General features: G+C 63.4%; 52 protein-coding genes and 1 tRNA gene (2 of these 53 cut by a window edge). 24 read left to right on the plus strand and 29 right to left on the minus strand.

Going from position 1 to position 57,671, the window contains the following annotated elements; genetic code table 11:
* The 12 genes from rpsC to rpsL form a co-directional block, all read right to left on the minus strand.
* Positions 1–36, minus strand: the start of a protein-coding gene (rpsC, locus tag IVB24_RS26315; protein ID WP_008136351.1) for a 30S ribosomal protein S3. 690 nt of this gene lie to the left of the window's left edge; 36 of the gene's 726 nt are visible here — the first part of the coding sequence; it begins with the start codon at positions 34–36; the stop codon falls past the left edge of the window.
* Positions 37–53: 17 nt separating this feature from the next.
* Positions 54–440 (minus strand): 50S ribosomal protein L22, encoded by a 387-nt coding sequence (rplV, locus tag IVB24_RS26320; RefSeq protein WP_008136353.1) that lies wholly within the window; start codon positions 438–440, stop codon positions 54–56.
* A gap of 10 nt (positions 441–450) precedes the next feature.
* Positions 451–729, minus strand: coding sequence for a 30S ribosomal protein S19 (rpsS, locus tag IVB24_RS26325; protein ID WP_008136357.1), 279 nt, complete (start codon positions 727–729; stop codon positions 451–453).
* 12 nt (positions 730–741) lie between these two features.
* On the minus strand, positions 742–1,575 hold the full coding sequence (gene rplB, locus IVB24_RS26330) for a 50S ribosomal protein L2 (protein WP_091957434.1): 834 nt from the start codon (positions 1,573–1,575) through the stop codon (positions 742–744).
* A 12-nt stretch (positions 1,576–1,587) separates the two neighbouring features.
* Complete coding sequence (locus IVB24_RS26335) at positions 1,588–1,890, minus strand: 50S ribosomal protein L23 (protein WP_063195096.1); 303 nt, start codon at positions 1,888–1,890, stop codon at positions 1,588–1,590.
* Positions 1,887–2,507, minus strand: coding sequence for a 50S ribosomal protein L4 (rplD, locus tag IVB24_RS26340; protein WP_074116741.1), 621 nt, complete (start codon positions 2,505–2,507; stop codon positions 1,887–1,889). Before rplD ends, IVB24_RS26335 begins: the two co-directional genes overlap by 4 nt.
* Before the next feature lies 1 nt (position 2,508).
* Entirely contained in the window at positions 2,509–3,225 is a 717-nt protein-coding gene (gene rplC / locus IVB24_RS26345) for a 50S ribosomal protein L3 (protein WP_018322262.1), read from the minus strand.
* A 55-nt stretch (positions 3,226–3,280) separates the two neighbouring features.
* The gene (gene rpsJ, locus IVB24_RS26350; RefSeq protein ID WP_002712302.1) at positions 3,281–3,589 is read right to left on the minus strand and encodes a 30S ribosomal protein S10; all 309 of its coding nucleotides are present in this window, start codon (positions 3,587–3,589) and stop codon (positions 3,281–3,283) included.
* Positions 3,590–3,673: 84 nt separating this feature from the next.
* Positions 3,674–4,864, minus strand: a complete 1,191-nt coding sequence (gene tuf, locus IVB24_RS26355; protein WP_008136415.1) for an elongation factor Tu — start codon at positions 4,862–4,864, stop codon at positions 3,674–3,676.
* 40 nt (positions 4,865–4,904) lie between these two features.
* Positions 4,905–6,977, minus strand: a complete 2,073-nt coding sequence (fusA, locus tag IVB24_RS26360) for an elongation factor G (RefSeq protein WP_166468991.1) — start codon at positions 6,975–6,977, stop codon at positions 4,905–4,907.
* A gap of 30 nt (positions 6,978–7,007) precedes the next feature.
* Positions 7,008–7,478 carry a 30S ribosomal protein S7 gene (rpsG, locus tag IVB24_RS26365; RefSeq protein WP_018322260.1) on the minus strand — a complete coding sequence of 157 codons (471 nt, stop codon included), beginning with the start codon at positions 7,476–7,478 and terminating at the stop codon, positions 7,008–7,010.
* A gap of 15 nt (positions 7,479–7,493) precedes the next feature.
* Entirely contained in the window at positions 7,494–7,865 is a 372-nt protein-coding gene (gene rpsL / locus IVB24_RS26370; protein ID WP_007603006.1) for a 30S ribosomal protein S12, read from the minus strand.
* A gap of 681 nt (positions 7,866–8,546) precedes the next feature.
* Here rpsL and IVB24_RS26375 point away from each other — a divergent pair.
* Complete coding sequence (locus IVB24_RS26375; RefSeq protein WP_247769551.1) at positions 8,547–9,206, plus strand: FAD-dependent monooxygenase; 660 nt, start codon at positions 8,547–8,549, stop codon at positions 9,204–9,206.
* On the opposite strand, the gene IVB24_RS26380 is transcribed toward IVB24_RS26375, so the two are convergent.
* From IVB24_RS26380 to IVB24_RS26445, 14 genes are all read right to left on the minus strand, one after another.
* Positions 9,125–11,173, minus strand: coding sequence for an ABC transporter ATP-binding protein (locus tag IVB24_RS26380; RefSeq protein ID WP_247769552.1), 2,049 nt, complete (start codon positions 11,171–11,173; stop codon positions 9,125–9,127). The two genes, IVB24_RS26375 and IVB24_RS26380, sit on opposite strands and share 82 nt — an antisense overlap.
* Positions 11,174–11,306: 133 nt before the next feature.
* Complete coding sequence (locus tag IVB24_RS26385; RefSeq protein WP_247769553.1) at positions 11,307–13,367, minus strand: FAD-dependent oxidoreductase; 2,061 nt, start codon at positions 13,365–13,367, stop codon at positions 11,307–11,309.
* A 193-nt stretch (positions 13,368–13,560) separates the two neighbouring features.
* Positions 13,561–17,757, minus strand: a complete 4,197-nt coding sequence (gene rpoC / locus IVB24_RS26390) for a DNA-directed RNA polymerase subunit beta' (RefSeq protein ID WP_094972002.1) — start codon at positions 17,755–17,757, stop codon at positions 13,561–13,563.
* 129 nt (positions 17,758–17,886) lie between these two features.
* Positions 17,887–22,002 carry a DNA-directed RNA polymerase subunit beta gene (gene rpoB / locus IVB24_RS26395; RefSeq protein WP_166468988.1) on the minus strand — a complete coding sequence of 1,372 codons (4,116 nt, stop codon included), beginning with the start codon at positions 22,000–22,002 and terminating at the stop codon, positions 17,887–17,889.
* A gap of 484 nt (positions 22,003–22,486) precedes the next feature.
* Positions 22,487–22,864: a 50S ribosomal protein L7/L12 gene (rplL, locus tag IVB24_RS26400; RefSeq protein WP_094895389.1), complete on the minus strand. Its 378-nt coding sequence runs from the start codon at positions 22,862–22,864 to the stop codon at positions 22,487–22,489.
* A 54-nt stretch (positions 22,865–22,918) separates the two neighbouring features.
* The gene (gene rplJ, locus IVB24_RS26405; protein WP_094972493.1) at positions 22,919–23,437 is read right to left on the minus strand and encodes a 50S ribosomal protein L10; all 519 of its coding nucleotides are present in this window, start codon (positions 23,435–23,437) and stop codon (positions 22,919–22,921) included.
* Positions 23,438–24,016: 579 nt separating this feature from the next.
* Entirely contained in the window at positions 24,017–24,970 is a 954-nt protein-coding gene (locus IVB24_RS26410; RefSeq protein ID WP_247769554.1) for a 2-hydroxyacid dehydrogenase, read from the minus strand.
* Positions 24,971–25,077: 107 nt separating this feature from the next.
* On the minus strand, positions 25,078–25,770 hold the full coding sequence (rplA, locus tag IVB24_RS26415) for a 50S ribosomal protein L1 (protein ID WP_094972005.1): 693 nt from the start codon (positions 25,768–25,770) through the stop codon (positions 25,078–25,080).
* A gap of 6 nt (positions 25,771–25,776) precedes the next feature.
* Positions 25,777–26,205, minus strand: a complete 429-nt coding sequence (gene rplK / locus IVB24_RS26420) for a 50S ribosomal protein L11 (protein ID WP_007602986.1) — start codon at positions 26,203–26,205, stop codon at positions 25,777–25,779.
* Between the two features lie 132 nt (positions 26,206–26,337).
* Entirely contained in the window at positions 26,338–26,892 is a 555-nt protein-coding gene (gene nusG / locus IVB24_RS26425; protein WP_094895392.1) for a transcription termination/antitermination protein NusG, read from the minus strand.
* Positions 26,892–27,083 carry a preprotein translocase subunit SecE gene (gene secE / locus IVB24_RS26430; protein ID WP_007602984.1) on the minus strand — a complete coding sequence of 64 codons (192 nt, stop codon included), beginning with the start codon at positions 27,081–27,083 and terminating at the stop codon, positions 26,892–26,894. The genes nusG and secE overlap by 1 nt, the downstream gene beginning before the upstream one ends.
* A gap of 355 nt (positions 27,084–27,438) precedes the next feature.
* Positions 27,439–28,707 (minus strand): class I SAM-dependent methyltransferase, encoded by a 1,269-nt coding sequence (locus IVB24_RS26435; protein ID WP_094895393.1) that lies wholly within the window; start codon positions 28,705–28,707, stop codon positions 27,439–27,441.
* A gap of 85 nt (positions 28,708–28,792) precedes the next feature.
* The gene (locus IVB24_RS26440; protein WP_140480197.1) at positions 28,793–29,812 is read right to left on the minus strand and encodes a lysylphosphatidylglycerol synthase transmembrane domain-containing protein; all 1,020 of its coding nucleotides are present in this window, start codon (positions 29,810–29,812) and stop codon (positions 28,793–28,795) included.
* A 12-nt stretch (positions 29,813–29,824) separates the two neighbouring features.
* Complete coding sequence (locus IVB24_RS26445) at positions 29,825–30,412, minus strand: SIS domain-containing protein (RefSeq protein WP_247769555.1); 588 nt, start codon at positions 30,410–30,412, stop codon at positions 29,825–29,827.
* A 165-nt stretch (positions 30,413–30,577) separates the two neighbouring features.
* On the opposite strand from IVB24_RS26445, the gene IVB24_RS26450 reads away from it, so the two are divergent.
* The 19 genes from IVB24_RS26450 to IVB24_RS26540 all read left to right on the plus strand — a co-directional run bounded on the left by IVB24_RS26450 (position 30,578) and on the right by IVB24_RS26540 (position 51,750).
* Positions 30,578–31,591 carry an SDR family oxidoreductase gene (locus IVB24_RS26450; protein ID WP_094972494.1) on the plus strand — a complete coding sequence of 338 codons (1,014 nt, stop codon included), beginning with the start codon at positions 30,578–30,580 and terminating at the stop codon, positions 31,589–31,591.
* An 82-nt stretch (positions 31,592–31,673) separates the two neighbouring features.
* Entirely contained in the window at positions 31,674–33,239 is a 1,566-nt protein-coding gene (locus IVB24_RS26455) for a PfkB family carbohydrate kinase (protein ID WP_247769556.1), read from the plus strand.
* Between the two features lie 27 nt (positions 33,240–33,266).
* The gene (locus tag IVB24_RS26460) at positions 33,267–34,268 is read left to right on the plus strand and encodes an SDR family oxidoreductase (RefSeq protein WP_247769557.1); all 1,002 of its coding nucleotides are present in this window, start codon (positions 33,267–33,269) and stop codon (positions 34,266–34,268) included.
* 5 nt (positions 34,269–34,273) lie between these two features.
* Entirely contained in the window at positions 34,274–34,885 is a 612-nt protein-coding gene (locus tag IVB24_RS26465; RefSeq protein WP_247769558.1) for a hypothetical protein, read from the plus strand.
* Positions 34,882–35,919: an aminoglycoside phosphotransferase family protein gene (locus IVB24_RS26470; protein ID WP_247769559.1), complete on the plus strand. Its 1,038-nt coding sequence runs from the start codon at positions 34,882–34,884 to the stop codon at positions 35,917–35,919. The genes IVB24_RS26465 and IVB24_RS26470 overlap by 4 nt, the downstream gene beginning before the upstream one ends.
* Positions 35,894–36,742 (plus strand): transketolase, encoded by an 849-nt coding sequence (locus tag IVB24_RS26475; protein WP_094972013.1) that lies wholly within the window; start codon positions 35,894–35,896, stop codon positions 36,740–36,742. Before IVB24_RS26470 ends, IVB24_RS26475 begins: the two co-directional genes overlap by 26 nt.
* A gap of 10 nt (positions 36,743–36,752) precedes the next feature.
* Entirely contained in the window at positions 36,753–37,712 is a 960-nt protein-coding gene (locus IVB24_RS26480; RefSeq protein WP_094972014.1) for a transketolase C-terminal domain-containing protein, read from the plus strand.
* Positions 37,713–37,720: 8 nt separating this feature from the next.
* A complete protein-coding gene (locus IVB24_RS26485) occupies positions 37,721–38,827 on the plus strand; it encodes a DegT/DnrJ/EryC1/StrS family aminotransferase (protein WP_094895402.1) in 1,107 nt (368 codons plus the stop codon).
* Positions 38,817–39,935 carry a DegT/DnrJ/EryC1/StrS family aminotransferase gene (locus IVB24_RS26490; RefSeq protein WP_247769560.1) on the plus strand — a complete coding sequence of 373 codons (1,119 nt, stop codon included), beginning with the start codon at positions 38,817–38,819 and terminating at the stop codon, positions 39,933–39,935. The genes IVB24_RS26485 and IVB24_RS26490 overlap by 11 nt, the downstream gene beginning before the upstream one ends.
* Positions 39,932–40,738 (plus strand): sporadic carbohydrate cluster 2OG-Fe(II) oxygenase, encoded by an 807-nt coding sequence (locus tag IVB24_RS26495; RefSeq protein ID WP_094972017.1) that lies wholly within the window; start codon positions 39,932–39,934, stop codon positions 40,736–40,738. Before IVB24_RS26490 ends, IVB24_RS26495 begins: the two co-directional genes overlap by 4 nt.
* Positions 40,731–41,123: an LIC12192 family sporadic carbohydrate cluster protein gene (locus tag IVB24_RS26500; RefSeq protein WP_094972018.1), complete on the plus strand. Its 393-nt coding sequence runs from the start codon at positions 40,731–40,733 to the stop codon at positions 41,121–41,123. The genes IVB24_RS26495 and IVB24_RS26500 overlap by 8 nt, the downstream gene beginning before the upstream one ends.
* 25 nt (positions 41,124–41,148) lie before the next feature.
* Positions 41,149–41,814: a class I SAM-dependent methyltransferase gene (locus tag IVB24_RS26505; protein WP_094972019.1), complete on the plus strand. Its 666-nt coding sequence runs from the start codon at positions 41,149–41,151 to the stop codon at positions 41,812–41,814.
* Positions 41,792–42,367: a WbuC family cupin fold metalloprotein gene (locus IVB24_RS26510; protein ID WP_094972020.1), complete on the plus strand. Its 576-nt coding sequence runs from the start codon at positions 41,792–41,794 to the stop codon at positions 42,365–42,367. The genes IVB24_RS26505 and IVB24_RS26510 overlap by 23 nt, the downstream gene beginning before the upstream one ends.
* 61 nt (positions 42,368–42,428) lie before the next feature.
* Positions 42,429–43,409 carry a lysylphosphatidylglycerol synthase transmembrane domain-containing protein gene (locus IVB24_RS26515; protein ID WP_247769561.1) on the plus strand — a complete coding sequence of 327 codons (981 nt, stop codon included), beginning with the start codon at positions 42,429–42,431 and terminating at the stop codon, positions 43,407–43,409.
* A gap of 28 nt (positions 43,410–43,437) precedes the next feature.
* Positions 43,438–45,726, plus strand: coding sequence for a hypothetical protein (locus IVB24_RS26520; protein WP_247769562.1), 2,289 nt, complete (start codon positions 43,438–43,440; stop codon positions 45,724–45,726).
* Positions 45,727–45,935: 209 nt separating this feature from the next.
* Positions 45,936–47,906: a hypothetical protein gene (locus tag IVB24_RS26525; protein ID WP_247769563.1), complete on the plus strand. Its 1,971-nt coding sequence runs from the start codon at positions 45,936–45,938 to the stop codon at positions 47,904–47,906.
* Between the two features lie 392 nt (positions 47,907–48,298).
* A complete protein-coding gene (locus IVB24_RS26530; RefSeq protein WP_094972024.1) occupies positions 48,299–49,516 on the plus strand; it encodes a class I SAM-dependent methyltransferase in 1,218 nt (405 codons plus the stop codon).
* Positions 49,509–50,702: a class I SAM-dependent methyltransferase gene (locus IVB24_RS26535; protein WP_247769564.1), complete on the plus strand. Its 1,194-nt coding sequence runs from the start codon at positions 49,509–49,511 to the stop codon at positions 50,700–50,702. The genes IVB24_RS26530 and IVB24_RS26535 overlap by 8 nt, the downstream gene beginning before the upstream one ends.
* Positions 50,703–50,715: 13 nt before the next feature.
* Positions 50,716–51,750, plus strand: a complete 1,035-nt coding sequence (locus IVB24_RS26540; RefSeq protein WP_247769565.1) for a Gfo/Idh/MocA family oxidoreductase — start codon at positions 50,716–50,718, stop codon at positions 51,748–51,750.
* Here the strand turns inward: IVB24_RS26540 and IVB24_RS26545 are convergent.
* Complete coding sequence (locus IVB24_RS26545; protein WP_247769566.1) at positions 51,740–53,389, minus strand: hypothetical protein; 1,650 nt, start codon at positions 53,387–53,389, stop codon at positions 51,740–51,742. The genes IVB24_RS26540 and IVB24_RS26545 overlap by 11 nt on opposite strands.
* A 174-nt stretch (positions 53,390–53,563) precedes the next feature.
* Between IVB24_RS26545 and IVB24_RS26550 the strand changes: the two genes are divergently transcribed.
* The 3 genes from IVB24_RS26550 (at position 53,564) to IVB24_RS26560 (ending at position 55,489) form a co-directional block, all read left to right on the plus strand.
* Complete coding sequence (locus IVB24_RS26550) at positions 53,564–54,070, plus strand: hypothetical protein (RefSeq protein ID WP_247769567.1); 507 nt, start codon at positions 53,564–53,566, stop codon at positions 54,068–54,070.
* A gap of 6 nt (positions 54,071–54,076) precedes the next feature.
* Positions 54,077–54,586, plus strand: a complete 510-nt coding sequence (locus IVB24_RS26555; protein ID WP_247769568.1) for a hypothetical protein — start codon at positions 54,077–54,079, stop codon at positions 54,584–54,586.
* Between the two features lie 141 nt (positions 54,587–54,727).
* Positions 54,728–55,489 carry a glycosyltransferase family 2 protein gene (locus tag IVB24_RS26560; RefSeq protein ID WP_247769569.1) on the plus strand — a complete coding sequence of 254 codons (762 nt, stop codon included), beginning with the start codon at positions 54,728–54,730 and terminating at the stop codon, positions 55,487–55,489.
* A 136-nt stretch (positions 55,490–55,625) separates the two neighbouring features.
* Here the strand turns inward: IVB24_RS26560 and IVB24_RS26565 are convergent.
* Positions 55,626–55,701: transfer RNA gene (locus IVB24_RS26565), tRNA-Trp, on the minus strand.
* A 151-nt stretch (positions 55,702–55,852) separates the two neighbouring features.
* On the opposite strand from IVB24_RS26565, the gene IVB24_RS26570 reads away from it, so the two are divergent.
* Positions 55,853–57,088 (plus strand): serine hydrolase domain-containing protein, encoded by a 1,236-nt coding sequence (locus IVB24_RS26570; protein WP_140480209.1) that lies wholly within the window; start codon positions 55,853–55,855, stop codon positions 57,086–57,088.
* A gap of 7 nt (positions 57,089–57,095) precedes the next feature.
* On the opposite strand, the gene IVB24_RS26575 is transcribed toward IVB24_RS26570, so the two are convergent.
* Positions 57,096–57,671 carry the 3' portion of an AI-2E family transporter gene (locus tag IVB24_RS26575; RefSeq protein ID WP_094972029.1) on the minus strand. The gene runs 1,389 nt beyond the window's last position, so 576 of the gene's 1,965 nt are visible here — the last part of the coding sequence; the start codon falls outside the window, past its right edge — the gene reads right to left on this strand; the stop codon is at positions 57,096–57,098.

A 57,671-nucleotide genomic window follows, 5' to 3' on the forward strand; every position in this document is an offset into this window, starting at 1 on the left:
GAGACGCAGACCGATCGGATTGATCTTTTGACCCATCGTGTTCTCCTGCGCCCTTAAGCGGCTGCTTCGGCTTCGACCTGACGAACGATGATCGTCAGCTGCGAAAATGGTTTGTAGACACGGCCCGAGCGGCCGCGGCCGCGGGCGGCGAAGCGCTTCATGACGAGGCCGTTGCCCACGAAGGCCTGCGCCACGACGAGATCGTCGACGTCGAGATCGTGGTTGTTCTCGGCATTGGCGATAGCCGATTCCAGGCACTTCTTCACGTCGACCGCGATCCGCTTGCGCGAAAACTGCAGATCGGCGAGCGCAGCAGCTGCCTTCCGGCCGCGAATGAGCTGGGCGACCAGGTTGAGCTTCTGCGGGCTCACCCGCAGCATCCGGGCGACCGCCTTGGCCTCGTTCTCGGCGAGGCTCCGTTCGCGCTTAGGTTTGCTCATCGTTTAATCCTCAAGCCTTCTTGGCTTTCTTGTCGCCGGAGTGGCCATGGAAGGTCCGGGTCGGCGAGAACTCGCCGAACTTGTGCCCGACCATTTCCTCGTTGACCGCCACCGGAACGTGCTTCTGACCGTTGTAGACGCCGAAGGTCAGGCCGACGAACTGCGGCAGGATCGTCGAGCGACGGCTCCAGATCTTGATGACGTCGTGACGGCCGGACGCACGGGCGGCATCTGCCTTCTTGAGCAGAGAACCCTCGACGAACGGGCCTTTCCAGACTGAACGAACCATGTCCGGCGTTCCTTACTTCTTCCGCTTGTGGCGGCTTAGGAGAATGAATTTGTTGGTCGACTTGTTGGTGCGGGTCTTCTTGCCCTTGGTCGGCTTGCCCCACGGGGTGACCGGGTGGCGGCCGCCCGAGGTACGACCTTCACCACCGCCGTGCGGATGGTCGATCGGGTTCATCGAAACACCGCGGTTATGCGGCTTGCGGCCCAGCCAACGGTTGCGGCCGGCCTTGCCGATCGAGGTGTTCATGTGATCCGGGTTCGACACCGCACCGATCGTGCCGCGGCAACGGCCGTGCACCAGGCGCTGCTCGCCCGAATTCAGGCGGATGATCACGTAGTCCTGGTCGCGACCGACGAGCTGGGCATAGGTGCCCGCGGAACGGGCGAGCTGGCCGCCCTTCCCGATCTTGAGCTCGATGTTGTGGATGATCGTGCCGACCGGCATGTTGCCGAGCGGCATGACGTTGCCCGGCTTCACGTCGACGTAGTTGCCGGCGATGATGGTATCACCCACCGCCAGGCGCTGCGGCGCCAGGATGTAGGCCTGCTCGCCGTCCTGATACTTGATCAGCGCGATGAAGCCGCTGCGGTTCGGATCGTATTCCAGCCGCTCGACGGTCGCGGGAACATCGATCTTCTCACGCTTGAAATCGACGGTGCGCAGCGTCCGCTTGTGACCACCGCCGCGGAAGCGCACGGTGATGCGACCGGTGCTGTTGCGACCGCCCGAGGAGTGCTTGCCTTCGGTGAGCGCCTTGACAGGCTTGCCCTTGTAGAGGGCCGAACGATCGACCATGACCAGCTGGCGCTGGCCCGGCGTCGTGGGATTGAATGTCTTCAGTGCCATCGTCGTGCGACCTTACAGACCGGTGGTCACGTCGATCCGGTGACCCTCTTCGAGAGTCACGATCGCGCGCTTGGAGTTCGACTGCGAGCCGAGATTGCCGCGGAAGATCTTGGTCTTGCCCTTGCGGACCAGCGTGTTGACGCTCTTGACCTTGACGTCGAACAGCTTCTCGATCGCTTCCTTGATCTGCGGCTTGGTCGCCTTGGCGGCCACCTTGAACAGCACCTTGTTGTGCTCCGAGGCGATCGTGGCCTTTTCGGTCACGACCGGCGACAGGATCACGTCGTAGTGGCGGGCCTCGATGTTCTTCGTCATTTGAAGCGCGCCTCCAGCGCATCGATGGCGGCCTTGGTCAGAACGAGCTTCTGACGGCGCAGGATGTCGTAGACGTTGATGCCCTGGATCGGCAGCACGTCCATGTTCGGGATGTTGCGGGCCGCAGCGGCGAAGCCGTTGTTGAGCTCGGCGCCGTCGATGATCAGCGCGTTGGTCAGACCCAGACCCGAGAAGTGACCGAGCAGAGCCTTTGTCTTGGCGGCTTCCAGCGCGGCCTTGTCGATCACGACGAGATCGCCGTCCTTGGCCTTGGCCGAGAGCGCATGCTTCAGCGCCAGCGCGCGGACCTTCTTCGGCAGGTCGGTGGCGTGCGAACGCACCACCGGACCGAAGGCACGGCCGCCGCCGCGGAACTGCGGCACGCGGGCCGAGCCGTGACGAGCACCGCCGGTGCCCTTCTGCTTGTACATCTTTTTGCCGGTGCGCCAGATCTCGGCGCGACCCTTGGCCTTGTGAGTACCGGCCTGGCGCTTGTTGAGCTGCCACTGCACGCAACGTGCAATGATGTCCTGGCGCGGCTCGAGACCGAAAATGGTGTCGGAGAGCTGGACCGAGCCGGCTTCCTTACCTTCGAGGGTGGTGACCTTCAATTCCATCTCACGCACCCTCTTGCTGGGCCGCAGCCTCGGCTTCGCCGCCCGCAACCTTGAACTTGCCGGGCTTCGGAGCTTCCTTCGGCAACGGCTTCTTGACGGCGTCGCGCACGCGGATCCAGCCGCCCTTGGAGCCGGGAACGGCACCTTCGACGAGGATCAAGCCGCGCTCGACATCGAGCTGAACGACGCGAAGGTTGAGCGTGGTGATGCGGTCGACACCCATGTGGCCGGGCATCTTCTTGTTCTTCCAGGTCTTGCCGGGGTCCTGACGGCCACCGGTCGAACCGATCGAGCGGTGCGAGACGGACACACCGTGGGTGGCGCGCAGACCGCCGAAGTTCCAGCGCTTCATGCCGCCGGCGAAGCCCTTACCGACCGAGGTGCCGGTGACGTCGACGAACTGGCCGACGACGAAGTGGTCGGCAAGGATCTCGGCGCCGACCGGGATCATGGCATCCGCGGTGACGCGGAACTCCTCGACCCGGCGCTTCGGCTCGACCTTGGCGACCGCGAACTGGCCGCGCTCAGCCTTGGGCATGTAAACGGTCTTGCGGGCGCCAGAACCAAGCTGGAGTGCGACGTAACCGTTCTTCTCTTCAGTGCGGTGGCCTACGACCTGGCAATTGCCGAGCTTCAGCACGGTCACGGGGATATGTTCGCCGGCCTCTGTAAAGACCCGCGTCATCCCGACCTTTTGTGCGATCACTCCGGAGCGCATCGGCGTGCTTCCTGTTCTTTCTGTCCGCTATAGTCGCGAACGTGATCCAAAAATCTTAGAGCTTGATCTCGACGTCGACACCGGCGGCCAGGTCGAGCTTCATCAAAGCATCGACGGTCTGCGGGGTCGGATCGACGATGTCGAGCAGGCGCTTGTGAGTGCGCATCTCGAACTGCTCGCGGCTCTTCTTGTCGACGTGGGGCGAACGGTTGACGGTGAACTTCTCGATGCGGGTGGGCAGCGGAATGGGTCCGCGGACCTGCGCGCCGGTGCGCTTCGCCGTGTTCACGATCTCGCGGGTCGACGTATCGAGGATACGATGGTCGAACGCCTTGAGACGGATACGAATGTTTTGGCCGTTCATTGCCGTGCTTTCTCTAGTGAGTGGCGAGTAGCGAGTAGCGAATAGATTTCCCTATTCGCCACTCACCATTCCCTATTCGCTTAGTTACTCGATGATCGAGGCGACGACGCCGGCGCCGACGGTGCGGCCGCCCTCGCGGATCGCGAAGCGGAGCTTCTCTTCCATCGCGATCGGCACGATCAGGTGCACTTCCATCGCGATGTTGTCGCCCGGCATCACCATCTCGGTGCCTTCCGGCAGGTGCACGACACCGGTCACGTCGGTGGTGCGGAAGTAGAACTGCGGACGGTAGTTGGTGAAGAACGGGGTGTGGCGACCGCCCTCTTCCTTGGTGAGGATGTAAGCCTCAGCCTTGAACTTGGTGTGCGGCTTGACCGAACCCGGCTTGCACAGCACCTGGCCGCGCTCGACGTCTTCGCGCTTGGTGCCGCGGAGCAGTGCACCGATGTTGTCGCCGGCCTGGCCCTGATCGAGCAGCTTGCGGAACATTTCGACGCCGGTGACGGTCGTCTTCTGGGTCGCACGAAGACCGACGATCTCGATTTCCTCGCCGACCTTGACGATGCCGCGCTCGACACGGCCGGTCACGACGGTGCCGCGGCCCGAGATCGAGAACACGTCTTCAACCGGCATCAGGAACGGCTGGTCGATCGGACGCTCCGGCTGCGGGATGTACTCGTCGACGTTCTTCATGAGCTCGAGGATGGCGTCGTGGCCGAGCTTCTTGTCGGAATCTTCGAGAGCGGCGAGCGCCGAACCCTTGATGATCGGGATCTTGTCGCCCGGGAAGTCGTACTTCGAGAGCAGCTCGCGGACTTCGAGCTCGACGAGCTCGAGCAGTTCCGGATCGTCGACCATGTCGCACTTGTTGAGGAACACGACGAGCGCAGGCACGCCGACCTGGCGGGCGAGCAGGATGTGCTCGCGGGTCTGCGGCATCGGGCCGTCAGCGGCCGACACGACCAGGATCGCACCGTCCATCTGGGCGGCGCCGGTGATCATGTTCTTGACGTAGTCGGCGTGGCCGGGACAGTCGACGTGGGCGTAGTGGCGGTTCGGCGTCTCGTACTCGACGTGCGCGGTCGAGATGGTGATGCCGCGCGCCTTCTCTTCCGGCGCCTTGTCGATCTGGTCGTACGCGGTGAACGTCGCACCGCCCGCTTCGGCGAGAACCTTGGTGATCGCCGCGGTCAGCGACGTCTTACCATGGTCGACGTGACCGATGGTGCCGATGTTGCAGTGCGGCTTGTTACGTTCAAACTTTGCTTTGGCCATTTGACTCTCCGTTCAATCGTCAGTTCGTGACCGACGACAATCAGGCAAACTTCTTCTGGACTTCTGCCGACACGTTGGCCGGCGCTTCTGCGTAGTGGTCGAACTGCATGGTGAAGGTTGCGCGACCCTGGCTCATCGAGCGCAGGTTATTCACGTAACCGAACATGTTCATGAGCGGCACCATCGCATTGATGACGTTGGCGTTGCCGCGCATGTCCTGACCCTGGATCTGACCGCGCCGCGAATTCAGGTCGCCGATGACCGAGCCGGTATAGTCTTCCGGGGTCACCACTTCGACCTTCATGATCGGCTCGAGCAGGACGGACTTGCCCTTCTGCAAGGCTTCGCGGAATGCCGCGCGCGATGCGATTTCGAAGGCGAGCGCCGACGAGTCGACGTCGTGATACTTGCCGTCGACGAGCTGAACCTTGACGTCGACCACGGGGAAGCCCGCGACGACGCCAGAGCTCATCACGCTGTTGAGGCCCTTTTCGACGCCGGGGATGTATTCCTTCGGAACCGCACCGCCGACGATCTTGGACTCGAATTCGTAGCCCTTGCCGGGTTCGTTCGGCTCGACCACGATCGACACTTCCGCGAACTGACCGGTACCGCCGGTCTGCTTCTTGTGGGTGTACTTGACCTCGGCCTTCTTGGTGACGCGCTCACGGAACGCAACCTGGGGCGCGCCGATGTTGGCATCGACCTTGTAGGTCCGGCGAAGAATGTCGACCTTGATGTCGAGATGGAGTTCGCCCATGCCCTTGAGGATGGTCTGGCCGGACTCCTGGTCGGTCGACACGCGGAAGGACGGATCCTCCGCAGCGAGCTTGGCCAGCGCCACGCCCAGCTTTTCCTGGTCGGCCTTGGACTTCGGCTCGATCGCGATCTCGATGACCGGCTCGGGGAATTCCATCTTCTCCAGGATCACCTGCTTGTCGGGATCGCACAGCGTGTCACCGGTGCGCGCTTCCTTCAGGCCGGCCAGCGCGACGATGTCGCCGGCATAGGCTTCCTTGATGTCTTCGCGATTGTTCGCATGCATCAACAGCATGCGCCCGATGCGCTCCTTCTTCTCGCGGGTCGAGTTCACGACGCCGGTGCCGCTCTGCAGAACGCCGGAATAGATGCGGCAGAAGGTGATGGTGCCGACGAACGGGTCGTCCATGATCTTGAACGCGAGCAGCGCGAGCGGCTCCTTGTCGTCCGCCCTACGCACGACTTCGTTGCCGCGATCGTCGGTGCCCTTGATCGCGGGCACGTCGACCGGCGACGGCAGATAGTCGACGACGGCGTCGAGCAGCGGCTGCACGCCCTTGTTCTTGAAGGCCGAGCCGCACAGGACGGGATAGAACGCGCCGGTCAGGACTGCTTTGCGGATCAGCCGCTTCAGCGTCTCTTCGTCCGGCTCCTTGCCGTCGAGATAGGCGGCCATGGCGTCGTCGTCGAGCTCGACGGCGGCTTCCACCATCTTCTCGCGGTATTCCTTGGCCTGCTCGACCAGATCCTCGGGAATGTCGACATAGTCGAACTTCGCGCCGAGCGATTCATCGTTCCAGATGATGCCCTGCATCTTCACGAGGTCGACGAGACCCTTGAAGTTGTTCTCGGCGCCGATCGGAAGCTGGATGGCGATCGGCTTGGCGCCGAGGCGGTCGACGATGTCGGCCAGGCACTTAAAGAAGTCCGCGCCGGTCTTGTCCATCTTGTTGGCGAAGACGATGCGCGGAACCTTGTACTTGTCGCCCTGGCGCCAGACGGTCTCGGTCTGGGGCTCGACGCCCTGGTTCGAATCGAGCACGCAGACGGCGCCGTCGAGCACGCGCAGCGAACGCTCGACTTCGATGGTGAAGTCGACGTGGCCGGGGGTGTCGATGATGTTCAGGCGCTTGCCGGCCCAAAACGCGGTGGTCGCAGCCGAGGTGATCGTGATGCCGCGCTCCTGCTCCTGCTCCATCCAGTCCATCGTCGCTGCACCTTCGTGCACTTCGCCGATCTTGTGGCTCTTGCCGGTGTAATAGAGGATGCGCTCGGTGGTCGTGGTCTTGCCGGCATCGATATGCGCCATGATACCGAAGTTGCGGTAATTCTCTATGGCATGAACGCGGGGCATTGAGTGTTCCTTAGATTCCGTGTGTCGCCGTTACCAGCGATAGTGCGAGAAGGCACGGTTGGCTTCCGCCATCCGGTGCACGTCTTCCCGCTTCTTGACGGCGTTACCGCGGTTGTTCGAGGCGTCCAGCAGCTCAGCCGAGAGCCGCTCGGTCATGGTCTTCTCGTTGCGGTCACGCGCAGCCGAGATCAGCCAGCGAATGCCCAGCGCCTGACGGCGGGTCGAACGAACTTCGACCGGAACCTGGTAGGTCGCGCCGCCGACGCGGCGGGAGCGCACTTCGATCGTCGGCATGACGTTCTCGAGTGCCTGCTCGAACACGCCGAGCGGGTTCTGCTTGGTCTTGGTTTCGATGATACCGAACGCACCGTAGACGATGCCTTCTGCAACCGACTTCTTGCCGGCGTACATCACCGAGTTCATGAACTTCGTGACGATGATGTTCCCGAACTTCGGATCCGGAAGGACTTCGCGCTTTTCCGCTGAGTGGCGACGAGACATGGACCTGGTTCCCGCTTACTTCGGACGCTTCGCGCCGTACTTCGAACGACGCTGCTTACGGTTCTTGACGCCCTGGGTATCCAGAACGCCGCGGAGGATGTGGTAGCGCACGCCGGGCAAGTCCTTGACGCGACCGCCGCGGATCATGACCACCGAGTGCTCCTGGAGGTTATGGCCCTCACCCGGGATGTAGCCGATCACCTCGAAGCCGTTGGTCAGGCGCACCTTGGCAACCTTACGAAGCGCCGAGTTCGGCTTCTTCGGGGTCGTGGTGTAGACGCGGGTGCAAACACCACGCTTCTGCGGCGACTGCTGCAGCGCCGGCACCTTCTTGCGCGACTTCTGCACTTCACGCGGTTGAGCGATCAGCTGGTTGATCGTCGGCATCCTGGCCTTACCCTTTGTTATCGCGGCTCCTTGCGGATCCGCTGTCTTGCCGCAGTCCAATGAAGGGACCGCAAATTCTTTCGAGCACCCCGCCCGACCGGGTCACCCTGCGCGAAACAATCCGCACAAAGCGAAATCGCGCCAACCGCCCCATCAACGGGCGGAAAGCGCTTCGACGCCACAGAGGACCGCAGTATCAAGGCCGGTCAGCATAAAGCCGCGGCCCGCGCACTGAGGTCATGCATCCGAATTCGATCTCAAGAGAACGTGCTCAAGAGACCTAAAGTCGCACTGGCATTGCCTAGCTATGATCGACAGCGTTTGAGCGGCATTCGTCGAGGTTGGTGCCCGTCTTGAGCGATCCCTTGCGGCTCTGGTCCTTGGGGATCTAACGGGTGGCCCGTTCCGACGCTGGCGATGCTCACCGCCTGTCGTTAAGTGAGGCGCTTTCTATAAGTGGGAATCGATCAAGTCAAGGCGAAACGACAGTCAGAAGAGCTTCAGGAGCTTGCCAAAATCGCTGTTTGCCGCGCTCGCCGCCCAACTCCGATATGGGAACGCCGTCACCGTTTCGCCAGCCTGAGAATCATTATACCCGGGCAAAAAGTATTATTATAACCAGAGCTAAGCCTTTTTTTCTGTTGAGGCGTCAATCTGGGGCCGTCGGCAGGGATGGGCGCCATGCGGGACACCGACATCGCCATTATCGGCGGGGGATTGGGCGGCTCGACCGCCGCCGCAATGCTCGGCCGGGCCGACATTTCGAGCGTCCTGTTCGATCCGCATGAGAGCTATCCGGCGGACTTTCGCGTCGAGAAACTCAGTGGCCAGGAGCAGCTTGGGCGATTCTCAAGGACCGGAATCGCAGAATCAGTGCTGCGCCGGGCGACCTTTGCCGGTGAGAACTGGATCGCCCGCTTCGGCCGCCTGCTCGACAAGGCGCCGAGCCGTCAGTTCAGCATCCTCTACGATTCCCTGGTCAACGCCGGCCGCGACGAAATCCCCGCTTCCGTCGAGCGCATCTGCGCCAAGGCCATGAACGGGATGGATGCGGACAAGATCGCCGCCTTCTACGCCGATCCGGTGAAGCGGGATTGTGATCAATGGGCGGCGGCGAAAGCCTTTGACTTCCGCTCAGTTTCGATCGCGACGAACTCCTACTGGACGGCGCAGCGCTCGGCGCGCTTCATGGCGTGGTCGAGCCAGGGTTTATTGCGGCGGCTGGGAGGAGCGTTCCATCGGGAGCCGAACTTCCTCGGTCACTCCTCGTCGTCCTCGTCCTCATCATCCTCGTCGAGGTCGTCCTGGTCGCCTTCCTCATCGTCGCTTCCGTCGGCGTGAGCCGCCGCGGCGTGCGGCTGGTGGATCTGGTCGTTCCAAAGCTTGCGATAGGTCCCGTTCCTGGCGAGCAACTGGGCATGCGAACCGCGCTCGATCGCCCTGCCCCCTGAGATCACGATGATCTCGTCCATCTCCACCACCGAGGTCAGGCGGTGGGTCGACCAGATCATGGTACGGCCCTTGGCGACCTTGAGCAGCGTGCGGTTGATCGCAGCTTCCGTGGTCTGGTCCAGCGCCGATGTGGCTTCGTCCAGCAGCAGCACCGAGGGATTGCGGATGATCGCGCGCGCGATCGCGATGCGCTGGCGCTGGCCGCCCGACAGCGTATCGCCGCGCTCGCCGACCGGAGTGTCGTAGCGCTGCGGCAGGCTCATGATGTAGCGGTGGATCTCGGCCTTCTTGGCCGCCTCCGCCACTTCCTCGTCGGTCGCGCCCTCCTTGCCGAGCCGGATGTTCTCACGGATCGACATGTTGAACAGCATGTTCTCCTGGAACACCACCGCCATGCTCCGGCGCAGCGAATCCAGCGTCACTTTGCGGACGTCGACGCCATCGATGGCGACGCGGCCCTCGTTGGGCACATAGAGCCGCAGGATCAGGTTGAGCAACGTGCTCTTGCCGGAGCCGCTCGGGCCGACGATCGCGATGCGCTTGCCCGCATTGAGCTTGAGACTGAGATTATCCAGCACCGGCGTCTGACTGCCCTCGTACTGGAAGGAGACGTGATCGAAGGTGATGTCGTTGGTGATGCGCGGCAGATCGGGCGCCCCGGGGCGATCGGCGGCACGGGTCGGCTCGTCCAGCAGCTCCTGCATGTGCCGGATCGCGGCTGCCGAGGAGATCGACACCGGGATGAAATGCATGACATGGGCGATGTTGTAGGAGACCTCCCAGAACGCGCTCTCGAAGGTGACGAAGGTGCCGATGGTGATCTGGCCCTTGGTGGCGAGATAGGCGCCGATGGCGAGCACCACGAGGTGCAGCATCAGCACCGAGATGGTGACCGTCCGCTCCACCATGGTCGAAAGGAACGCGGCCGAGGCGATCTTGTCGCGCGCCTCGTGGTTGCGGAAGGTGAAGAAACCGAACATCTTGCGCTGAAGGCTGAACGCCTTGATCACGGCCTGCGCCGCCACGTTCTCCTGCACCATGCCGAGCAGCGCGCTCTCGTTGAGCTTCTGTTCGTAATTGGCCTGGACCGCCTTCGGCGTCAGGATCCGCGGACCGATCAGCGTGATCGGGAACACGAGCAGCGCGACCGCCGCGAGCTGCCAGTTCAGGAACACCATCAGGATGATGCCGGCGATCAATTCCAGAAACGGCAGCGCCGCACTGTTGGCGAACGTCTTGACCGAGCCTTCGAAGGCCGAGAGGTCGACGGAGAAGCGCGACAGGATCTCGCCGCGCTTGGTGCGGCCGAAATACGCCGCCGGCAAGTCCTGAACGTGCTCGAACAGGCGCTCGCGGACGTCGGAGATGATGCAGGCCGCCAATCGCGCGTCCCAGCGCTCGTACCAGACCGCAACGATCGAGGTGAAGATGCCGGCGACGGCGAGCACGCCGAGGATCTTGTACAGCGCCTGGAAGTCCTCCTCGCCGAGCGCGTCGTCGATCAGGAACTTGAGGCTGAGCGGCATGATGACGTTGAACAGCGTCTCGACGAAGACGCCAAACGCCACGAATGACAGCATACGTTTGTAATTGGCCAGGAATGGCTTGACGAACCCGACGATGGTCGCGAGCGCGCCGGCGGCCTCGCGCGCGGTAAAGACGACGAGGTCCTCGTCCTCGTCGTCGTCATCGAGCTCCAGCTCGTCATCCTCCTCGTCTTCGGCATCCTCGTCGTCTTCGAGGTCCGGCTTGGCAGCCGACGCGAGCTTGTCGTCGAGCTTGCCCGCCTCTTCGGCGGCGAGTTTCTGTTTGTCGGGCGAAAGAGGCTTGTCGGGCGAGGAAGGCTTGGATGCCATGAAACCAACGGATGCTGACGGCCGGCATGATCGCAGAGAAAGCAGGACATAGCGGAAGGCCGATATCGCACCGATTCTATGCGATCAGGATGAATTCGGCAAAACAATTGGCGAATTCAAGCGTGCCACGCGGCTACTCCGCGTCGTCGTCCTCGACCTTGTCGAAGAAGGAATAGCGCAGGCTGTCGGCGTCAGCGTACCACTGCCCCGGCCCCTTGTTGGCGGCGAGCGTCGCCTCCCAGAGCGCATCGGTGCAATCCTTGCGGTGCATCGAGAGGTCGAAACCATTGCCGAAGAACAGTTCGGACCATTCCCACCAGGTGCCGAGTTTCTTGACTCCACGCAGGAGGTCGTAGCGGTCGATCAGCGCCGGCGCCATGTCCGAGGTGACAGAGCCGAACACGAGGCCGGTCTTGACCACGCGGTTCAGTTCCTTGATCGCGCGGACCACCTGCTTCGGGGAAACATGGCACAGGCTGGTCTCGAACACGAAGTCGAACGCGCCGTCCTTGAACGGCATGTCGGTGATCGAGCCGAGCTTGTTGTACTTCTTCAGCGCCTTCGGGGTCCTGGCGTGGATGGCGCGGTTGTTCTCGATGCCGAAGGCATCGATGCCGCGGTCGCGCAGCGCGCCGACCAATTCGCCGCTGGCCGAGCCCGCGACGAGCAGCCTGGTGCCCTTCGTCTTGCCCCAGACGATGCCGAGCAGCCGGGTGAGGTAATCGGGATCGGTGAAGTGCCGCCACGCCTCGTGATAGGGACCGAGGCCGCGATAATTCTCGAAATAGTCACGGTCGATCTTGTCGGAGAGCGGCTTGTCGTCCTGCGCGCGCGCGCGGCGCAGCCGCATCATCTCGGTCAGGATGATGTCGGTCGCAGCATCCGAGGAGTCGAGCAGGCCGTTCAGCGTCGAGTCGAACAGATAGTCGCCGACCACCACGATGCCGGGATGCTCCTTCGGCTCGGGCCGGTGATTGGTCATGACGTCGCGCACCGGCAGGCCGCCCGGTATAGCGTTCACGGACGACAGCCAGCGATGGATCTTGCCTTCCATGAAATGCGACCGCGCATCGCCGAGCGAGGCCGGCAGCGATTTCAGCGCGGCATCGATCAGCTCCTGGTCCGACAGGTTGGCGAAGGCCAGGGCGTCGGAGCCGGGAATCAGCCAGTTCAGCACGCCGTGCTTGCCGACATCGTGGCGCGCGCCCTCGTTGTAGACGCAGCAGCCGCCGAAGGCTTCCGACATGAACCAGGCGCCGGAAATCTTCTCGCCCCAGAACGGCGTGTCGAACAGGATCGAGACGCGCAAATAATGCGCCGGACGGTCGAAGTAGGAAACGTGCTTGACCATCGACTTGCGGAGCTGTTCGCCTTCCCACCCCATGGTGGCGAGCCAGGAATGCGGCAGGCAGACCAGCACGAGATCGAAGTCGCGCGTCTCCGGTCCCTTGCCGTTCATCATCTTGAGCTGGTAGCGGCCGGTCGGCTCCTTGCCGACGGCAAGCACGCGGTGATTGAGCTGGATGTCGGCGTTGACCTCTGACTGCAGGCACTCGATCAGCTGCTCGTTGCCGTTCTGGATGGAATAGAGGCCGATATAGCCGTCGACATCCATCAGATAGTTCTTGAGCGCGTTGAGGCCGTTGGTGTTGTGGCTCTCCGTCGCGATGTCGGAGCGCGCCATCACCTTGAAGAAGCGCTTTGCGGTTTCGTCCTCGACCTCCTCGTCGAGCACCTGCTCGGCGGTCTTGTAGGCCCAGGGGTTCTCGTTGTCGTGCGCGCCGACGCCTTCGTAATATTCCATCGGCGTCATCGCATCGGCGCAGCGCTTGCGGAACGCTTCGATCGCGGCGGCGGTCTTGGCGCCGTATCTGCGGCGCATGCCCGGCACGTCGTTGAGGAATTCGCCGCCGAACTGCACCTGCTCGGCATCCATCGGAATCGTCTGCAGCCCGAAATGCTGGATCAGCTCGCGCAGCGGATCCGGCCCGGTCATCGAGTAGTCATAGATCTCGGCCACGCCGGCCTCGTACATCGCGGGCGCGGAATCGAACTTGCGCGTGACGATCTTGCCGCCGAGCCGATCAGAGGCCTCGTAGATGGTGACGCGACAGAGATCGCCAAGCTTGCGCTTCAGATACCAAGCGCTCATCAGCCCGCCGGGGCCGCCACCTACGATTGCGAGATCAATCATGTGAGTTCCGAGGTCTCCGGCGCGCCCCCCGTCACGGGATCCACCGGTCTAAAGTCCCTTAGCACAAGCGCTTTTGCGCCTGAAGGAAAGATGAACAAAGCTTGATCCCGCATCGCAACAGGCAAACAAAGCAGCAAAAAGGCCGGCTTTCGCCGGCCTTTTCATTGTCCTCGGTAGTCCTACGGATGAACGATCATTCCGCGGGAGGTAGCGCAGGAAGCTCCGCTTCCGGCGCGGGTGACACGACCGCCGCCTGCTTCTCGCGCTCGTCCAGGATCATCTTGTCGCGCTTCACGGCGACTTCGCGGATCTTGGCCATGGAGGCGCCGGTGCCCGCCGGGATCAGCCGGCCGACGATGACGTTCTCCTTGAGACCTTCGAGCGGATCGACCTTGCCGTTGACCGCCGCTTCCGTGAGGACGCGGGTGGTCTCCTGGAACGAGGCCGCCGAGAAGAAGGAGCGGGTCTGGAGGCTCGCCTTGGTGATACCGAGCAGAACCGGCGTCCCCGTGGCGATCTTCTTGCCCTCTTCCTTGGCCTTCTCGTTGAGCGCGTCGAACTCGATCTTGTCGACCTGCTCGCCCGAGATCATGTCCGTGTCGCCCTGGTCGGTGACTTCCACCTTCTGGAGCATCTGACGGACAATCACCTCGATGTGCTTGTCGTTGATGAGCACGCCCTGGAGCCGGTAGACCTCCTGGATTTCGTTGACCAGATAGGCCGCTAGTTCCTCGATACCCTTGACCGCAAGGATGTCGTGCGGCGCCGGGTTGCCTTCCACGATGAAGTCGCCCTTTTCGACGACGTCGCCGTCCTGAAGGTGGATGTGCTTGCCCTTCGGGATCAGGTACTCGCGCGCCTCCTCGGTCTTGTCCATCGGCTCGATCGAGATGCGGCGCTTGTTCTTGTAGTCGCGCCCGAACCGGATGGTGCCCGCGATTTCGGCGATGATCGCCGCATCCTTCGGACGCCGTGCCTCGAACAGTTCCGCCACCCGCGGCAGACCGCCGGTGATGTCACGCGTCTTGGCGCTCTCGGTCGAGACACGGGCGAGGATGTCGCCCGGGTTGACCTTGGCTCCGACGTCGACCGACAAAATGCCGTCGACCGACAGCATGTAGCGGGCATCGCCGCCACGGGCGAGCTTGAGCACCTTGCCGTCCTTGCCCTTGACCACGATGGCCGGACGCAAATCCGCGCCGCCGCGAGTCGAGCGCCAGTCGATGACCACGCGCTTGGCGATGCCGGTGGCCTCGTCCAGCGTTTCCGTGATCGACTGCCCTTCGACCAGATCCTCGAAGCCGATGATGCCTTCCACTTCGGTGAGAAGCGGACGCGTGTAGGGATCCCACTCGACGATGCGCTGGCCCCGCTTGACCATGTCGCCCTCGTCGACGTGCAGGCGCGCGCCGTACTGAATACGGTGCGTCGCACGCTCGGTCCCGTCGGCATCGACGATCGCGATCACCATGTTGCGGACCATCGCGACCAGGTGACCTTCGCTGTTGCGGGCGATGGCCTTGTTCCGGATCACGATCTTGCCGTCGAAGTTGGATTCGACGAACGACTGCTCGTTGAGCTGCGCCGCACCACCGATGTGGAAGGTGCGCATGGTCAGCTGGGTGCCGGGCTCGCCGATCGACTGCGCCGCGATGACGCCGACGGCTTCACCGTGGTTGACCGGCGTGCCGCGGGCGAGGTCGCGGCCATAGCACATGCCGCAGATGCCGTTGACGAGTTCGCAGGTCAGTGCAGAACGGATCTTCACCTCCTGCACACCACCCTGCTGGATGGCGTCCAGATGGCTCTCTTCCATCAGCGTGCCGCGCTTGATGATCACCTTGCCGGAGCTGTCGCGGATGTCCTCGCAGGCCGTGCGTCCGAGGATGCGCGAGCCGAGCGAAGCAACCACGGTGCCGGCATCGACGATGGCGCGCATCTTGATGCCGAGCTTGGTGCCGCAGTCGCTCTGCGTGATGATGCAGTCCTGCGCCACGTCGACCAGACGACGGGTCAGGTAGCCCGAGTTCGCGGTCTTCAACGCGGTGTCCGCGAGGCCCTTACGGGCGCCGTGGGTCGAGTTGAAGTACTCGAGCACCGAGAGGCCTTCCTTGAAGTTCGAGATGATCGGCGTCTCGATGATCTCACCCGACGGCTTGGCCATCAGGCCGCGCATGCCGGCGAGCTGGCGCATCTGGGCCGGCGAACCGCGGGCGCCGGAGTGTGCCATCATGTAGATCGAGTTGATGTCGGCATCGGCTCCACTTGCCGTCTTCTTGGTGGAGGAGATCTCCTTCATCATCGCCTTGGCGATTTCTTCCGTGGCCTTCGACCAGGCGTCGACCACCTTGTTGTACTTCTCGCCATGGGTGATCAGACCGTCGTTGTACTGCTGCTCGAAATCCTTCGCCAGCGTACGGGTGGTGTCGACGATCTTCCACTTGGAGTGCGGTACGACCATGTCGTCCTTGCCGAACGAGATGCCGGCCTTGAACGCGTTGTAGAAGCCGAGCGCCATGATGCGGTCGCAGAAGATCACCGTCTCCTTCTGGCCGCAGTGGCGGTAGACCTGGTCGATCACGCCCGAGATTTCGCGCTTGGTCATCAGCTTGTTGATGATCTCGTACGAAATCCGCGGGTTCTTCGGCAGGAGATTGCCGAGCATGACGCGGCCGGCGGTGGTCTCGATCCAGCGCGTCGAGACCTTGCCGGTCTCATCCATCCCCTGCCACCGGTACTTGATCTTGGTGTGGAGGTGGATGACCTTCGCGTGCAGCGCGTGCTCGAGCTCGGCCATGTCGCCGAAGATCTTGCCCTCGCCGGGCAGGCCTTCGCGCATGATCGAGACGTAGTAGAGACCGAGCACGATGTCCTGCGACGGCACGATGATCGGCTGGCCGTTCGCCGGATGCAGGATGTTGTTGGTCGACATCATCAGGACGCGCGCTTCCAGCTGCGCTTCGAGCGACAGCGGAACGTGCACGGCCATCTGGTCGCCGTCGAAGTCGGCGTTGAACGCGGCGCAGACCAGCGGGTGAAGCTGGATCGCCTTGCCCTCGATCAGCACGGGCTCGAACGCCTGGATGCCGAGACGATGCAGCGTCGGCGCGCGGTTGAGCAGCACCGGATGCTCGCGGATGACCTCATCCAGGATGTCCCAGACCTCCGGCCGCTCCTTCTCGACCAGCTTCTTGGCCTGCTTCACCGTGGTGGACAGGCCCTTGGCGTCGAGCCGCGAATAGATGAACGGCTTGAACAGCTCGAGCGCCATCTTCTTCGGCAGGCCGCACTGATGCAGGCGCAACTCGGGACCGACCACGATCACCGAACGGCCCGAATAGTCGACGCGCTTGCCGAGCAGGTTCTGACGGAATCGGCCCTGCTTGCCCTTGAGCATGTCGGCGAGCGACTTCAGCGGGCGCTTGTTGGCACCCGTGATGACGCGACCGCGGCGACCGTTGTCGAACAGCGCATCGACCGCTTCCTGAAGCATGCGCTTCTCGTTGCGGATGATGATGTCGGGCGCACGCAGCTCCATCAGCCGCTTCAAGCGGTTGTTCCGGTTGATGACGCGGCGGTAGAGGTCGTTGAGGTCCGAGGTGGCGAAGCGGCCGCCGTCCAGCGGCACCAGCGGACGCAGGTCCGGCGGGATCACCGGAACCACGGTCATGATCATCCATTCCGGCTTGTTGCCGGAGTGGCGGAACGCTTCCACGATCTTCAGGCGCTTGGCGAGCTTCTTGTGCTTGATGTCGGAGTCGGTCTCCTGCATCTCGAGGCGCAAGGTGGCTTCGAGCTTCTCGAGGTCCATGCCCTTGAGCAGCTCGCGGATCGCTTCCGCGCCGATCATCGCGGTGAAGCTGTCCTGGCCGTACTCGTCCTGCGCCTTCAGATACTCGTCTTCCGACAGCAGCTGACGGTCCTTGAGCGCGGTGAGACCCGGCTCGAGCACGACGTAATATTCGAAGTAGAGGATCCGCTCGAGATCCTTCAGCGTCATGTCCAGCAGAAGGCCGATGCGCGAGGGCAGCGACTTCAGGAACCAGATGTGCGCGACCGGGGCTGCGAGCTCGATATGGCCCATGCGCTCGCGCCGGACGCGCGACAGCGTGACCTCGACCGAGCACTTCTCGCAGATGATGCCCTTGTACTTCATGCGCTTGTACTTGCCGCACAAGCACTCGTAGTCCTTGATCGGCCCGAAGATGCGGGCGCAGAACAGGCCGTCGCGCTCGGGCTTGAAGGTACGGTAGTTGATGGTCTCCGGCTTCTTGATCTCGCCGTAGGACCAGGACAGAATCTTCTCTGGAGACGCGATCGAGATCCGGATCTGGTCGAAGACCTGAGCCGGAGTCGTCGGGTTGAAGAGATTCATAATTTCTTGGTTCATCGTCTTCTCCTCGCATGCCGGTCGCCTCCGGCAGCAAATTCGAAAATCACTCGAGCGGGGCGCCCTGCCCTCAAGGCCTCGGACGGGGCGCCGATGCCCGGCCGTGAAGGCCGGGCATGATAGATCGTGTTACTCGGCCGCTTCCGCCGTCCCCGGCCCGACCTTGGAATTGTGCAAGTCGACGTTGAGGCCGAGCGAGCGCATTTCCTTGACCAGCACGTTGAACGATTCCGGAATACCGGCTTCGAACGTGTCGTCGCCACGCACGATCGCCTCGTACACCTTGGTACGGCCGGCGACGTCGTCCGACTTCACCGTCAGCATCTCCTGGAGCGTGTACGCCGCGCCGTAAGCCTCGAGCGCCCACACCTCCATTTCGCCGAAGCGCTGGCCGCCGAACTGCGCCTTGCCGCCCAGCGGCTGCTGGGTGACGAGCGAGTACGGACCGATCGAACGCGCATGGATCTTGTCGTCGACCAGATGGTGCAGCTTGAGCATGTAGATGTAGCCCACCGTCACCTTGCGATCGAACGCATCGCCGGTACGGCCGTCATAGACGGTCGACTGGCCCGAAGCGTCCAGACCGGCAAGCTTCAGCATCTCCTCGATGTCGGCTTCCTTGGCGCCGTCGAACACCGGCGTTGCGATCGGCACGCCGCGGCTGAGGTTATGGCCGAGCTCGATCAGTTCGCTGTCGTTGAGCGACTTGATCGTCTCGTCCTCGCCGTAGACCTTCTTCAAGGTTTCCTTCAGCGGCTTGATGTCCTGCTTCGACAGATAGGCATCGACCGTCTGGCCGATACGCTTGCCGAGGCCGGCACAGGCCCAGCCGAGATGGGTCTCGAGGATCTGCCCGACGTTCATGCGCGAGGGCACGCCGAGCGGATTGAGCACGATATCGGCATGCGTACCGTCTTCGAGGAACGGCATGTCCTCGATCGGCACGATCTTCGACACCACGCCCTTGTTGCCGTGGCGGCCGGCCATCTTGTCGCCGGGCTGGATCTTGCGCTTCACCGCGACGAAGACCTTGACCATCTTCATCACGCCGGGCGGCAATTCGTCACCGCGCTGAAGCTTTTCGACCTTGTCGAGGAAGCGCTGTTCCAGCCCCTTCTTCGACTCGTCGTACTGCTTCCGCATGGCCTCGATCTCGGCCATCAGCTTGTCGTTCGGCGAGGCGAACAGCCACCACTGCGACTTCGGGTACTCCTCGAGCACCGCACGGGTGATCTTGGTGTCCTTCTTGAAGCCCTTCGGACCGGCAATGCCCTGCCGTCCCTCGAGCAGCTCGGCAAGACGGTTGTAGACGTTGCGGTCCAGGATCGCCTGCTCGTCGTCGCGGTCCTTGGCCAGACGCTCGATCTCTTCCCGTTCGATCGCCAGCGCACGCTCGTCCTTGTCGACGCCGTGACGGTTGAACACGCGCACTTCCACGATCGTGCCCTGCACGCCCGGAGGAACGCGCAGCGAGGTGTCGCGAACGTCGGAGGCCTTCTCGCCGAAGATCGCGCGCAGCAGTTTCTCTTCCGGCGTCATCGGGCTCTCGCCCTTCGGCGTGATCTTGCCGACCAGGATGTCGCCGGCGCGCACTTCCGCGCCGATGTAGACGATACCGGCTTCGTCGAGGTTCTTCAGCGCTTCTTCCGACACGTTCGGAATGTCGCGGGTGATTTCCTCAGGCCCGAGCTTGGTGTCGCGGGCCATCACTTCGAACTCCTCGATGTGGATCGAGGTGAAGACGTCTTCCTTCACGATCCGCTCGGAGAGCAGGATCGAGTCTTCGAAGTTGTAGCCGTTCCACGGCATGAACGCGACGAGCACGTTGCGCCCGAGAGCGAGTTCGCCGAGATCGGTCGACGGACCGTCGGCGATGATGTCGCCCTTCCTGACGATGTCGCCGACCTTCACCAGCGGACGCTGGTTGATGCAGGTTGACTGGTTTGAGCGCTGGTACTTCATCAGACGGTAGATATCGACGCCCGACTTGGTCGGATCGAGATCTTCCGTGGCGCGGATGACGACGCGGGTGGCGTCGATCTGGTCGATCACGCCCGAACGGCGCGCCGCGATCGCGGCACCCGAGTCCCGCGCAACCACGCCTTCCATGCCGGTGCCGACGAACGGCGCCTCGGCGCGAACCAGCGGCACCGCCTGGCGCTGCATGTTCGAGCCCATCAGCGCGCGGTTGGCGTCGTCGTTCTCGAGGAACGGGATCAACGCCGCGGCAACCGAAACCAGCTGCTTCGGCGACACGTCCATGTAGTCAACCTTGTCGGGCGTCACCGGCAAGACTTCGCCGGCGTGACGGCAGACCACGAGGTCTTCGGTGAAGCGGCCCTTCGGGTCGAGCGGCACGTTGGCCTGCGCGACCGTGTAGCGGCCCTCTTCCATCGCCGAGAGATACACGACCTCGTCGGTGACGCGGCCGTCCTTGACCTTGCGATACGGCGTCTCGACGAAGCCGTACTTGTTCACGCGCGCGAAGGTCGCGAGCGAGTTGATCAGGCCGATGTTCGGGCCTTCCGGCGTCTCGATCGGGCAGATGCGGCCGTAATGCGTCGGATGCACGTCGCGGACTTCGAAGCCGGCGCGCTCGCGGGTCAGACCGCCCGGTCCGAGCGCCGAGAGACGACGCTTGTGGGTGATCTCGCTGAGCGGGTTGGTCTGGTCCATGAACTGCGAGAGCTGCGAGGAGCCGAAGAACTCGCGCACGGCGGCAGCCGCCGGCTTCGCGTTGATCAGGTCCTGCGGCATGACCGTGTCGATGTCGACCGAGGACATGCGCTCCTTGATCGCGCGCTCCATGCGCAGGAGGCCGATGCGGTACTGGTTCTCCATCAGCTCGCCGACCGAGCGCACGCGGCGGTTGCCGAGATGGTCGATGTCGTCGATCTCGCCCTTGCCGTCGCGCAAATCCACCAGCGTCTTGATGACGGAGAGGATGTCTTCCTTGCGCAGCGTGCGCTGGGTGTCTGGCGCATCGAGGTCGAGGCGCATGTTCATCTTGACGCGGCCGACCGCGGAGAGGTCGTAGCGTTCGGAGTCGAAGAACAGCGATTGGAACATGGCCTGCGCCGAATCCAGCGTCGGCGGCTCGCCCGGACGCATCACGCGGTAGATGTCGAACAGCGCGTCCTCGCGCGTCATGTTCTTGTCGGCCGAGAGCGTATTGCGGATGTAGGGGCCGATATTGACGTGGTCGATGTCAAGGAGCGGCAGCTCCTTGTAGCCGTGCTCATTGAGCACCTTCATCGACTTGTCGGTTATTTCCTCGCCGGCTTCGGCGTGGATCTCACCCGTCTTCGGGTTGACGAGGTCCTCGGCGATGTAATTGCCGACCAGTTCCTCATCGGCCAGGCGCAGCGCCTTCAGCCCCTTTTCCTGGAGCTGACGGGCAGCACGAACGGTGAGTTTCTTGCCGGCCTCGAGCACGACCTTGCCGGTATCGGCGTCGATCAGGTCGTTGACGGTCGAGTAACCGCGGAAACGGTTGGCGTCGAACGGAACGCGCCAGCCTTCCTTGGTCCGCTTGTAGAGGATCTTCTTGTAGAAGGTGGACAGGATCGCCTCGCCGTCGAGGCCGAGGGCGAACATCAGCGACGTCACCGGAATCTTGCGGCGACGATCGATACGCGCATAGACGATGTCCTTGGCGTCGAACTCGATGTCGAGCCAGGAACCGCGATAAGGGATGACGCGGGCGGCGAACAGCAGCTTGCCCGACGAATGGGTCTTGCCCTTGTCGTGGTCGAAGAACACGCCGGGCGACCGGTGCATCTGCGAGACGATGACGCGCTCGGTACCGTTGACGATGAAGGTGCCGTTCATCGTCATGAGCGGGATATCGCCCATGTAGACGTCCTGCTCCTTGATGTCCTTGACCGACTTCGCGCCGGTTTCCTCGTCGATATCGAACACGATGAGACGCAGCGTCACCTTGAGCGGAGCTGCGAAGGTCATGCCCCGCTGGCGGCACTCGTCGACGTCATATTTCGGCTGCTCGAACTCGTAGCGGACGAATTCCAGCATCGAGGTGCCCGAGAAGTCGGAGATCGGGAACACCGACCGGAAGACCGCCTGCAGACCTTCGTCGAGACGGCCCCCTTGGGGTTCGTCGACCATCAGGAACTGATCATAGGATGCCTTCTGAACCTCGATGAGGTTCGGCATCTCTGCGACTTCCTTGATGTGTCCGAAGAACTTGCGAACGCGTTTGCGACCGGTAAATGTCTGCTGCGCCATCGTGGCCTCTCATTTTCGTCGCCCGATCTGGGCGCGCCCTCCGGAACGCGGCTGCCACCGCTCCCCGGGTTGAATTTTTTCGAACCCGCTTTGGGGGCCGGAGACTCAAATTCAGGCCGGAATGTCCTGAATCTGTTCTTCAGACCTTCAAAACGCAAAACGACGCGCGGGGCGCTGGTGCGCGCCCGCCCGTCACAACGACCGCCTTCACGGACTGAAAAAGCCCGAAATAGCTTGCTCTCCCAACGGCTTACAGGGGTCCGGTATCCCTGCCCACCGCGCTTTCGTGCTGCCGAACCGATATGGGGCGACAATAGTGGAGATTCGAGGGGTGAACCCGCAAATCCCCACACTTTTTCGTGTTTGGCCTGCGTCGGGACGTCCCGTCGCACGCCTTTTGCATCTGGCCCACCCCTTTTGTTGAGGGGAAAGCTGAGATCTCGGGCCGCTGACGCTCGCCCGAGACCTCGCCAGTAAGCGGTGCTTACTTGAGCTCGACCTTCGCGCCAGCCTTCTCGAGCTGGACCTTGAGCTTCTCGGCCTCGTCCTTGTTCACGCCTTCCTTGACAGGCTTCGGCGCGCCCTCGACGAGGTCCTTTGCTTCCTTCAGGCCCAGGCCGGTGATGGCGCGGACTTCCTTGATGACCTCGATCTTCTTGTCGCCGGCGGCGGCAAGGACGACCGTGAACTCGGTCTTCTCTTCGGCCGGAGCGGCGGCAGCGCCACCACCAGCCGGGCCGGCCACGGCGACAGCCGCGGCAGCCGAAACGCCCCACTTTTCTTCGAGGAGCTTCGCCAGTTCGGCAGCTTCGAGCACGGTGAGGCTCGAGAGGTCGTCAACGATCTTCTGCAAGTCAGCCATTGTTCAGTTTCCTTAGATGTAAGTCTGGTTCGGGTTTGAGTTTTGCGAAGGGCGTCAGGCCGCTTCGCCCTTTGAGGCATGAGCCTGGATGACGCGCGCGAGCTTGCCCGCGGGCGCATTGGCGAGCTGAGCGATCTTGGTCGCCGGAGCCACAAGAAGGCCGACGAGCTTGGCGCGCAGTTCATCAAGCGACGGCAGCGAGGCAAGAGCCTTCACGCCGTCGACATTCAGGACGGTCGTTCCCATCGAACCGCCAATGATGACGAACTTTTCGTTCGCCTTGGCGAATTCGACGGCGACCTTCGGCGCCGCTACCGGATCGTTCGAAGTGGCGATCACGGTCGGTCCCTTCAGCATGGGACCGATGGCAACGACGTCAGTGCCTTCAAGAGCAATTTTGGCGAGACGGTTCTTCGAGACCTTCACCGAGGCGCCAGCCTGCTTCATCTGCGTCCGCAGCTTCTGCATCTGGGCAACGGTCAGGCCGGAATATTGGGCAACGACCGCGACGCTCGTGGTCTTGAAGACCCCATTGAGCTGTTCGACCGCTTCCTTTTTTGCCGCTCGTTCCACAGCAAGCTCTTTCCGGTTGGCGGCCATCGCGAGAAGCGGGACCGCCGGGTTGCACCCATCGTCCCACCCAAAACTGAACCTCCGGGTCAAAACCCATCGGACACGCGCCGGGCGAGACGACAATTCAAAGCCTGCCCTCCGGAAGCTCGTGAGCCCACGGCGTGTCGAGGTCCGAACCAAACCCATTCCGCGACCACCTTAAGGCGGAACGCGAAGTGAAATCCGGTCTTCACCCGTCTATGCAGGCCATGCGATTAAGCCGTTGAGAAATCGAAATCTCCCGCAGGCGCCTGCAGTCTTGGACAGGACAAGGTCAGCCGGCGAACCGCCCGACCCCTGCCCGCACTCCACCAACCGACGGGTTTTCCTTCCTCTTCGGGCAAATCCTCACGGACGTCCTGAAAAGGAATGATCTCCTGTCTTGTCGGGTTTTCGGAATGCGTGCACGAACGCGCCAGCCGAGGCCGGTACGTCCGGAAGCGGTTCTTTAACCGCTCGCAGCCTGCTTGCCAAGAGCAAAATTCACACCAGTTCCAATCCGTTGCCCTGGGCGCTTGATCCGGGCCAATAAGGTCCGATTCAGGCCGATTTGACCCCATAAGGCAGCGGCTTGTCCTCGAAGAACGCGGTCAGGTTGGCCAGGACGCAGTTCTGCATGGCGACGTGCGATTCGAGGGTATGGCCGCCGATATGGGGGGCGAACACAACGTTGGGGAGCGCCGTCAGGGCGTCGGGGGCGCGCGGTTCCTTCTCGAAGACGTCGAGGCCGGCCCCCGCAATGGTCTTATCGGTCAGCGCCTTGACCAGCGCCTGCTCGTCGATCACCGATCCGCGGGAGACGTTGACGACATAGCCGTCCACCCCGAGTCGCCTCAAGATGTCGGCATTGACGACGTGCTGGGTGTCGGTTCCTGCCCGGACCGCGATCATCAGCACGCTGCACCAATCGGCCAGCGCCTCCAGCGTCGGGAAATATTGATAGGGCAGATCGTACTCAGTCCGGCTGAAATAGCCGATTTCGCTCTCGAAGGCGGCGCAGCGCGCGGCGATCTTGCGGCCGATCTCGCCCATGCCATAAATGCCGATGCGGCGGCCGGGCATGCCCGCCTGCGGGCGCATCATCGGCGATTGCTTCGACCCCGCCCAGTCGCCGCTGCGGACATATTGGTCGGCGACCAGGATCCGCCGCGTCGTTGCCAGCATCAGGGTCATCGCGATGTCGGCGACCGAGGCGGCATTGGCGCCCGGGCTGTGGCCGACAGCGATGTTGCGGGCGGCTGCGGCCGTCAGGTCGACACCGTCATAGCCGGTGCCGTAGCAGACGATGGCGCCGAGTTTTGGAAACAGGTCCATCGCTTCCGCGCCGAGCGGGGAGCCGCCTGCCGTCAGCATCGCGCGGATGCCACTGAGTTCCTCCGCAGAAAACACCTCGCCTGCGGGCTTGCCGCCGGTGTCGAGCAGTTCGAACCGCTCGGCGAAACGCGCCATCATCGTCTTGGGAAAGCGCGAATAGATCAGGACCTTGTCAGCCATTGTTCTTGTTTCCGTTGAGCCCTGCCACAAACGACGAGGGGCGGAATCGGTTGCCCAATTCCGCCCCTCGCCTCATGCAATTTCCGAACCTCTGGCCGAGGCCGACCTTAGCCGAGAATCGTGTTCGGCTCGACCTTCACGCCGGGGCCCATGGTCGAGGACACCGCAACGCGCTGGATGTAGGTGCCCTTGGAACCGGCCGGCTTCGCCTTCGAGACAGCATCGGCGAGAGCCTTGATGTTCTCGACCAGCTTCTCCTCGGAGAACGAGGCCTTGCCGACGCCGGCCTGCAGAATGCCGGCCTTCTCGACGCGGAACTCGACCGAGCCGCCCTTGGCACCCTTCACCGCACCGGTGACGTCCATGGTCACGGTGCCGATCTTCGGGTTCGGCATCAGGCCGCGCGGGCCGAGCACCTTACCCAACCGGCCGACCAGCGGCATCATGTCGGGGGTGGCGATGCAGCGGTCGAAATCGATCGAGCCGTTCTGCACCTTCTCGACCAGGTCTTCGGCGCCGACGACGTCGGCACCCGCAGCCTTGGCTTCGTCAGCCTTGGCGCCACGGGCGAACACGCCGACGCGGAGCGTACGGCCGGTGCCGTTCGGCAGGGTCACGACGCCACGGACCATCTGGTCGGCGTGACGCGGATCGACGCCGAGATTGATCGCGACCTCGATGGTCTCGTCGAACTTCGCTTTCGCGCGTTCCTTGACCATCTTGATGGCGTCCGCGAGCGGGTAAAGCTTTTCGCGATCAACACCTTCGCGGGCTTTGTTCAAACGCTTTCCGATTGCCATAGCCGCTTACCCCGCCACTTCCAGACCCATCGAACGGGCAGAGCCCTCGACCATCTTCATGGCCGACTCGATCGAGTCGCAATTCAGGTCCTTCATCTTCTTCTCGGCGATCTCGCGCACCTGCGCCTTGGTCACCGCACCGGCCTTGTCACGGCCCGGCGCCTTCGAGCCGGACTGGATCTTGGCGGCCTGCTTGAGGAAGAACGACATCGGGGGCGTCTTCATCTCGAACGTGAACGAACGATCGGCATAGATCGTGATCACGACGGGAATCGGGGTGTTCTTCTCTTCCTTCTGGGTCTGCGCGTTGAACGCCTTGCAGAACTCCATGATGTTGAGACCGCGCTGACCAAGCGCGGGACCGATCGGGGGCGAGGGATTCGCCGCACCGGCCGGGACCTGAAGCTTCAGGTATCCGGTCACTTTCTTTGCCATCTATCACTCCTGTTGTGCCGGCCATCGCCGGCGGTTCAGGTTCGTGGTCTGGGTCGGATGCGGCTGGCAACCGCCCTCTCCCTCCCACGGCCTCTCTTTGCGCGAAGCTTTTCGGCTTCACGCGCTACCCGGTCAGACCTTCTCGACCTGCCCGAACTCCAGCTCGACCGGCGTGGCGCGGCCGAAGATCGACACCGCAACCTTCACGCGCGAGCGCGCCTCGTCGATTTCCTCGACCACACCCGAGAACGAGGCGAACGGGCCATCGGCCACGCGCACGTTCTCGCCGATCTCGAACGACACCGACGCCTTCGGCCGTTCCACGCCCTCCTGCACCTGGTGCAGGATGCGCATCGCTTCCGATTCAGAAATCGGCATCGGCTTGTTTTCCGCGCCGAGGAAGCCCGTGACCTTCGGCGTGTTCTTGATCAGGTGAAACGCTTCGTCGGTCAGCTTCATCTTCACCAGCACGTAGCCCGGGAAGAACTTGCGCTCGGCGTCGATCTTGCGGCCGCGGCGCACTTCCGTGACCTTCTCGGTCGGGACCAGTATCTGCTCGAAGAGATCCTCAAGCCCACGCTGCTTGGCCTGTTCGCGGATCGATTCCTGAACCTTCTTCTCGAAGTTCGAATAGGCGTGGACGATGTACCAGCGCTTGTCGGACAGTTGAGCGGTTGCTGTAGCCATCAGTGAATGCCCAAAAGGAAGGTGATGAGGACGCGGATGATCTGGTCGGCGGCGAAGAAGAAGATCGAGGCCACCGCGACCATGACGAACACCATGATGGTGGTGATCGTGGTCTCACGACGGGTCGGCCAGGTGACCTTGGCGGTCTCCGAGCGCACTTCCTGCAAGAACTTGAACGGGCTGACTGCCATCGTTTGATGTCCAACGTCCGTCGACAGACGCGAATGAATTTCAGGGATCCGAACAGCCGCCGTTGGCCCAGCCCTCTGTCTCGAAGGATGAGCCGGAAACCGGGCTCGATTGTTCGGGGATTTCAAAGCCGCGCCGGATATCCGCATCTCAGCGGGCCGGCAGCGAGTGCGGGGTATCTACTGCGGATGAGGCCAAACGTCAAGGTCACGCCGCGCCCGCCGAGCCACCCCTGATACCAGGACGCCCCCAACAGAGCCGATCCGAATCAACGGGTTAACCGGCCATGCCGCGCGCCCCTCTGACGTTCCGGCCGTCCCAACCGCCCTCCTCGCTGGCGGCGGCCCCGGAACACCATCAGTCGGCCCGGTCGACCATGGAAATGCCCGGCAGCGGCACCACGAACTTTCCGCCCTCGGCGAAATAGCGGGCGTGCTTGGCCCGGATCGGGTCGACGTAGCGCCAGGCGAACACGACGACGAACGCCGGCTTGCGCTCATAAAGGGCGGCAGGCGGCAGGATCGGGATGTCGTAACCCGGGCCGGCCATCACGTTGCCCTTCTTGGGGTCGTCGTCCACCAGGAAGTCGATCTTGTTCTCCAGGCCGAACTGCGGCAGCAGCGTCGTGGTGCCGACCGAGACGCCGTAGCCGGCAACGAGCTGCCCGCGCGCATGGGCGGCATCGGCCATCGCAACCAGCTCGTCGCGGATCGCAGCGATCCGCTTCACATAGGGCCCATAATAGGCCGGCTGATCGACGCCGAGCCGCTCTTCCTCTGCGACGAACCGCGCGACCTCGGCCGACGGTTTCTTGGCGCCACCGGCACGCTGCACGGTGACGCGGATCGAGCCACCCTTGGTCCAGATGTGCTGGACGTCGATCAGCTCCATGCCGAGCCGGGCAAAGAACCGGATCAGCGGCTTGATGTTAAAATACGACAGATGCTCGTGATAGACCGTGTCGAGCAGGTTCTTCTCGGTGACGTCGACGCCGTATTGCGTTTCGAAGACGAACAACCCGTCCGGCGCAAGCACGTCGCGAACCCCGATCACCAGCGGATCGAGATTGTCGACATTGGCGATCATGTTGTTGGCGATCACGACGCTCGCCGCGCCGTGGCTCTGCAGGATGCGGTGACCAATGGCATCGGTGAAGAAATCACCGATGGTCTCGATCCCCGCCTCGGTCGCGCGCTTGGCGATATCGACGGCGGGATCGACACCCAGCACCCGCATGCCGCGCTCTTTGAAGTAGCCGAGCAGCGATCCGTCGTTGCTGCCGAGCTCGACGACCAGGGAGCCCGGCGCGATGCCGAAGCGGCTGACGACGTCGTTGGCATAGCCGGCGAAGTGCTCGCGCAGCCCGAGCGAGAGCGAGGTTGTGTAGACGTAGTTGCGGTACTGGATCTCAGGATTGCCGACGTGGAGAATCTGCAGATGGCCGCAATCCCTGCACAGATGCAGCGCCATCGGCACCGCGGCCCGGAACACCGGATCGTCGACGCTGGCATCGGGGACCTGGAAGTTCGGCGTGCCGATCGGCATGCCTGCCATCGGGACGACCAGCTCCTGCTTGTCCGAATGACAGAGGCGGCAGGTGTGGCGGACGTAGAACAGATTTTTCATCGTGGAACCGAAAAATGAGATACGCGATCGGGTGAGGCAATCCCACCCCGTGAAGACCAGACCGCCAGCAACGGGCTCAAGCGGGTCATGGGTGGCTCGAGACTTCCTTGCCCAGCCCGTCGTAGCCGGGAGCTTCCTTCGCCGCCTTGGCGGCCTTGTCTGCTGAATACGATCCGCGCTCCGGACTTGCCAGCCAGATCGCGCCGCCGACGAGCCCGATGATCACGCTGATGGCACCCAGCAGCAGCGAAACCGACAGCGCCTCCTCGGAGGGGACACCCGCGAGACCGAGGCAGGCAACCATCGCCCCTTCGCGAACACCCCAGCCGCTGATCGAGATCGGGACCGCCGTCAACAGCACCACGGGCGGAATCAGGATGCCGGCGTCCACCACCGAGAGCTGTGCTCCGACACCGCGCGCCAGGGCGAAGCAGGCCGCCGCGGTCACGACATGGATGAGCAGCGCCGACCCGAACAGCAAAGCGCGGCGCTCCGACTGCAGGAGGAGAAACCTGACCAGCGCTCCGAACCGGACGAAGCTTGCGATCGCCCGATGGGCGATCAGGCGCTTGGGCAGCCTGTCGAGCGTCAACAGAATCACGGTGCCGGCGACGCCGGCCAGCGTCAGCCCGCCGATGGCCAGAATCGCGGCATGATCGGACACGCGAGACAACAGGAACGGCAATCCGGCCACCATCAGCGCGATCAGCCCGATCAACGCGGTGAAACGGTCGGCCGCAACGCCCTTGACCGCCTCCGGCCACTGCACGCCGCGCTGGCGCAGCAGCCACATCCGCACCGCATCACCGCCGACCGAGGACGGCAACACCTGATTGAACCAGAGGCTGATCATCAGGATCCGCCAGCCCGCGAGCCAGTCCAGCGACACGCCGAGCGCGCGCATGATCAGCTCCCACCGGCCGTTGAGCACGAAGGTCTGGAAGAAAATCAACGACAGCGCCAGGACGAACAGCAAAGGATCGACCGAGACGAGATGGCTGCGCAACCGCTGCAGATCGAGGCCGCGCGCGATGTAGACCAGCACCGCGATCGACAGCAGCAGCTTTATCGAAAACAGGGCCGCCTGTTTGAACCGCGACTGCATCGGATGCCCGCCTCAGGATGCCGGATATTCCGCGCGACCGATCACGAGGTCGATCGCGGCCATCATCCAGAACTGGTGCGTGGTCTCGACAATGTTGTAGCTGCGGCTGTCGACGAAGAAGTTGACGTCGCCGAGATTGCGCAGCGGATTGTCCGCGTTCATACCCGACAGCGTGATCACGTCGAGCTTCATCGTCCGCGCCTGCGCAACCGCCTTGAGGATGTTCTTCGAGCGCCCCGACGAGCTGATCGCGACGAGGCAGTCGCCGGCACGGGCGCTCAACCGCACCGCGTGCGCGATCCAGTCCTCGAACCCGTAGTCGTTGGCAAGGCACGACATCATGCTCGCGTCGCTGAAGCAGAGCGCAGGCACCGACGCGTTCTTCGCGAGATCGATCGCCAGATGCGAGGCGATGCCGGCCGAGCCGCCGTTACCAATGAAGATGACGCGGCCGCCCTGCTCGCGCGCGCGCAACCAGAGGGCGCGGGTGGCGGAGATCGCGGCGAAAACGCCGTCGTCGACCGCTGTCGCGCGATGGAGGCGTCCCACGTAATCGTCGAGGAAAGCCTTGTGATCGGGATCGACGGACACGGCGGGCATGGGCTGGCGGCTCGATTGCAACATGTCCGGGTGATACCGGCTATTACCAAGGATTGCAAAGGTATAATACTTGCAAAGTCAGCGAGCGGCTGGTAGTCGGCTTTCGGGTTTCACTCACCATTGGCGGGCCTGTTTCGCTGGGCATTCGCGTCACGGATGTTCCTCATGAAATGCATCGTTACTGGCGGCGCCGGATTCATTGGAAGTCACCTCGTCGATCGTCTCCTCGACGACGGCCACGAGGTCATAGCGCTCGACAATTTCGTCATCGGGCGCCCCGAAAATCTGGCCGCACGCGCCGGTTCGAGCCGGTTGAAGGTCGTGCGGGCCGACGTCACCGACCTCGAGCAGATCAAGCCGTATTTCCACGGTATCGACTGGGTCTTCCATCTGGCGGCGCTGGCCGACATCGTTCCATCGATCGAGTCCCCGATCCCCTATCACCGCGCCAATGTCGACGGCACGGTCAACGTTCTCGAAGCGGCGCGGCACGCCGGCGCCAAGCGCTTCGTCTACGCCGCCTCGTCGTCCTGCTACGGTATTCCCGACGTCTATCCGACGCCCGAGAGCGCCGAGATCCGGCCGATGTATCCCTACGCGCTCACCAAGAATCTCGGTGAGCAGTGCGTCATGCACTGGTGCCAAGTCTACAAGCTTCCCGCGGTGGCGCTGCGCCTGTTCAACGTGTACGGGCCGCGGCATCGCACCACGGGCACCTACGGCGCCGTGTTCGGTGTCTTCATGGCGCAGAAGCTCGCCGGCAAGCCCTTCACGGTGGTCGGCGACGGCGAGCAGACGCGCGATTTTACCTTCGTCAGCGACGTCGCGGACGCCTTCGTCACCGCCGCGCGCTCCGATATCTCGCACCAGGTATTCAACGTCGGCTCGGACAACACCTACAGCGTCAACCGGCTGGTCGAGCTTCTCGGCGGCGACAAGGTCCATATTCCCAAGCGTCCGGGCGAGCCCGATTGCACCTACGCCGACATCACTGAGATCAAGCGGGTCCTGAACTGGACGCCGAAAGTGAAATTCGAGGACGGCGTCGCGACGATGCTGAAGTCGATGGATCAGTACAAGGATGCGCCCTTGTGGACGGTCGACAAGATCGCCGACGCCACCAAGGATTGGTTCAAATATCTCGGTGACGACGGCTCGCCGCAAAAGGCAAGCTCTTGAACAGGCTCGCCGGATATCGTTGCTGCGAGTCGATCATTTCGGTCCGGCCATCTGAGAGCTGCCGGCGCTTTAGGTAATTCACATGGGTAATGCTGCGACAGACAAGTCGACCGGCCATCCGGCACCGCACGACAAGATCAAGACGATCGAGGAGCTGGGCGAGATTGCGCGCGCCGCGCAGGCCAAGGGCTTGACCGTCGCGCTCTGCCACGGCGTGTTCGATCTGGTGCATCTCGGCCACGTCCGGCACATCCTGGCGGCGCGCAACGAGGCCGACGTGGTCATCGTGACCATCACCGCCGACCGTTTCGTCAACAAGGGGCCGGGGCGGCCGATCTTCCCGGAGAACATGCGCGCCGAGATGCTGGCCGCGCTCGGCACGGTCGACTGGGTCGGCATCAACCGGACTTCCAGCGCCGAGCCCGTCCTCGACACCGTGCGCCCCGACACCTACGTGAAGGGCTCGGACTACGAGAACCCCGAGGACGACGTCACCGGCAAGATCGCCACCGAGCGCGAGGTCGTCGAACGTCATGGCGGGCGAATCGTCTTCACGCGCGACGTCACCTTCAGCTCGTCGTCGCTGCTGAACCGCTATTTCGACATCTACGATCCCCCGCTGCGCGACTACCTCCAGAAGGTGCGCGAAGGCGGCGGCGCCGAACGCCTGCTGAAGCTGATCGACAAGATCCAGGACATGCACGTCGTGCTGGTCGGCGATACCATCATCGACGAATACCAGTACGTCACGGCGCTCGGGAAGGCTTCGAAGGAGAACATCGTCGCCACCCTGCTCAAGAACGGCGAGCAATTTGCTGGCGGCGTCATTGCCGCGGCCAATCACGTCGCGAGCTTCTGCAAGTCGGTGGAGATCGTCACGACGCTGGGTGGCAACGACTACCCCGAGGAGTTCATTCGCGCGCATGTCCGCCCGAACGTCACGCTGACGCCGATCCGCATTCAGGGCCGTCCGACGACCCGCAAATTGCGGTACGTCGAGATGGGCTATCTGCACAAGCTCTTCGAAGTCTACACCATGGACGACACGCCGCTCGACGAGGCCGAGCGCAAGGAGATCGACCGGATCACCGCCGAGCGCGTTCGTGGCGGGGACGTGGTGATCGTCACCGATTTCGGTCACGGCATGATCGCGTCCAGCACCATCGACACGCTGATCGCGAACTCCAAGTTCCTGGCGGTCAACGCCCAGAGCAACAGCGGAAACCACGGCTACAATCTGATCACGAAATATCCGCGGGCCGACTACGTCTGCATCGACGCGCCGGAAGCACGTCTGGCCGCGACCGACAAGTTCAGCGACATCGCGTCGGTGATCGAGGATGGCCTGCACCGCAAGATCGATTGCGACAACATGATCATCACGCACGGCTCCTTCGGCTGCTACCCCTTCTCGTCGAAGACCGGTGTCGCGCGCGTGCCCGCTTTCACCAAGACCGTCGTCGACACGGTCGGCGCCGGCGACGCCTTCCTGACCATCACGGCGCCGCTGGTGGCGGCCGGCGGCAATATCGAGGACGTCGCCTTCATCGGCAACGCCGCCGGCGCGATCAAGGTCGGCATCGTCGGTCACCGCAACTCGGTCGAAAAGGCGCCGCTGGTCAAATTCGTCACCGCGTTGTTGAAGTGACGCGAACCGGAAATCTGGAGAACGACAGTGATTGATCAGAAATGGAACGTGATGGTCACCGGTGGTGCCGGCTATGTCGGCAGCGTGCTGGTTCCCCAGTTGCTGGCAGCGGGCCACAAGGTCACGGTGCTCGACCTGTTCATGTATGGCGAATCCGTCTTCGACGCGGTTCGCAAACATCCGAACCTTCGCCTGATCAAGGGCGACATCCGCGATGAGGCCGCGATCAACGAGGCCCTGCGCGGCAACAACGCCGTGATCCACCTCGCCTGCATCTCCAACGACCCCTCGTTCGAGTTGGATCCGGGGCTCGGCAAGTCCATCAACTACGACTGCTTCCGTCCGATGGTGCGCGCCGCCAAGAAGGCCGGCATCAAGCGCTTCATCTACGCCTCCTCGTCGAGCGTCTACGGCATCAAGGACGAGGCCGAGGTGACCGAGGAACTGTCCTGCGAGCCGCTCACCGACTACTCCAAGTTCAAGGCGATGTGCGAGACCGACCTCGCCGAAGAGGCCGCTTCCGGCTTCGTCGCCTGCACGGTTCGTCCCGCCACCGTCTGCGGCTACGCACCGCGGCAGCGGCTCGACGTCGTCGTCAACATCCTGACCAACCTCGCGGTCAACACCGGCCGCATCCGCGTGTTCGGCGGAACGCAGAAGCGGCCCAACCTGCACATCCAGGACATGTCGGCGGCCTATCTGTTCCTGCTGCAGCAGGATGACGCGAAGATCGACGGCAAGACCTACAACATCGGCTACGAGAACCACTCGCTGATGAAGATCGCCGACATCGTCAAATCGGTGGTCGGAAACAACGTCGAAGTGGCCGTCGAGCCGACCGACGACCTGCGCTCCTATCACGTCTCCTCGGAGAAGATCCGCCGCGAGCTCGGATTTGCGCCGACGCACACGATCGAGCAGGCCGTGTCCGGCCTGGTGGACGCCTTCAGGTCCGGCCGCCTGCCGAACTCGCTCAACGACCCCCGGTATTTCAACATCAAGATGATGCAGAACATCAGCCTGAAGTGAGCGGCGTGCGGATCGGCATCGATTTCGACAACACGATCATCTGCTACGACAAGGTCTTTGCCGCCGCGGCGCGTCAGCGCGACCTGGTGCCGGAGGGCTGGGAGGGGCTGAAGAACGATGTGCGGGATCTCTTGCGATCCCGCACGGGTGGCGAGTTCGCCTGGCAAGGCCTGCAAGGCTTCGTCTATGGCAAGGGCATTGGCGGCGCCGAGATCTATCCGGGCGTTCGCGAATTCCTCGTGGCGTGCAGACAGACCGGCGCCAAGGTGTACATCGTCAGCCACAAGACCCGATTCGGTCATCAGGACCCCGACCATACCGACCTGCGCGAGGCCGCACGCGGCTGGCTCCGTGGCGCCGGCCTCATCGACGCTGCGGACGCGGCGGTGGCCAGCGGGGATGTTTATTTCGAGGATACGATGGCCGCCAAGGTCGACAGGCTCGCGAGCCTGGAGCTGGACATCTTCATCGACGATCTCGTCGAGGTGTTCGAGCAGCCGCATTTCCCGAAGGGCACGCGAGCGATCCTGCTCACGCGTTCGCGGTCCCTGCACCCCGAACATTGCAAGCCGATCGCGACATGGGCCGGCATCCACGACGAGGTGTTTGCGGCATGAGCGAGCCCGACATCGGCGCAGCGGATGCAGTGGAGATCGGCAGTCGTCTGGCGGGGGCCCGGGTCGCGGCCGCGCTGCCGGCGCGATCCGGCGGCAACAACAGGGTGTTTCGGCTGGAGATGGCGGAGGGGCCGCCCCTCGCCCTCAAGCATTATCCGTCCGACGGGCGCGACCGCCTGGGACAGGAATATGACGCGCTCACTTTTTTGTCGCGCCACGGCATCGCCTCGACGCCGCGGCCGATCGCAAAGGACGCCGATGCGTTCTGCGCGCTGTATCAATGGTTCGACGGCGACGCGGCGGTGCTGCATCCCCAGGACGACGATGCCGACCAGCTGGCCGATTTCCTGATCGAATTGCAGAAGCTGCGCGACGCCGTAGGTGCGCGCACCTTGCGGAACGCGTCAGCCAGCATCTTTTCACCCGAAGAAGCCATCGCCCAGTACGAGCAGCGCCTGGACGGACTGAGGCGGGCCTCCGACGATCATCCGGACTTGCGCGCCTTCGTCGACGGCAGCCTGGTTCCCAGCACTGCCGCCGCCATTCAGCGGCTCCGCCGGCGCTATGCGGAACTGGGGCGCGATCCTGCAGCGGACCTTTTGCCCGCGCATCGCGCATTGAGCCCGTCGGATTTCGGATTGCACAATGCGCTGCGCGGCCAAGACGGCAGGCTGCGCTTCATCGACTTCGAATATTTCGGCTGGGACGATCCGGTCAAACTCGTGTCCGACACCGCGATTCACCCCGGCAGCGATCTGCCCGAGGCTAGCGCGAATCGCTTGATCGAACGGCTCTCGCGCGCCTTCGAGGCTGGGGATGACGCGTTTGCGATCCGCCGTGACGTACTGTATCCTGTGTTCGGGGCGATCTGGTGCCTGATTGTCCTGAATGCTTATTTGCCCGAAAGCCGCTCCCGGCGCGCCTTGGTTGCGCAAGGTGGCGATCTGACGGTCCGCCTCGCCGGTCAGCTCGACAAAGCCCGCCGGCTTCATCAAACGATTTGCCAACGTGATCCAGATCTCACCCCACGCTGAAGCCGCCCTCACCTGCACGCTGGACGAGCGCAGTCTCTATTTGCGCCGCCTGGTCCTCGGTTCTGTCCGCTCCGCGGGACGCGGCCATGTCGGTCCAGCGCTGTCGCTGATCGAGATGGTCCGCGTGCTCTACGACGACGTGCTGCGGATCGACCCGCAGAACCCGCGCGATCCCGAACGCGACCGCGCCATCCTCAGCAAGGGACACGGTTGTCTGGCGCTCTATGCGCTGCTGGCCGATCGCGGCTTCTTCCCGCTGTCGGAGCTGGACGGCTTTTGCGGCTCCGACAGTATTTTGGGCGGACATCCCGAATACGGCATGGTGCCCGGGGTCGAGGCCTCGACCGGGGCACTCGGACACGGCCTGTCGATCGGCGTCGGCCTCGCGCTCGCCGCCCGCATGCGCGAGCGCAGCTACCGGACCTTCGTGCTGCTCGGCGACGGCGAGATCAACGAGGGATCGGTGTGGGAGGCCGCCATGGGCGCGGCCAAGCACGGGCTCGACAACCTCGTCGCGATGATCGACTACAACAAGCTCCAGAGCTACGGGCCGACCGACTACGTCCTGCCGCTGGAGCCACTCGCAGACAAATGGCGCAGCTTCGGCTTTGCCGTGCAGGAGCTCAACGGCCACGACGTCGGCGCCCTGCGCACCGTCCTGAAGCAGGTCCCGGCCGTTCCGGGCAAACCCACCGCGGTGATCTGCCATACCGTCAAAGGCAAGGGTCTGCCGCCCGCGGAATCCAACGCCGACTGGCATCACAAGAACAAGCTGTCCGACACCGAGCTCGACGCCATCCGCGTCGCCGTCGGCGATTTTTGATCGGCTCCCCATGCGCAACACCGCGATGAACATGGTCCACAAGCTCGCCGCGCGCGACGAGCGTGTGCTCTACATCGGCTCCGATCCGGGCGCCGGCACCTTGCGTGCGATGAGCAAGGAGTTTCCCAAGCGCCATCTGATCGAGGGCATTTCGGAAGCGCACATCATCGGCATGTCGGCCGGTCTCGCGATGGAAGGCTTCGTGCCTTACGTCAATACCATCGCGACCTTCCTCACCCGCCGCTGCTACGAGCAAGTCGCCGTCGATCTCTGTCTGCACAATCTGCCGGTGCGCCTGATCGCCAATGGCGGCGGGCTGGTCTACGCACCGCTCGGCCCCACCCACCAGGCGATCGAAGACATCGCCATCATGCGGGCGCTGCCGAACATGACGGTGATCTGCCCGTGCGATGCCGACGAGGCCGCGCGCATGATGGACAAGACGCTCGACTGGACCGGACCGATCTACATCCGGCTCGGCAAGGGCGGCGACGCCATCGTCTCCAAGGCCGAGCACGGCTTCGAGATCGGCAAGGCCATCCTGATGCGCCCGCCGGGCGACGTCCTCATGGTGACCACCGGCATCATGCTCCAGCGTGCCATCGCCGCAGCCGACCTGCTGGCCGCGCAGGGTGTCCGCGCCGGCATCCTGCACATGCATACGGTGAAGCCGCTCGACACCGAAGCGCTGCTGCAGGCCATCCGCGGCATCAAGCTCCTGGTAACGCTGGAGGAGCACGTGCCCTCCGGCGGCCTCGGCAGCGCAGTCGCGGAGACGCTGATCGACAAGCTTGGTTCGGGCCTGCCCGCGATGCTGCGGCTGTCGCTGCCGGACCGCTTCATGCACAATTACGGCTCGCAGGACTCGCTGCTGAAGAAGCACGGCCTCGCGCCCAATGCCATCGCGACTTCGATCGAGCACGCGCTCGCGGCGTCGCGCACATCCTCCCCTCAACTCCATTCCACCTGACGGGTCACATGTACGACGTTCGATATTCCTATCTGCTCGAGCAATTCTCCGACCCCGCCCCCATTCTGGCCGAGATCGGCCGGCTGGTTGCGACCGGTGACTTCACCCTTGGCAAGCCCGTCGCCGAATTCGAGAAGCGCTTCGCCGAGCTGATCGGCGTGCGCCACGCCATCGGCGTCGGATCCGGCACCGACGCGCTCAAGCTGCCGCTCAAGGCGCTCGGCGTCGGCCACGGCGACGAGGTCATCACCGCCGCCAACACCTTCATCGCCACCGTCGGCGCGATCGCGGAAACCGGCGCCACGCCGGTGCTGGTCGACTGCGACGATTCCTTCTGCATGAACGTCGACCAGGTCGAAGCCGCCATCACCAAAAAGACCAAGGCGATCATGCCGGTCCAGCTGACCGGCGAGGTCACCGACATGGGCAAGCTGATGCCGATCGCGCAGCGCCACAACCTCCCCGTGGTCGAGGACGCCTGCCAGGGCATCCTGTCGGAGTTCGCGGGAAAGCGCTCCGGCACCCACGGCATCGCCGCCGGCTTCTCGCTGCATCCGCTCAAGAACCTCAACGTCTGGGGCGATGCCGGCGTCGTCGTCACCAATGACGACGGCATGAACGAGAAGCTGCGCCTGATCCGCAACCACGGCATGAAGAACCGCGACGAGATCTCGATCCTCGGCTGCAACTCGCGGCTCGATTCCCTGCAGGCCGTCGTCGGCAACTGGCTGATCGGCCAGACCGGCGAGATCACGCGCCGCCGGATCGAGAACGCGGCGTATTACGACGCCGGCCTTGCCGGCCTGCCCGGCTTGCGCGTTCCGCAGCGCCGGCCCAACGTGAAGCACGTCTACCATCTCTACATGGTGTTCGCCGAGCGCCGCGACGAGCTCTACCAATACTGCCTGGACAACGGCATCGAGGCCAAGATCCACTATCCGATCCCGCTGTATCAGCAGGAAGGCCTGAAGCATCTCGGCTACGCGCCCGGCACTTTCCCGGTCACCGATCGCCACGCCAAGGAAGTCATCAGCTTCCCCGTCGACCAGCATCTGACCCGCGCCCAGCAGGATCGCGTCATCGAGACCGTCAGGAAGTTCTGCCATGGACGCTGACACCGGCCGCCGGCGCATCGGTTACGTCAATCTTCCCGCCCAGTTCGAGGAAGAACGCACCGAGATCATGCAGGCGGTGGAAGGCGTATTCCAGCGCGGCGACTTCATCGGCGGCGCGGCGGTCGGAAAGCTCGAGGAAGAATTGTCCGCCTATCTCGGCTCGCCCCATGTGGTGACGCTGAACTCAGGCACCGACGCGCTGATCCTCGCCCTGCGGGCGCTCGACATCGGTCCCGGCGACGAGGTGATCACCCCGCCGAATTCGTTCGTGGCATCGACCGCCGCGATCGTCGCGGTCGGCGCCACGCCCGTGTTTGCGGACGTGCTCCCGGACCAGAACATCGATCCGGCCGCGGTCGAGGCCGCCGTCACGCCCCGCACCAAGGCGATCATGCCGGTGCACCTGACCGGACGCATGGCCGACATGGGCCCGCTGATGGCGATCGCGGACAAGCACGCGCTCGCCGTGATCGAGGACAGCGCCCAGGCCGTCGGCTCGACCTATGACGGCCGGATGAGCGGCACCATCGGCACGTTCGGCTGCTTCTCCGCCCATCCGCTGAAGAATCTGAACGCCGCCGGCGATGCCGGCTTCCTCGTCACCGCCGACGCCGAGATGGCCGCACGCATCCGCCGCCTTCGCAATCACGGCCTGATCAACCGCAGCGACGTCCAGGAATGGGGCATCGTCTCACGGCTCGACACGCTTCAGGCCGAGGTGCTCCGCATTCGCCTGCGTCATTTGCCCTCGGTGATCGAACGCCGGCGCCGCAACGCCACGCAATACCGCGCCGAGCTCGCAGGGCTCCCCCTGTTCATTCCGCCCTGCCGCAACATCGAGTTCAACACCTTCCACACCTTCGTGGTGCAGACCGACCGCCGCAACGATTTCCAGAAATATCTTGCCGACAAGGGCATCGAGACGGCCATCCACTATCCGGTCCCGATCCATTTGCAGCCGGCGGCGGCGCATCTCGGTCAAGGCCGCGGCGCGTTCCCGGTGACGGAACGGCAGGCGGACCAGATCCTCACGCTTCCCATCAACCAGTTCCTGTCGGCCGCCGATATCAGCTATATCTGTGCGATCGCCCGGGAGTATTTTGCATGACGGATACCGACTTCCTTCAGGCCGATGAGCAGGCGTTGGCGCAGCGCTTCATCGACAACGGCTTCGTCACCACGCCGGCCGATGATCGCGCGGGCCTCGACCGCATCCAGCGGCGCGCCGCCGAGCTCGCGGCCGACTATCTCAAGCTGCCGCACAGCAACGACCCCTATGCGATGCTCGACAGCATCCACACCAGGGTGAGCGTGGACGATCTCAACGGCCTGCGGCTGCACGTCTTCAATGGCCTCAACGCCGAAGCCTGGTTCCGGCCGACCTATTTCCGCCTGGCGCGCTCGACGATCGAGACCATCGTCGGCAACGAGCTCTGCATGCAGCGCCGCGTCAATCTCAGCATCCAGATGCCCGGCGACAGCTCGTCGCTGCTCGCCACGCATTCCGACGTCTGGTCGGGCGATTCGCCGTTCGAGGTCGTGGTGTGGGTGCCGCTGGTGGACGTCCACCACACCAAGGCGATGTATCTGCTGCCGCCATCCCTGAACGGCGACATGCAGGACCGGATGGCCGACCTGCGCAGCGCCGAGGAGCTGTACAAGACGATCAAGCCGCACGCGACCTTCATCGAGATCCCCTACGGTCACGTGATGCTGTTCAATCAGACCCTGATGCACGGCAATCGCGTCAACGAGGAGCCCGGCACGCGCTGGAGCATGAATTGCCGGTTCAAGAGCATCATGTCGCCCTACGCGGACAAGCGCTTCGGCGAGTTCTTCGAGCCGATCCTGCTGCGCCCGGCGACGCGGGTCGGCATGCAATACAAGCTGCCGGGAGGCTTCCATGGCTGAGCGAGCCGGCCATCGCGGCTATATCGGTGCCCGGCCCCTGAACGGCAGCCGCACCCCGCAGCACGTCCAGAACATCGTGATCCGCGACTACGCGCGGCGCAAGAACCTGCAATTCCTCCTCAGTGCCGTCGAGCACATCATGCCCGGCAGCTACATGGTGCTCGAAGACATCATGGACGAATTGCCCCGCCTGAATGGCCTGATCCTCTACAGCATCTTCATGCTGCCGCCCGACGAGGCACGGCGGCGACAGATCTACGACCGCGTGCTGCGCGAAGGCTGCGACCTGCACGCCGCCGTCGAGGAAATCACGCTGTCGTCGCAGAAGGACATCCAGGCCGTCGAGGACATCCTGCTGGTCAATAAATACGCCACCATCCTGTGACGATGTCACGGACCGGTTGGCCCCCATGACCGAGATCAATCTGCTCCAGCCGATGCACGCCTCGACCAGGCGGAATTACGTTCAGCGCGTGGTCGAGCACGACAAGGCGGAATCCGCCACCGTCGCGCGGAAATGGGGGCGCGACTACTGGGACGGCGAGCGGCGTTACGGCTATGGCGGCTATCGCTATGACGGACGCTGGCGCCCACTCGCCCAGACCCTGATCGATCGCTACGGCATCAAGCCCGGCATGAGCGTGCTCGATGTCGGCTGCGGCAAGGGCTATTTGCTGTATGAATTCACCCAGCTCGTCCCCGACCTCACGATCGCCGGCATCGACATCTCCGACTACGGCATCGCCAACGCCAAGGAGGAGGTGCGGCCGCAGCTCCAGGTCGGCAGCGCCGTCGAGCTCCCCTACCCCGATCACGGCTTCGACCTCGTCGTATCGCTCGGTGTGCTGCACAACCTTCCGCTCGAGGACGTCTTCCGCGCGGTGCGGGAGATCGAACGCGTCGGACGCGGCGCCTCGAAATATCTGATGGTGGAATCGTTCCGCAACGAGCGCGAGAAGGCGAACCTGCTCTACTGGCAGCTCACCTGCCTGAGCTTCCACGGCCCGGAAACCTGGGCCTGGATCTACGACAATTGCGGCTATCGGGGCGACCATGGGTTCATCTTCTTCGAATGAAGCCGGCCTGCGCCGGTCGACATCGCTGCGCGCGCAGAATCCGGAAGTGTACTATTCGGACGACGCCATCGTCACGGCGGACGACGCCACGATCGCGGAGCTGAAGCGCATCGCCGCCGGCAACCCACGTCTGCGCAGCCGGCTGTGCACGCACCCGGATCCCTCGTCCGGTCTGCACGAGATGCTGATCGTGCATCACCGCGAGGCCTATGTCCGGCCCCACAAGCATCTCGGCAAACCTGAATCGTTTCACGTGATCGAGGGCACCGCCCAGGTCGTGATCTTCGAGGATGACGGCCGCATTCGCGAGGTGCTCGAGATGGCGCCCTACGGCCAGGGCAAGCGCTGCTATTACCGAATGCCCGAGAAGGTCTTCCACTCGATCCTGATCACCTCGGAATGGCTGGTGTTCCACGAAACCACCGCCGGCCCGTTCGATCCCTCACGCACGGTCTTTCCCGACTGGGCCCCCGATGGCGGCGACGCCACCGAGGTCCAGGACTACGTCACCCGGACTGGCGCGCTCGCCGCGGAGCATCTGGTGCGACGGTAGATTCGACCACACGCGCTGCTCGACGATCCCACCCGCGAATGATCGAGGACGACACCAGCCGATGAAGCTGCCCGCAAAAGCACTGGTTACCCTGGTCAAGTTCGCGGTGTCGATCGGGATCCTGGTATTGCTGTTGCGGACCCAGGATTTGTCGTCCCTGCAAGCCGATCTGCTTGCCGTCAAATTGCACATGCTGGCACTCGCGGTGCTGCTGCTGTTCGCCCAGACCTTCGTTCTCTGCCACCGCTGGATCCTGATCCTCCGCGCCATGAGCGTGCCCATGGGCTGGCTGCCCGGCTGGCGCATTCTCATCATCAGCACCTTTTTCAATCAGGTGCTGCCCGCGGGCGGTGACGCGGTCCGGATCTGGATGCTGCGGCGGAATGGCGTGCAATGGTCGCAAACGATCGGCAGCATCGTGGCCGATCGCTTTCTCGGCCTGTTGGCTCTTGGTTTCATCCTCCTGGCGGGATTGCCGTTCCTGCTGGCGCGCGTCCCCGACAATTCGCTCCTGTTCGCGATCGCAATCATTCTGTCGGCCGCATGCCTCGGCGCAATCGCCCTGGTAACGCTGGACTGGTGGCCGCCGGGCGTGATCGCGGCCGTGCCGTCCAGGTTCGTGCAGTTCGCGATGCTGGTCCGGGCTCCGTTGCTGGCGGCCGAGGGGCGAGCGATGCTGATTGGGTCCGCCATTGCCGTCCACCTCATCACCGTCGCGACCTGCTATGTCCTCGCAATCGGACTGCAGGCGCCGATCTCCGCACTCGACGCCTTCGTCCTGGTCCCGCTTGTGATCCTGTCCTCCGCGATTCCGATCTCGATCGGGGGATGGGGCGTGCGCGAAGGCGCGATGGTCGCTGCGCTCGGTCTTGCTGGAATCGCAGCCGACAAGGCGCTCGCGATATCGGTCTTGCTGGGTCTCGGCGCCCTGATCGTCGGGTTGTTCGGCGGGCTGGTATGGCTGATCGCGCCGGAGCGCGCCAGCTTCAGCCCCGACCAGGCGCGGACCATCACCGAACGAGCCGATGCAGCGCCGGTCTAGCATGGGCGCCCCCAGACAAGATCCAGCGATGGCAGCCACCGGGCTGCGCCTGCGCGCCAGCGTCGAGACATGGTCGTTGCGTGTCCTCATCTTCGTGACTGCCGCACTGTCCATCTGGTTCGTCAACCGAACCGGCACCTACCGCACCCTGCTCTTCGATGGCGGCTGGACGACTCGATTTTACGTCCTCGCCTGGATCGTCCTGACGCCGTATCTCGGCTGGCTCATCATGGCGACCGGACGCCTGGTCTTCTCGCTCATCAGGCACGAGCCCACTCAGCGCGTCGACGAGTTCTTCGTCGGCGCGGCCGCGCTCATCTTGACGGGATTTGGGCTCGGCGCACTTTCCATCCTGTACCCCCCAATCGTTCTCGGATTTGCGGCCGCGGTTCTGCTGTGGGATAGCCGCAGCTTCAGAAAGCCGCGGAAATTTGCGCTGACCTTGCCGCTGCTCGCAACATCGGTGCTCGGGCTATGGCTGCTGGCGACGGTGTTCATCGATCGCGCTCTCATACCTGACGTCATGTCCAGTGACGTCCAGCAGCTCTACGCCCCGTATCTTGCCGAGGTTGCGAGAAATCACAGCATCTGGCTCGCGGCCGACAATCCCATCTTCTCCGACTTCGAGGTCGGCCACGGAAACGGGCTGCATCTGATGCTGGCGACGTTTCTGCCGCCCCATGTTGCCCAGATCATCTCGTTTCTCTACTTCGTCGGGATCGGCGCGGTGATCTTCGAGCTCGCCCGCCTCGTTTTGCCGTTGCAGGCACTTGGACGCCGCTGGGAAGACGCGACGATACCGATCGCGTTCGCCTTGGCGGTCCTCGGGCTCGCATGGCCGCAGACGATGCCGAACCTCAGGCCTGGCCTCTACGTCATGGAATTCGGCAAATACCACCTTCAGACGGCCGCCTTCTTCGTCTACTTCCTGTTGGTCGTCATTCGATCGTCCCAGAGCCGGGATCGGCTTGCCGCCGGCATGTGCGGCCTTGCCGTTGCCGCGTCTTATCCGCTCTACGCAGCGTTCGTTTTCCTGATCTCGACATTGGGAGCGTTCACCAAGGCGCTTCAGCGCGACCGATCTGGTCTCAAGACCTGCGTGCTGCTCGGCTTCGGGGCGATTGCCGGATGCGTGCTGGCATTCTCCGTCAACTATTTCTATCTCGGAATTCCGGCAACCAATCCGTACTCGCTGTTCCGGCGGGTCGCATCGGTCGAGCGTTTCTCGCAATTCGGCAGCCTCGATATTCTCGATTATTTCGTGCTGGCGCAGTCGCTGGACGTCAGCGATTTCCTCAGCAAGGCAGGATTGCTCGCCTTCCTCAAACAGGTGAGATCCGTTCTGCTGGTCGCAATTCTCATCACAATCGCAATGTGTGCCGTCACGTTCGCGGGTTCGAGGCTGTTCCCCGATCGCTCCGATGTCTCGAAACCGGGGACATCGTCCAATCCCGTCGGGCTCTTCATTGTCGTCGCCTACTTGGCCAGCGTCCGACTTCTGGATCTGACGCTGAATATTCCGAGTCTGATGAGGTTATCCGTCCATATCAACGCATTATTTCCGCTTGCGACCGTCGGGATCGTCTGTTGGGGACTGGTCCTCGTGCGGCGCGTCAAGCCTGCCTGGTTCGCCGATCGCTTCGCGCCCCCAGTCGCCTTCGTGTCACTCCTCGTGGCCTGCGCCTGGGCGACCAATGCACATCCCTGGAAGAGCTTCAAGAATGACGAGGCCATCACCTTTGTACAGGGGACGGCACTCGATCGAATGCCCAACGTCAAACTGAACTGGCAGCGCTGTGACGAGCTGCAGCAATCGACCGGCTCGGATCGCATCCTCGCCCTCAATGGTTACCGCGCAATGGTGCCCTGCTATTTCTCGCCGCTGCTCACGCGGGGCAAGATCATCCACACCTATCAGAGTGACGTTGCGCGCGACTTCAGGAAGATCGCACTGGGAAGCGCCGACACGGCAGAGGCCACCCTTCGATCCCTTGGCGTAAAGTTCTTCTATGTCCAGAAACAGAATTGCGATTTCTGGCTCAATGGATTCTCCGACCTGTTCGAACGAGGCGAGCTGGCGCGGCGGTTCACCGTCTATCGCGATACTGCAGGTTATTGGATCTTGACCTGGAAGAATCGCGATCAAGCATTGAGTCCCGAGATCGAAGCCGCCATTTCGGCTTTGAGGACGAGATCGAAAGACATCTACCGGGAAGGCTACGGCACCGATCCGTTCGAGGTGATGAAGCACGGTTCGGCCCGTCGCGGCGAACGCGGGAATATCGCCGTACTCGATCAGCTCTTCACCTGCCAGTGAGCTCTGTTCCCGGGGAGTTCGAACATCGGATGGCGAGTATCGACCACAGTCCTGCTGGATTGTTTGAGCGAGGCCGTGGTGATAAAGGCGCAACACAGGACCTGACTTTAAGACGATTGGAGATTGGTCGTGATTTCGGAGAGCCCGAGTTTTGCTGCCGCCGTTGACGTCTCTTCCTGCACGGTCGCTGCCGGCGTCGAGTTATCCTAGTGGACCGCGCGAGGGAATGCTCGATCGCCGCCAGGGCAGTGGTCGCCGCGCTGCTCGGGTGTGCCGCGGTCTACCTGGCACTGCTGCTGCTGAAAGATCACCTTCCGGCATTTCAATGGAATTTCGACGATGGCTTTGATCTGACTGCAGCCCAAAAGAATTGCGACCTCTGCAAGAAGGCATTCTACGGGTCGTTCTTTCTATCGGCGCCGATTGCGGCTGCGGCCGCGTTGTATGCGTCGCATCGATCATCGGGCTCACTGCTGCTGAGCGCGCTCACTGCGTTTCTGGTCTATCTCGCAATCGATTTCGCCAACGATCGTGGCAACTTCCCGTTCGCGGTGGTCATTCTGGGGATCGCGGCCGTCACGGTCGAACTCAACCGGCGGGCCAATCCCTCCTTCTCGCCCGCCAGATCTTCCGCGGGCTTTCCGTTCCGCGTCGGACTGATCGATCTGCTTCCGATCGCTTTTCTCGCCCTGTTGTTGATACCGTCCGATCTGGAACGCGTGACGTCCGTCGTGCGGGACGAGGCGCATAAGGTCAGTTACTTCATCGGACCCGCGCTCTACGGCTACGCGCCCGGCCTTGTTCCGGGATTGGACTACCATTCGCATTATGGCCCGGCGCTGGGCTGGTTCTTCCATCTCATCATGGGAGATGGCTGGAAATCAGCGGCCATGCGGGTGGTCGGATTGAACATTGCCATCACGCTGGCGACCTATATTCAGGCATATTTCTTGCTGACCTATTTGGTCAGGTCGAGGCTCGCCGCGATCGGTATCGTCTCGGCTCTGGCGGTGCTGGCCTTCTCCACCGCCAACCACTTCTACTCTCCGTCCGCCTATCCGACCCGGTTTCCTCTGCTGATCGTCTTCGTGCTCGCGATCGGCCTGCACTGTGTCGCCCCCAGGCGTCCGGGATGGCTGATCGTGTCCGCTGTCTTCTGCGCGCTCTCGCTGCTCTGGCAAACCGAGATCGGGCTGTTCTTCCTCGTCACAGGCACATTCGTCGCCGCGGTCGCCGGCGGCTTCCCGGACTACCGCAACGTGGCCGTATTCGTCGGCACCTCGATTGCGACCGCAATGTTGATATGCCTGCTGCTGTTCGGATCGAGAGCGCTTTCCCTGACGTTCCTGATCGAGTGCTTCCGTCCGCTCGTGCTCTACGGCACGGGGTGGGGAAGCGCACCCATCAAATGGTTTCTGCGCTGGAGCATGATCTATAATCTTCCGCTCCAGATCGTCGGCTGCCTCACGATCGGCTGGGCCACGATACGGCTGTCACGGCCGTCAGACTCCGCACGCGACCGGTTCGTGACCGGAGTGCTGCTGGCACTGTCGATGATCGGCATTGCGCTGATGATCAAATGGGTCAACAGGACGCTCGACGCAGTCTGGCACCAGAATGCCTTGCCTCTGGTCATTGTTGCCGCCTGGTGGGCCCATCAGCTCACCATCGAATGGCGACCCGCGTTTCGGCGTGCGCTCGGCGCCCTGTCGGCCGTTGCTGCGGTTCTGGTTCTGCTCTTCGTGCAGGACATTTACAATCCGCACCTCTACGGCCTGCGATCCTACGCAAACTATCCGAGCCTTCTGAACTGGCCGTTCGTTTCGACGACCCCCGGCACGTGGCAAGAGGATTTCGGCCGGATCACCGAGACAGAAACCAAATTCATCCAGGACAATACGAAGTCAGACGAACGTGTCCTGGTCATCGCGATGATGGATTGGGCCTATCTGGCGCAAGCGCATCGCGCCCCCCAGGCCTATTTCATGCCGCTCCTCGTCGCCTTTGATGCGCAGTTCATGGATCGCACGATGAGTAACGCTAATCGGCTGTTTTACGACGACATCGTCGCGCGCCGGCCCGACAATCCCCGCATTCGCGAGGCCATGGTGTGGATCAAGCGCGATTTCGTGGCTGTGGAGACCCGGGGAAATCTGACGCTCTACGAGAGGCGGAAGTGATCCTGCCCCGCTTCCGGGCCGTGTAGACCGCATCCGTCGGCGCCCTCACATCCTCAGCAGTCCCGTCTTGCAGGTGCGATGTGAATGCCTTTTACATCGAACGACATGTCGAACTTTTGGGCGCCAGGACGACATGACCAGGGAATTCGAACGAATATCGGATGGTATCGCAGCACTAGCCGCGCGGCGCCGTGTCGCCAAGATTCAATCCCGAAGTCGGCCGATGCAGTTTTTGCGCGGCCACCTCTGAGATGCCCGCAGACGGTGTGCAACCCAACTTATCAATTGAGGTGCACGCTGTGGCCCTATATAGCCCTATATCGGCTGCCAGCCGCGGGCCGTAGTCGCCCGGGACGCCGATTTCAGACCTGCTCCTGCAAAGAGTTAAAGCCGTGACCGATCATTGCCGCCTTTGCCATTCGACCAACCTGCGTCCGGTCATCGACCTCGGATTGATGCCGATCGCGCATCGGCTTCGGCACAGCCGAAACGAGCAGGATGAACGATATCCGTTCGAGGTGCTGGCCTGCGGCGATTGCGGGCTGCCGCAGATCGTCAAGCCGATCGATCCCGACATTCTGTACCGGCAGTTCAACTACAATTTCAGCAGCTGGAAGCCGGAGCCGCATCAGGCGGACGAGCTCGACACCATCGCGAAATTCTCGAAGCATCAGTCTGTGTTCGAGATCGGATGCAACGACGGCCTGTTCATGGACAAGCTTCGCGAGCGCGGCACCAAGGTCATGGTCGGCGTCGAGCCCAATCCGGTGTCGGGCAAGATCGCCCGCGAGCGCGGCATCAAGGTCTATGCCGACATGCTCAGCCCGGAGATGGCCCACGACGCCGTCGCTCAGTCCGGCAAGTTCGATCTCGTCATATCGCGCCAGGTGCTGGAGCACATCGTCGATTTCGAGAACTTCTTCGACTGCGTGAAGATCGCGCTCAGCGACGACGGTCTGCTGTTCATCGACGTGCCCGATTTCGCTCCCGGCTCGGCGCAGGGAGACCTCTCGGTTCTCTGGGAGGAGCACGTGAGCTATTTCACCGAACCGACCCTGCTCGCGCTGCTGGCGCGCCACGGCTTCGAGGCGGTGTCGGTGAAGAAATACAATTTCAGCGGCGGCAGCCTCGCGATCGCCGCCCGCCGCGCCAAGAACCTCGTGACGCCTCCGCCCGCGCCATCCGGCGTCGGCGAGAGATTCGGTCAGCGCGCACGGGAGTACGGCGCACGTCTCCGCCCGATTCTCGCGAAAGCCCGCGCCGACGGCGCCGAGATCGCCATCTACGGCGCCGGCTGCCGCGCCTGCACCTTCACAAACGCACACGAGCTGGCGGATCTCGTCGACCTCTCGGTCGACGACCAGAAAGAGCGCCAGGGGCTGTTCCTGCCCGGCACCGGCATTCCGATCCGCTCGCCTGAGGATCTCGCCGGCAAGTCGGGTCCCCTCATCTGTCTCCTCGCCGTGAACGAGGAGAACGAGGCCAAGGTCAGCAGCCGGCTGCGCGACAGCGTGAAGCGTCCGCTCGAGATCGTTTCGATCTTCGCGCCGAACGACATCTGGAGCGGGCTCGATCGTCTCGAAGCGGCGCTAAGGTCGCAGCATGGCTGAGGACAAGCTCTTCAACTATTACGAACGTCAGGATGTTCTGCCGACGTTCGGGAATTTCAAATCGTCCACCGAGCTAGAGGCTTACGCCAAACAGCGGCGCGAGCTGTTTTCGGACAAGCTGGTGCTGCCGCCGCGGCTGTTCCGCGATGCCGATGTGCTCGAGTTCGGCCCCGATTCCGGCGAGAATGCGCTGGTGTTCGCCGGTTGGGGCGCGAACATGACGCTCGCCGAGCCGAACCGGCATGCACACCCGAAAATCGAAGCTTACTTCGCGCATTTCGGCCTGAACCAACGTCTCCGCGAACTCGCACTCGCCGACGTCGAGGGCTTCAGCAGCGATCGCCGCTTCGACATCATCGACGCCGAGGGCTTCATCTACACGGTACAGCCGAGCGAAAAATGGCTCGGCATCTTCCATCGGCTGCTCAATCCGGACGGTTATGCCGTCGTGTCCTATTACGAGCGCTATGGCGGCTTCTTCGAGCTCGCGCTCAAGGCGATCCATGCGGCCGGCAAGGCGTTGAGCGGTCGCGCCGCGCTCGATACGGCGAAGATGCTGTTCGAGGCGAAGTGGGACAGCATTCCGCACACGCGCAGCTTCGAATCCTGGCTGATGGACGTGTTGGAGAATCCGTTCGTCCGGCATCGCTACTTCCTCGACGCGGCCAGCTTGTGCGCGGCGGCGGATCAGCAGGGGTTCGACGTCCATTCGGCATGGCCGGCCTATCGCGACAGCCTGGACATCTACTGGCACAAGAAGGTGCTGTCCGGCGACGACAAGCTGCATCGCGCCAGACGCCATCTCGACCGAAGCCGCCTGAGCTTCCTCGGCGGACGAAAGCTCTATCTGGTCGGCAAGACCGATGCCGTGCAGGCAATCTCGGCATCGATCGAGGCGCTGGTTCTCGACGTCGATGGCATGATCGACGATCCCTTCGGTGCCAATCTGCCGCGCGTCATCTCGGGCCTTGCGGCCCTGCGCGAGACGATCCGCACCGCGGACATCCTCGCCGACGATACCGCCGACATCGAAGCCATCATGGCGACACTCGACAGCTTCCATCGCATCTTTGGCGCGATTGGGCGACGGGATGCGGCTGCGGTCGCCGCCCTCACCCAGGCGGATCCGGCATTCATCAACATTTGGGGACAGCCGGCGCATTTCCTCGTGGTCCGGAAGCGCTAAGGGATCGTAGCCAGTGAAGCCGGGCATTGGCATCATCGGAACGGGCATGGTCGGCCAGATGTGCCACCTCGCCAATTTCGCTGCCAATCCCGCCTGCCGCGTCGTGGCGATTGCCGATCTCCGGCCCGACCTCGCTGCCGCCGCGGCGCAGAAATTCGGCATCCCCCGGGTTTACGGCACGCACCGCGAGTTGCTCGAGGACAGCGCGGTGTCCGCCGTCGTGGTCGTGACCAAGCGTCGCGCCACGGGCCCGATCGTGCTGGACGCGTTGAACCGCGGCCGGCACGTGCTGTCGGAAAAGCCGATGGCCTACACGACGGCCCAGGCCATTTCGCTGGTCGAAGCTGCGCGGCGGCAAGACCTCGTCTACAGTATCGGCTACATGAAGCGTCACGATGCCGGCGTGGCACGGGCGCTGCAGGTTTTGGCGCGCTTGCGCAACGACCAGTCGCTCGGTCGCATCGTCCGGGCAAAAGGCTGGTGCTTCGGCGGCGACACCGGCCGCTCGCACGACAATTTCGTGATGACCGGCGAAGCGCGACCGGACGGGATCGAACTCTGGCAGGATGGTCCCGACTGGATGCCGCGGGCGATGCGTCCCGGCTACGGCAATTTTCTGAACGTCTTCAGCCATGTCATCAATCTGGCGCGCTACCTGCTCGGATCGTCGCCGACGGTTGCCGAAAGCGCGATCGAGGCTTCGGGTGCCGGGCGCATCATCCTCGATTTCGACGGCACCGAATGCACGCTGGATCTCGTGAACGGATCAGACGGTGCCTGGCGCGAAGGACTGACGATCGACTTCGAGCGCGGCGCTGTGACCCTGGAATTACCTCCACCCTTTGCCGAGCAAGAGGCGGAGGTCATCGTCGAGCACGATGGTCAGAGCACGCACCTGACGGGTGAAACGAGCTGGGCATTCCGGCGCCAGGCCGACGCCTTCGTGTCCGATGTCGCCGCACGAGGCGTGCCCTTGGCCTCCGGCGCGGATTCAGTGACCGACATCGCGCTTGCGGAGACCGTTTGGAAACAGCGCTCTAGCGGCTAGGCGCGACATGCTTCTCGAGCGGCAGGATGCCCGCGATGGGCCCAAGCTTGATCGTGACCTGCGCCAGCTGAGCCAGGAACTCCGCTACATCGCACCGCGCCAGCAGCCTGCAGGCATAGTATTTCCGCACCAGAGTCTGGTTCGGCGCCGCTCCCGGGCCCGGCTGGAACGAGATCGTCGCTTGCGCCCCCGTCGGATCGAAATGATGGAATGCGCTTCCCGGAGCCGTCCGCGCCTCGTCCATTCCCCGCAGGATGTCGGGCCGTTCGGCGCGCAGTGCAAATCCGAAGAAGGGCTGATTGCCCCAGGCGAGGCGCAGCATGCCCGTGACCTCGGCGAGGCCGAACGGGACGTGCCGTGACGGGTAGTCGACAAAGCCGTCATCGAGCGCATAGACCGTCGCCGCGGGCTGGGGCCGGCCGGCAAGGTCGCGCGTCAGGGCCTCCTGCTTCAGCGTTCTCGCCTGCATGAAGACGTAGTCGCTCCACAACATGCCGATCGACAGGATCAGGCCCGATCCGAACATGATCGCAAACGCGACGCTGGGTGTGATCCAACGTTCGGCCAGCCGCTTGAATGCGAGAAACGCCAACGCCGACGGCACGCCGAACATCAGCAGATGACGGCTCTCGTAGAAATGCGTGGACGACGGCCGCAGGCCGGCGATCAGATAGGGCGACGACAATGCGAGGAACAGGACCACTGCGAACACGAGCGGCAAGACGATCGCGAGTCTGGACGTGGTCGGCTTCGTGTCGGCACGCAGCAGCAAGACCATGCCGACGAGCACCGCGGCCAAAATGAACAGCACCGGGACGGCGATCGCCGCGCGCAACGCGTGCGCCACGACGTCCCTGTAGCCGGTGATGAAAAATGCCCACCACCCCCCAGCCAATTCGCGCAAGCTCGGGAGATGGGCGTCATAGTGCTGCGTGTAGACGCCGATCCGCTTGAACCAGATATTGAGCGTGCCCCAGTAGATCAGGGGCAGCACCATCAATTCCGGATAGAGCAGGGCGCAGCGCCAGGATGCGAGCCATGTGCGGCGGACCAAGCCGTCAGCCGCCTTGCCGCCCCGCCATATCGCAACGAAGAGACCAAGCACGACGAAGGCATAGAGCACGATCGTCGAGTTGAGCGCGAAGCTCAGCAGGAACACGAGCGAACAGGCCACGCGAAGCAGCACGCGCCGCAGGCCGCGGGCGCTGAACGCCAGCGTCAACAGCCATGCGCCGATCAACAGCAGTCCGAAGCTGAAGACGTAGACCGCGTTCGCCTTGCCGGCCCACAGCTGATAGCCGGGATAGGTCCAGACGATCAGCGCGAAACCGACCGCCTCGGCGCGGTCGAGCAGACCGAGACGCGTTGCGGTCAGCACGAGCGATATTGCGCCGAAGACGATCCCGGCGAACGCCAGCGAGACCATCACGGCGACAGGGGCGCCCGTCCAGTTCGCGAATTTGTCGTAGCTGTAAAAGATCGGATGACCGGCGCCGTTCAGCAGGAAATCGATGTCGATGAAATAGTCCGGACGCGGCTTGAGCACCAGCCAGTCGTCCATGAAGAGACCGTCGTTCAGGAGCATCGGCGCATGCGCAGCCAGCAGCACGACGAGGAGGACGACTATCGCACGCAGCAATGGGGGTATCTCGGACGGAGGAACGGCATCGCCGGCAAGGAGTCGCACGCCTGCGCGACGTCCGCAAGGCGGGATGCAGGGCGGGACGATGGGCTCCCTTGACCGGAAAAATTCGACCTTTTATAGACTTTCGCTCTGGCTGGGCCTGAGCGACCTCCGGGGCGATTTTCCGCAATGAACATGCTACCGGGCCCGGCGCAAGCCGCTGCGATTGGTCTCAGCGTCGCGCTGCCGCTGCTGTTGCTGTGCTATGCGCGCATCGCCGCCACCGGCGGATCCGGCCGCCGCTTCCGGCTCGGCTCCGTCAGCATCCTGGCCCTCTACGCGATCGCCTGTATCGCGCTTCCCGGTCAACGCCATTTCGACGACGTGCTTGGCGGCCTGTTCCTGCTCGCGACCGCGATGATGTTTTGCTACATCCTGTTCAGTCTGCTGGCTTGGGGCTTCACGCTGACGCTGCTCACGGCACTCGTTAAGGCCGAACGTCCCCTCACCCTGGAGCAATGGGCCGTAGCCTACATGCAGGGCGGCGATCTCGGTTCTTTCACGCACAACCGCCTGAAACTCCTAGTCGGCGCGGGGATGGTGATCGCGGCAGACGGCAGGCTGGCTCCGACGGCCAAGGGGGTGGCGATCGCGCGCCTCGTCAAACTCGTTCGTCTGTCGACGGGCCTTGGGTGAGAGGCCATGATGTCCTTCGTTGTCGGATTCCTCGCCGCCGTCACTTTCGCCCTGCTGTCGCCTGCCTTGCAGTTCATGGCCCGCACACGCGAATGGTCGGTTGGAGCCGTCACCCTGCTCGCGATCGCCGCGATCCTCACCCATGGTCTCGGCGTGCTGCTCGGAATCCTCGTCGTCCCGCAATTTCAGTACTGGGACGCCGCGTCGATTTTCGGTTTTTGCGTGATGGGTTACGTCTTCGCTTTTGGCGCTGTGTACAAATCGGTTTCCCTGGAGATTCTGCTCGGCCTGGTCGACCGGCCCGAGCGGAGGGCTTCGCTGTCCGAGATCATCGAACGGCAGGTTCCAGATCTGTTCCAGGGACGAATTAGGAACCTGGTCGACGCCGGCCTGGTCGAACCGGTGGATTCACGCTTCGCGGCGACGGCGGCGGGCCGCAAGATGGCAGGCCGCGTCGGACAGCTGCGCCGGGCCTTCGGCATCGGCGATACCAGTCTCTATGATTTTTCCGAATAGTTGCCGGGAACACACACATCGCCGGCTTCGTGCCGGTTCTGCAGGGCATATCTGCGCCCCCTTATTGTTCGCTCGGCCCAGATGACCTAGAGTTGCGGTGGGGTTCCACCAGTAAGAGTGGCCGGCAACAGGCGGCATGAGATGACACCTTCCAGGGCGGCCAAGAAACTTACCATCGTCATCCCTGCACTGAACGAGCAGGACAAGATCGCCGACACCATTGACGGCGTGTTGCCGCTCGCCCGCGAGCTGCTCGACGATTTCGAGATTTTCCTGATCGACGACGGCAGCACCGACTCCACCGGTGTGATCATGGACGAGTTCGCAGCCGGCGAGCCGCGCATCGTCGTGCAGCATAACGCCGAGCCGCGCGGTGTCGGAGCCGGCTTCGAATACGCCCTGTCGCGCGCGAAATTCGATGCCATCACGCTCATTCCCGGCGATCACGCCTTCCAGAACGAGGGGATTGCGCAGATGTTCAAGGCGGCGGGCGCCGCCGACCTCGTCATCACCTATCGCGACAACCAGTCGGACCGCTCCGTCAACCGCTCGCTGCAGTCGCACTCGCTTCGGTTCATCCTGAACTGCCTGTTCGGCTTCTGGCTGTCCGACTACCACAGCATGATCGTCTACCCCGTGAAATGGCTGCGCCAGATCGCGGTCAAGGCCGACGGCTACGGCTATCAGATCTGCGCCCTGATCTCGCTGCTCCAGCTCGGCCTCACCTACGTGCAGGTGCCCGTGAGCCTGAATGCGGAGCTGAAGGGCTCGTCCCGCGCGCTGCGGCTGCGCACCTATCTCGAGCTCGGCGGCACCATCGTGTCGCTGCTGCGCCGCGTTCCCATCCGGCACGTCGATCTCAGCCAAATTCCCGATGACGCGGAGCGGGCCCCGGCGCGCTAGGCCCCGCCTGGCCTGCCGACCCCGGACGTCAAGCGGATAGGCACGCGCGTGGTGAGATGGGCTCACGCGTGGCGATTCGCCCGCGGGACGCCTAGTCCCTATCCTGCCAGCAGCTGACTTAAGTGGTTGATTTGACTGGCAGGAGTGGCAGGGCTCGAACCTGCGACCCCCGGTTTTGGAGACCGGTGCTCTACCAATTGAGCTACACTCCTACAGACCCCGCGTCGCCGCTTCGGATCAGGCCGCTTTCAAGCACAGGCGACGGCCGGTTTGCAAGGGTGAACCGCGCCGACTTCGCTTGTTTGTACTGGGGTTTCTGGGCCACACTTGTCTCCCGACAATGAAAAACAATTGGGAGCGCCCATGACCGCCACAGCGACCGCTACAGCCGCCTCACAGGCCACGATCGGGCCGCACACCCCGCCCTTGCCGGAGGCTCGCCCGGAGACGCTCGGGCTGTCGCGCCCGCGCCTCCAGGCCATGTCGGATGCCTTCAAGCGCGAGATCGACAAGGGAACCGTCCCCGGGGTCACCGTGCTGGTGGCGCGGCGTGGCCAAATCGGATGGTTCGAGGCACTCGGCAGGCAGAGCCCGGCGGCCGCAGCGCCGATGACGCGGGATTCGATCTTCCGGATCTTCTCGATGACCAAGCCGATCGTCTCGGTCGCCATCATGGCGCTGGTCGAGGACGGCCACCTCCTGCTCGGCGACGCCGTCGCCAAGTTCATCCCGGAGTTTGCCAGCCAGCAGGTCGGCATCGTCAAGGACGGCAAGCTGGAGCTCGTGCCGCCGGTGCGGCCGATGACCGTGCAGGACCTGCTTCGCCACACCTCCGGCCTGACTTACGAGCATCAGGGCGACGGCCCGGTGCACAAGCTCTACCAGGAGTCCCGCGTCCGCAGCCGCAAGATCACCAATGCCGAGCACGCCGCTCTGGTCGCGAGCTTCCCGCTGGTCTGCCAGCCCGGCGCGGAATTCAACTACAGCCGCTCCACCGACATCCTCGGCCGCATCATCGAGGTCGTCAGCGGCAAGTCGCTCGGTGCGTTCCTCAGCGAGCGCGTGCTCGCGCCGCTGCAGATGGCCGAGACGGGCTTCTCGACCTCCGAAGCCAATGCGGGCCGGCTTGCCGAGCCGTTCGCGGCCGATCCGTGGACTGGCGACAAGGTCGCGCTGTTCAACATGCACGAACAGCCGGTGATGGAGTCAGGCGGCGGCGGCCTTGTCTCGACCACGATGGATTATGCCCGCTTCTGCCTGATGCTGCGCAACGGCGGCACGCTCGACGGCAACAGGATCATCGGGCGCAAGACGCTGGAGTTGATGGCGTCCGATCACCTCGGTCCGCAGGTTGTAACCAACGGCACCCTGCTCTCGCCCGGCCATGGTTTCGGCCTCGGCTTTGCGGTGCGCCGCGAGGCCGGCATCGCACCGTTCCCCGGTAGCGTCGGCCAGTATTTCTGGAGCGGCATTGCGGGGACGTTCTTCTGGATCGATCCGAAGGAGGATCTGTTCGCGGTGTTCATGAGCCAGGGCCCCGGCCAGCGCGATTTTACGCGGACGCTGGTGCGGGACCTCGTTTACGCGGCGGTGGAGTAGCGCGCGTTCAGGCGCTGGCCTGTCGAACGGACGACTCTGGCGAGATAATATGATCGTCGCCCTGCGCCATCGAGACGATGATCTGCGTCGCTTCGCGCAAAGAGGTGGCGAACAGATCTGCCTTCCCGGTCTCGCGCAACTCGTCGATATTGGTGACCCCTTCGGCCCAGCATCCGATCATGATGGCGGCACCGGGCAGCTTGCGCCGGAGCCGCCGCACCGCATAGCGCAGATGCGCGGGGCTGGTGATGCCGATGTAGCTCAGGCAGACCAGCGCCACGCCCGACGTCTCGAGGCGGAAGATGTTGGCCGTCGACAGCGCTTCGGGACCTTCGACGCGGCTGCCAACGCCGTGCGCACGGCAGAGCTGCGCGAGCATGATGGCAGCAGCCTCATCGAGCATGGTTCGGCCGCCGATGCAAAGCACGGCATGTTCGCCGCGGAATCGCTCCGCGACCGCCTCCGGATCTAGCACGGGGATGTCCGGCTGATCGCTGGAAGGCGCGACGGCCTCGATCGCATCGACAACCTCGGCATCTGCGACCTGCCCGTTACCGACGGGGTGGCCGTCATCCTGATCCGA

This window comes from Bradyrhizobium sp. 192, assembly GCF_023100965.1.
Lineage (GTDB): Bacteria > Pseudomonadota > Alphaproteobacteria > Rhizobiales > Xanthobacteraceae > Bradyrhizobium > Bradyrhizobium symbiodeficiens.

What these genes read in the sequence shown, in the direction of transcription:
- rplA (WP_094972005.1), bottom strand. Translation starts at nt 25,770, where the DNA reads ATGGCAATCGGAAAGCGTTTGAACAAAGCCCGCGAAGGTGTTGATCGC.
- IVB24_RS26380 (WP_247769552.1), bottom strand. Translation starts at nt 11,173, where the DNA reads ATGGCATCCAAGCCTTCCTCGCCCGACAAGCCTCTTTCGCCCGACAAA.
- IVB24_RS26335 (WP_063195096.1), bottom strand. Translation starts at nt 1,890, where the DNA reads ATGACGAAGAACATCGAGGCCCGCCACTACGACGTGATCCTGTCGCCG.
- rplV (WP_008136353.1), bottom strand. Translation starts at nt 440, where the DNA reads ATGAGCAAACCTAAGCGCGAACGGAGCCTCGCCGAGAACGAGGCCAAG.
- IVB24_RS26490 (WP_247769560.1), top strand. Translation starts at nt 38,817, where the DNA reads ATGGACGCTGACACCGGCCGCCGGCGCATCGGTTACGTCAATCTTCCC.
- IVB24_RS26515 (WP_247769561.1), top strand. Translation starts at nt 42,429, where the DNA reads ATGAAGCTGCCCGCAAAAGCACTGGTTACCCTGGTCAAGTTCGCGGTG.
- IVB24_RS26375 (WP_247769551.1), top strand. Translation starts at nt 8,547, where the DNA reads ATGCGGGACACCGACATCGCCATTATCGGCGGGGGATTGGGCGGCTCG.
- IVB24_RS26535 (WP_247769564.1), top strand. Translation starts at nt 49,509, where the DNA reads ATGGCTGAGGACAAGCTCTTCAACTATTACGAACGTCAGGATGTTCTG.
- rpoB (WP_166468988.1), bottom strand. Translation starts at nt 22,002, where the DNA reads ATGGCGCAGCAGACATTTACCGGTCGCAAACGCGTTCGCAAGTTCTTC.
- rpsL (WP_007603006.1), bottom strand. Translation starts at nt 7,865, where the DNA reads ATGCCGACGATCAACCAGCTGATCGCTCAACCGCGTGAAGTGCAGAAG.
- IVB24_RS26495 (WP_094972017.1), top strand. Translation starts at nt 39,932, where the DNA reads ATGACGGATACCGACTTCCTTCAGGCCGATGAGCAGGCGTTGGCGCAG.
- IVB24_RS26550 (WP_247769567.1), top strand. Translation starts at nt 53,564, where the DNA reads ATGAACATGCTACCGGGCCCGGCGCAAGCCGCTGCGATTGGTCTCAGC.
- rpsG (WP_018322260.1), bottom strand. Translation starts at nt 7,478, where the DNA reads ATGTCTCGTCGCCACTCAGCGGAAAAGCGCGAAGTCCTTCCGGATCCG.
- IVB24_RS26555 (WP_247769568.1), top strand. Translation starts at nt 54,077, where the DNA reads ATGATGTCCTTCGTTGTCGGATTCCTCGCCGCCGTCACTTTCGCCCTG.
- IVB24_RS26510 (WP_094972020.1), top strand. Translation starts at nt 41,792, where the DNA reads ATGGGTTCATCTTCTTCGAATGAAGCCGGCCTGCGCCGGTCGACATCG.
- secE (WP_007602984.1), bottom strand. Translation starts at nt 27,083, where the DNA reads ATGGCAGTCAGCCCGTTCAAGTTCTTGCAGGAAGTGCGCTCGGAGACC.
- rpsS (WP_008136357.1), bottom strand. Translation starts at nt 729, where the DNA reads ATGGTTCGTTCAGTCTGGAAAGGCCCGTTCGTCGAGGGTTCTCTGCTC.
- IVB24_RS26435 (WP_094895393.1), bottom strand. Translation starts at nt 28,707, where the DNA reads ATGAAAAATCTGTTCTACGTCCGCCACACCTGCCGCCTCTGTCATTCG.
- IVB24_RS26445 (WP_247769555.1), bottom strand. Translation starts at nt 30,412, where the DNA reads ATGCCCGCCGTGTCCGTCGATCCCGATCACAAGGCTTTCCTCGACGAT.
- rplC (WP_018322262.1), bottom strand. Translation starts at nt 3,225, where the DNA reads ATGCGCTCCGGAGTGATCGCACAAAAGGTCGGGATGACGCGGGTCTTT.
- IVB24_RS26485 (WP_094895402.1), top strand. Translation starts at nt 37,721, where the DNA reads ATGTACGACGTTCGATATTCCTATCTGCTCGAGCAATTCTCCGACCCC.
- IVB24_RS26440 (WP_140480197.1), bottom strand. Translation starts at nt 29,812, where the DNA reads ATGCAGTCGCGGTTCAAACAGGCGGCCCTGTTTTCGATAAAGCTGCTG.
- nusG (WP_094895392.1), bottom strand. Translation starts at nt 26,892, where the DNA reads ATGGCTACAGCAACCGCTCAACTGTCCGACAAGCGCTGGTACATCGTC.
- tuf (WP_008136415.1), bottom strand. Translation starts at nt 4,864, where the DNA reads ATGGCCAAAGCAAAGTTTGAACGTAACAAGCCGCACTGCAACATCGGC.
- IVB24_RS26480 (WP_094972014.1), top strand. Translation starts at nt 36,753, where the DNA reads ATGCGCAACACCGCGATGAACATGGTCCACAAGCTCGCCGCGCGCGAC.
- IVB24_RS26500 (WP_094972018.1), top strand. Translation starts at nt 40,731, where the DNA reads ATGGCTGAGCGAGCCGGCCATCGCGGCTATATCGGTGCCCGGCCCCTG.
- rpoC (WP_094972002.1), bottom strand. Translation starts at nt 17,757, where the DNA reads ATGAACCAAGAAATTATGAATCTCTTCAACCCGACGACTCCGGCTCAG.
- IVB24_RS26385 (WP_247769553.1), bottom strand. Translation starts at nt 13,367, where the DNA reads ATGATTGATCTCGCAATCGTAGGTGGCGGCCCCGGCGGGCTGATGAGC.
- rplB (WP_091957434.1), bottom strand. Translation starts at nt 1,575, where the DNA reads ATGGCACTGAAGACATTCAATCCCACGACGCCGGGCCAGCGCCAGCTG.
- rplD (WP_074116741.1), bottom strand. Translation starts at nt 2,507, where the DNA reads ATGGAATTGAAGGTCACCACCCTCGAAGGTAAGGAAGCCGGCTCGGTC.
- IVB24_RS26560 (WP_247769569.1), top strand. Translation starts at nt 54,728, where the DNA reads ATGACACCTTCCAGGGCGGCCAAGAAACTTACCATCGTCATCCCTGCA.
- IVB24_RS26505 (WP_094972019.1), top strand. Translation starts at nt 41,149, where the DNA reads ATGACCGAGATCAATCTGCTCCAGCCGATGCACGCCTCGACCAGGCGG.
- rplK (WP_007602986.1), bottom strand. Translation starts at nt 26,205, where the DNA reads ATGGCAAAGAAAGTGACCGGATACCTGAAGCTTCAGGTCCCGGCCGGT.
- IVB24_RS26470 (WP_247769559.1), top strand. Translation starts at nt 34,882, where the DNA reads ATGAGCGAGCCCGACATCGGCGCAGCGGATGCAGTGGAGATCGGCAGT.
- fusA (WP_166468991.1), bottom strand. Translation starts at nt 6,977, where the DNA reads ATGCCCCGCGTTCATGCCATAGAGAATTACCGCAACTTCGGTATCATG.
- IVB24_RS26520 (WP_247769562.1), top strand. Translation starts at nt 43,438, where the DNA reads ATGGCAGCCACCGGGCTGCGCCTGCGCGCCAGCGTCGAGACATGGTCG.
- rplL (WP_094895389.1), bottom strand. Translation starts at nt 22,864, where the DNA reads ATGGCTGACTTGCAGAAGATCGTTGACGACCTCTCGAGCCTCACCGTG.
- IVB24_RS26570 (WP_140480209.1), top strand. Translation starts at nt 55,853, where the DNA reads ATGACCGCCACAGCGACCGCTACAGCCGCCTCACAGGCCACGATCGGG.
- IVB24_RS26455 (WP_247769556.1), top strand. Translation starts at nt 31,674, where the DNA reads ATGGGTAATGCTGCGACAGACAAGTCGACCGGCCATCCGGCACCGCAC.
- IVB24_RS26410 (WP_247769554.1), bottom strand. Translation starts at nt 24,970, where the DNA reads ATGGCTGACAAGGTCCTGATCTATTCGCGCTTTCCCAAGACGATGATG.
- rpsJ (WP_002712302.1), bottom strand. Translation starts at nt 3,589, where the DNA reads ATGAACGGCCAAAACATTCGTATCCGTCTCAAGGCGTTCGACCATCGT.
- IVB24_RS26450 (WP_094972494.1), top strand. Translation starts at nt 30,578, where the DNA reads ATGAAATGCATCGTTACTGGCGGCGCCGGATTCATTGGAAGTCACCTC.